We start from the raw sequence: 56,936 nt of genomic DNA, 5'->3' as shown, positions 1-56,936 counted from the left end.
GTCGGTGTAATTGCCGTTGCAATAGGCATGCGGATCGTCATATCCATCACCCAGGCATCGCTTCCAGCCATTCGGAACTTTCACCCACGTATCCCCCCATCCGGGTTTCTCTTCCTCTGCCAAAGTAATCTTCATCCTCACTGTTTTGCCCGGCAGTTGATCAGGGTTAAAAGCCCCGAAGGTCTTGCCATAAGCTCGTGATCCCAAGGCATCGACCGTTCTGCAATCCAGGATTTTTCTTAGAATTCGCGGTTTGCCCGAGGTGCGAAACCACCACTCGCACTGACCGTGGAAGGTGCTTTCACCGGCCTCGTTGAATACGCCTTTGAACTGCTCCTCCAGATCATCGCGGATGAAAACCATGGCTTCGTCACGGCTGAAGTCGCTCCAATCCTTGCCGTACGCCGAGTTGATCTCCAGTTCGATTCGCCTCACGACCAACGGACACCCCTTAACAATCTTGCGAATCGTGATCTCGGCATCCGGCTTGTAGTCCGTGCGCCACTTGCTGTTGAACACCGGGGCAAGGTTGTCGCGTCTGTCGAGGGTGCAGGTCTGACCTTTTTCGGGTGCGTAATAAACCGCTGCGACGTAGGCAAACCCCGGTGGTAGATCGGCTGTGAATTTGAAGGTGTTGGGCGGTTTGCCCTGGCAGCCCCCCAGTGCCGCGAAGGCGCCGATCAGGACGATGCACTTGAGCTGAATCTTCATGAAGGCATCTCCCCGCTCCAGCTCTTCGAAAGCAGGTAAACCCGATCAAAATGTTCATCCGGCGTTTCGTCCGGTCGGGGTTGCCAGTGAGGCGCGAGGGTCGGGGTGTGCAGGCTCTGGATCAGCAGAAACTCCAGCCGCTCCGGTGCCAGCCAGCCCCAGGCTTGGGTCTGTGTCAGACGCTCACGTAGCCAGATCTGCGGATCCTGCGTGCACGCCAATCCGGCGTAGGCCTGCACATGCTCGGCCAGTAGAAAGCGGTGGGCGTTGGCCAGCCGGATTTCCATGGCTTGCTCGTCGGGCATCGGCAGGTGCAGCCAGGGCGGCGAGTCCGGCAGCGGGTAAGTGCCGGGCGTCGGGTTGTCGGTGCTCTGCCAGCGCGAACCCTGCCAGTAACACACGCTGATCGCCGGCCCGAGATACGCCGGTAGCGCCTCGGGCGGCAGATGCTCCAGCGCTCGGGCCAGGACCCGGTTGTCGTGGAAACGGTATAGCGCCTGATGCGGGCGGGCGCCGACGATCAACCGTTCCTGCCAGTGCCTGACCCACGTCTTGAGCTCGCCCTGGCCCAGGCTGGCGAGCCATCCCCAGTGGCTGTCAGGTCTGTCGAGCAGGGCGTCGAGGCGACGGTCGTCGGGCTGGTCGAAGGTGAACAGGAATGGTCCGGTGTCGGCCAGTTCGGCGACCACGGTTTCACCGTAGACACTGGCGTACTGCTCGTAACGGCTGCTCTTCAGCCAGCGCTGGCGCATGTCGCGTTCGTTTTGCGAGTCGAGCACCAGGCACAGGAGACGATCGGCATGGTGCTGTTCGATCAGCCAGCGTTGTACAACCGAGTCGATCATGCAGCGGCCTCCGCGATGGCGCACTCGCCCGCGCGGCAGGCTTCGCAAATCGGGCAGAAATCCGCACCCAGGGTTTTGCTGGTGGCCATCAATGCCTGTTGTGAGGGCGCCACCAGTGGCGGCAAGGGCGCGGGCGCCGACAAGTCTTCAATGCCTTCGGGCTGCAACAATCGGGCGCGCCGAAAAGGTATGGGCACGCCGCCGATCAGCAGGTCGCTGCTCCCGAAAAGACCGCCGTGATCGAGCACGAAATGCTCGCCACCGACTTTCAGGCTGATGCTCTTTCCGGCCTCCAGCACCAAATGATCCCCGGCACTGAAACAGAGCTGCCGCCCGACTTCCATCGTCAGTGATTGCCCGATCCGGGTGTGACTGCTGTCGCTGACGTGCAGATGATCGCTGGCCTTGAGATGGGTCTTGCGATGACCGGTGAGGGTGCGGTGTTCTTCTGCGTGCAGCACGCTGACGCTGTTGCCACGGATGCTTTCCCGACGTTCGTTGCCGACCTCCAGGTGACTGTCGTGCTCGATCTTCTGCTGCAGATCACGCTGGGCGCGCAGATAGATCAGCTCCTGACCGGCACGATCCTCGATCATCAATTCATTGAAACCGCTGCTGTCGGGCGAACTGCGGGACCGGAACACGCTGCGGGTCTTGTGCGCCGGCAATTCATAGGGCACCGGGTTGGCGCTGTTGGCCAGGCAACCGCTGATCACCGGATGATCGGGGTCGCCGTCGAGAAACGTCACCAGCACCTCCATGCCCACGCGCGGAATGATCACGCTGCCATGGGCGTTTCCGGCCCAGTTCGTGGTAGTTCGCAACCAGCAACTGCTCTTGTCGTTGTGCCGGCCTTCGCGGTCCCAGAAAAACTGCACCTTGACCCGGCCATAGGCGTCGCAATGGATATCTTCGCCTTCCGGGCCGGTAACCACGGCAGTCTGAGTACAGCCGATGGAAGGTTTGTCGTAGCGCAATGACGGGCGATAGATCGCATTCCATGGCGTGACTTCGAAATGGTTCCGATAGCCCTGGACGAAGTCGCTTTGATCCTTCAAGGCGATGTCGCTACCGCTTTCTTCAAGTACTTGAGGCTGCTTGCCTTCGTGACGGATTTCGGTCAGCAGCCAGAGGTCGTTCAATGCCGGTTCGGGGTGACCGGACAACGACAGGAAGTGCCCTGATACCAGCGCCGGCTCGTCGCTGTCGCCTGTGCCCACGCGCTGATCGCTGCGATGGCGCTCCAGGGCGCGTCGGGCCAGCAGTCTGCCGTGCTCCCGGTCAAGGACTCGGCCCGGATACCCGTAGTCCTCCAGATCAGGCTGGCGGTGTTCGTCCGGGATCCGGGCGTCGGATTCCAGCACTGTGCGCGCCTTTTTGAAATGGTAGGCGCGCCGACTGACACGATGGGCACGGGTATTGAGCCCGCAGTCGAAACGGTGGATCACCCGCCGCTCGGGCACCATCGCGTTGCGCGGTTTGAACGTTGTTGGCCGGGCAAGCCTGGGAAACACGGTCTGGTCGTCGCCAAACACCAGCAGATGCCTGTCGAGGCTGTGGCGAAAGTGATAGTGCAGGCCGTCTTCCTGGCACAAGCGCTGGATGAAATGCAGATCGGACTCGTTGTATTGCACGCAATATTCGCGATCCGGCAGGGCCTGGCCGATCTGAAACAGATAGCCATCGGCGTGAATCCCATGTTCCTGAAGAATCTGCCCGATGATTTGCGCAATGCTCAGGTGCTGAAAAATCCGCTGATTGAAACGATGGCCCAGGTTTGTCAGGCATGGCGCGAGGGTCAGATGGTATTGGGTCAACCGGTGCCCGATAACGCCCCGGCCAACGTGCTGGATCTGTCCATGAACGCCATGCCCGTTGTCATCGAAGGCCAGAAAAGCCTGCCGGTGCATGAGGTCGGACAGATCGATATCCGGTCTCGAGCTGACCAGTTTGACGTTGAAGGAATAAGGCTGGCTGATGGATTCGGTGCCGGTGAAGGACAGCACCTGCAGATCGTGATCGAGGTCGTCGGTATTGAGGCGCAAACGAGCATTGGCATTGAACATCCGTTGTTCCTTGTCCTGTGACAGATTCGGAACAACGCTAACAAGATGGCCAGCGAATTTATGTCGGACGTTTCCCAAGCGAATGGGTTTAAAAACCAGGCCTACAAGGGTTACGAATAAATCCTACTGATATGTCCTACGTGGTTTTACACCTCGGCGAATCAGTTGAAGGAAATGCAGAAATAACCCAACTGCGGATCCCGCCCCATCGCCGGCACCCGCGACACGAAAATGTCCTCCACCCGGCCGAGTTCCGGCAGTTCCAGCGCGCATAAACCGTCGACGAACTCGGTCGGCACCAGGCTGTTGAATTCGAGGCAGAAGGGCATGCGTTCGCTGTAGCGGGTTTTCGCCGCGGGAACCTCATCGAGGTATTCGATCTGAATCGGCAAGGCCGTGCCATCGGGCAGGTACAGCGTGCGTTGCTGTCCCAGCAACGCCTGGACGTGGTGGATCTGAACCGCTTGCAGCATGGTCTGACTCCAGTGAAAAAAAGGAATGGCCGGGGGCCGTGAAGCCCCCGGCGTCTGCTCAGTTGCGCGACGGGAACAGGCCGTTCAGGGCAATGCTGAAGTTGACAACCAGGGCCGGGTTCAAGACCTGCATTGGCTGACTGCCGCCGGTGGAGGAAATGTCTCCGGTGACGGTGGTGGTCACACCCTTGAGCGGCACCGGTGTGGCGCCCTGGGCGTCGGAGTAAATGTTCGCCGAACCAGGGCCGCCGCCGGACGCGCCGAGGTACGAGTTGGTGGCGGTCGGCACGGTTGCCGGATTGCTGGCGGGTACTGCCAGCGAAAGGGCCGTGTTGGCCGTCAGGCCGGTCATCGCGTGGGTGTGGTTGGGCATGTTGGCGATGGTGGCGGTGACATTTTCGGTGCCGTACACCTGACCGATGACGCGCGGCGTCAGGCCCAGTCCGTTGCCTTGTGCGACGGGCACGCGACCTTGCAGGTTGGGCAGGAGAAAGTTGGTTGTACCGTTGCCGCCGTAGTAAGTGCCCAGCAAGGCGAACAACGCCTGGTATTGCGAGATGCCCAGGGTTTGCCCGTTGCACAAGGCCCAGCCATTGGGGGCAAAGTTGAAGGCGAACGGTTGAATCGTACCCATAAAGACTTCCATGGTTCCTCATCCTTCTGTTGTGTGGTCGGCGCGCCGCGCGGTCGCCCTTGTGGGCGGGCCGGTCGAAACGTTGTGCTGACTCCTTCCTTTTGCGCGGGCAGGTCACGCCAAGCCGTAGCGTAGACCCGGATCGACGGACTTGCCGGACGTCGTCGTGGCCGCGCGTCGACTTCGGTGCTGGCCTACAGTGTTGGCAGTTGATGACGCGATTGTGTTCGCAAAAACGCTGAGGGGAGGTTGATGGAGGTCCTTCGCGAGACGCCGCTGGGGGATACCCAGGACCCGTTCGCCGCACCGAATGCCGGTGTCCGGCGCCTGTTGCGCTGGGCGCGCGAGCACTGGTTGATACCGATCCTTTTGCTGGCCACCGTGGTGCGCTTTTATGACCTGACCGCCGCCGCGATCTGGGGCGATGAGGGTTCGAGCCTGCTGCTGGCGCGCTATTCGCTGGGCGGGATCTGGACGCACGCCGGGTTCGACGTGCATCCGCCGCTGTATTTCATGCTGCTGCACGGCTGGATCGGCGTGTTCGGCGACGGCCTCCTGGCCATTCGCGGTTTCAGTGCACTGGCCGGCATCGCCACGGTCGGGCTCGGCGTGAGCCTGGTCGACCGCCTGGCCACTCGCCGCGCGGCAATTATCGCCGGGGTGTTGCTGGCGCTGTTGCCGACGGCGGTGCGCTACAGCCAGGAAGTGCGCATGTACGCGTTGCTTGGCTTGCTGCTGATCGGCGCGACCCTGGTGCTGGTCAAGTGGATCAGGCGACCGCAGCGTCACCGCTATCTGCTGATCTATGCGCTGCTCATGTCGGCGGCGCTGTACACCCACTATTTCGCCGTGCTGGCGGCGCTGAGCCATTGGCTGTATCTGGGCCTGATCCGCCTGTTGCCGGGTTATCGCCTGAAGCATCTCCAGCGCAAGGATTGGTGGCTGGCCAACCTGGCCGTCGTCGTGCTCTACCTGCCCTGGTTGCCGAGCCTGATTGGCCTGCTGCAACACATGGATGCCCTCAAGGCCGGTGGCGATGTGGGTTGGGAAGATCCGGTGACCCTGTCTTCGCTGCCGTCGATGATCTGGCTCTGGTTGATTCAGGACGAGGGGGGACATCTCCCGTTGCTGCTGTTCGGCGGTGTGCCGCTGGCTTTGCTGGTGCTGGCGGGGGTCGCCGTTGCCCGTGATCGCAGCGTGAACCATGGCAGCGTGCTGCTGGCGGTGTATACCGGCGTGCCGCTGTTGCTGGTGTTCGCCGTGTCTTTCATTACGCCAGTGTTCATCGAGCGCTACCTGACCGCCTACGCGCTGGGGTTGCCGATGCTGGCGGCGCTGGCCATCGACCGCCTCTACAGCAGCGTGCGCCTATTGGCGATGGCGGTGCTGCTGTCGCTGGTCGGGGTCGAGATGGTCGGGATAAAGACCAACGCCACGGTCGACCGCAACGACCAGTTCAACGTCATGGTCGATTACGTCAACCGCCACTTCACCAGCGGCGACCGGATCGTCACCAGCGATATGCTCTGGTATCTGAGTTACGTCTACTACAACCGCACCAACGCTCAGGTGCGGTTGTATACCCCGCCTGCTGCCGATGGTCGTTCCACGCGTCCCAACCGCTACGGATTCGGCACGCTGGTGGCCGATGACGTCTATCTGGATCGGCTGGAGGATTTGCCCGGGGACAGCCCCCGAGTCTGGTTGATCGGCGATCTGGACGTGGATGTACCCGATCCATTCGTGCCCCTGCCTGCGGCCTGGCAGTTGCGTGATCAGATCCACGCCGGCGGGGCGAAAGCGCGACTTTTTTCGTTGATACCGGCTGACGGGGCGAAGTTGAAATGACTTAAACGCTTCACCAATTAATTCGCGATAAAAACTGATTTTTATAATTCGTTTTGCTCTACTTTGATATCAAAACACTACTAGTCGAATGGGTATTGTTGGATTACGCTCATCAGACAAAAGGACTTACAAATACGGTGAAGGGATTGCAGCAGTTCCACTTTATCTCCGGCCTGCCGCGCTCAGGTTCAACCCTCCTTTCTGCAATCCTTTTGCAGAACCCGCGCTTTCATGCCGGCATGACCAGTCCGGTCGGCGCGCTGTTCTCCGGTGTCCTTGAACAATGCAGTGCCGGCAGCGAATTCGGCGCGGTGATCGACATTGACATGCGCCGCCGCCTGTTGCGCGGCCTGTTCGATTCCTACTACGCCGACAAGGCCGACAAACCGGTGGTGTTCGACACCAACCGCCAGTGGTCTGCGCGCCTGCCGGCCATCAACGACCTGTTCCCTCAAGCCAAGGTCATTGCCTGTGTGCGCAACGTCGCCTGGGTGATGGACAGCCTCGAGCGGCTGTACCGCGCCAATCCTTTCGAAAACACCAAGTTGTTCGGCGATGCGGTCGAGCGCAACACCGTCTACAGCCGCTGCGAAACCCTGGCCCAGCGCAACCGCCTGGTGGGTTTTGCCTGGGCGGCGCTGAAGGAAGCCTATTACGGCGAGCACGCCGATTCGCTGCTGATCGTCGATTACGACCTGCTGACCCAGGCCCCGGAGCGGGTGCTGCGATTGGTCTACGACTTCATCGGCGAACCCTGGTTCGAGCACGATTTTGAGCATCTGGCCTATGACGCGCCAGAGTTCGATCAGGCCCTGGGCGTGGCCGGCCTGCACAAGGTCAAGCCGAAGGTCGCCTTGCAGTCGCGGCGCACGATTCTGCCGCCGGACCTGTTCAATCAATACGCCGATTTGTCCTTCTGGCTCGATGGCTCAGCCAGCGCTGCCAATGTCATTCGTATGAAGTCCGACGCCGCGATCAGTTGATCGCGGCGTTTTTCATTGATGCGTCAACAACTGTGTTCGAGTCCGGGTGAGCAACATGTGGTGGAGCAAGCAAAAGTCGCGGGTTACCGAAGGCCAACGGACGCTGGCGGCGCCCATGATCATGTCGCTGGAACCGCGCATGCTGTTCGACGGCGCCGTCGCGGCCACCGTGGCCGACACCGCCGCCCAGGCTGACAGCCATGCCACCGCCGATGCCGCGAAAGCGCCGGCCGCCGACCACCCGAGCGCCAGCAAGGACACTCACGGCCAGGTCGATGCCACCCCCGCTGCCAGCCCTGTCGCGGTGCCGGGGCAGAGCGTGGTGTTCGTCGATTCCCGGGTCAAGGATGCCGACAGCCTGGTCAAAGGCGTGGCCCCCGGCACGCAAGTGGTCAGGCTCGATGCAGGCAAGGATGGGTTGCAGCAGATCGCCGATTATCTCGACCAGCATCAGGGCGTGAGCTCGGTGCAGATCATCGCCCACGGCAATGCCGGTGACCTGTGGCTGGGCAACAGTTATCTGTCGGCCGACAACGTCGCACAGCGCAGTGCGATCCTGGCGGAAATCGGCAAGGACATGAACGTCGGTGGCGACATCCTGATTTACGGCTGCTACACCGCCGAGGGTGAGCGTGGGCTGAGCTTCGTCGACTCGCTGGCGCAGTTGACCGGGCGCGACGTGGCCGCCTCCAGCAACCGCACCGGCGTGGGCGGCGACTGGGATCTGGAGATCGCCACCGGCAACATCGAAAGCGCCAACGTGCTGTCGACCCAGGCGATGAGTGAATACCAGTGGGGCCTGGCCACCTGGACCGCCACCAACAATGCCAACACCGGAGTCGGTTCGCTGCGCGCGGCCATTGCTTCGGCGCAGAACGGCGACATCGTGACCTTCAGTTCCGGCATGACGGTGCAGCTCACCTCGGAATTGCTGATCAACAAGAACATCACGGTTGATGGCGACCTGAACAACGACGGGGTCGCCGACGTCACGCTCGATGGCCAATACCGGACGCGGGTGGTCGAAATCACCTCCGGCAGTACGGTGACACTGGATGGTCTGGTGATCACGCGAGGCCTGGTCTCGGGCAACGGCGGTAATGGTGGTTATGGCGCAACCGGCGCCATGGGTGGCGGGATTTTCAACGCCGGTATCCTCACGTTGAGCAACGTCACGGTGACCGGCAACGCGGCGGCCGGTGGCGGTGGCGGCGGTGGGGTCACCAATGCGTACTACGGCGGTGGCGGGGGCGGTGGTGGCGGGATTGGCGGTCAGGGCGGTGGCCATGGCGGCACGGCCGGACCGGGCACCGGCACCCTCGGTGGGCAGGCCGGTAGCGGCGGAGTCGGCGGTTACGGCGGCGGCTACGACGCCACGCACATGGGGGGGCGCGGGGGCAGCAGCACCGGTGGTGCCGGCGGCCTGGGCGTTTCCTTCTACAGCAACGGCGGCGATGGCGGCACGGCCACCAACGGCACGATTTCCATTGGCGGCGGCGGTGGCGGCGCAGGCTGGGACAAGGTTGGCGGCGCAGGCGGTAATGCCGCCGGCGGCATTTACAACGCTTCGACCGGCACCCTGAAAATTGTCGGCACCTCGGTCATCAGCAACAACCTCGGTGCAGGTGGCGGCGGCGGCGGTGGTGGCGGGCAGGGCAGCAACGCTTCCAATGGCGGCATCGCCGGGCGCGGCGTCGGTGCCATCTGGAACCAGGGCGGCACGGTGCTGATCACGGCGGCCAACTTCGCGGCCCTCAGCGGCAATGCGGCCGGCAGCGGTGCCGGTGGTACGGCATTGGGCGGCGGCACAAACGGCACTTCACCGGCCGCGGTCTCGACGATCTTCAACAACGGCGGCACGCTCAACACCGCCTACGTCGAGCCACCGACCGCGACCATCGTGATGGCCGACACGGCCCTGAAAATCGGCGAAACCTCGCTGGTGACCATCACCTTCAGCCGGGCGGTGACCGGTTTCACCAACGCCGACCTGACGATTGCCAACGGCACACTGAGCGCGGTGAGCAGCAGCGACGGAGGCCTGACCTGGACGGCAACCTTCACCCCGACCAACAACATCACCGACAGCACCAATCTGATCACCCTCGACAACACCGGGGTGACCGCGATCAACGACGGCGTGGCGGGTGTCGGTACGACCAGCTCCGTCAACTACGCGATCGATACCGCGCGGCCGACCGTGACCATCGTGATGTCCGATACGGCGTTGAAGATCGGCGATACGTCGCTGGTGACTTTCACCTTCAGTGAAGCGGTGACCGGTTTCACCAACGCCGACCTGACGATTGCCAACGGCACACTGAGCGCGGTGAGCAGCAGCGACGGCGGCATCACCTGGACCGGAACATTCACCCCGAGCGCCAGCATCACCGATACCACCAACCTGATTACCCTGGATAACACCGGTATCGCCGACCTTGCCGGTAACGCCGGCACCGGCACCACCGATTCGGTCAATTATGTGGTCGATACGCTGCGGCCGACGGCGACCATTGTGGTGGCCGACACCAATCTGGCGGCCGGTGAAACCTCGCTGGTCACCATTACCTTCAGCGAAGCGGTCAGCGGCTTCACCACCGCCGACCTGACGGTGGCCAACGGCACCCTGAGCGGTCTGAGCAGCAGCGACGGCGGCATCACCTGGACCGCCACGCTTACGCCGACCAGCAGCCTCACCGATACCACCAACCTGATCACCCTGGACAACACCGGGGTGGTCGATCTGGCCGGCAACGCCGGCAGTGGCACCACCAATTCCAACAATTACGCCATCGACACCGCGCGGCCGACCGCGACCATCGTGGTGGCCGACAACAGTCTGCGGATCGGCGAAACCTCGCTGGTGACCATCACCTTTAGCGAGGCCGTGACCGGTCTCACCAACGCCGACCTGACGATTGCCAACGGCACGTTGACGGCGGTGAGCAGCAGCGACGGCGGAATCACCTGGACGGCAACCTTCACGCCGACCGTCAGCATCACCGACGCGACCAACCTGATCACGCTGAATAACACCGGCATCGCTGATCTGAACGGCAACGCCGGCAGCGGCACCACCGACTCCAACAACTACGCCATCGATACCGTGCGCCCGACCGCCACCATCGTGGTGGCCGACAACAACCTGCGGATCGGTGAAACGTCGTTGGTGACCATCACTTTCAGCGAAGCGGTCAGCGGTTTCACCAATGCCGATCTGACGGTCGCCAACGGCACGTTGAGCGCGGTCAGCAGCAGTGACGGCGGCATCACCTGGACGGCGACGTTCACCCCGAGCGCCAGTATCAACGACACCAGCAACCTGATTACCCTGGACAACACCGGCGTCGCCGACCTGGCGGGCAACGCCGGCAGCGGCACTACCGATTCCAACAACTACGCCATCGACACCCAGCGTCCGACCGCGACCATTGTGGTGGCCGACAGCAACCTCACTGCCGGCGAAACCTCGCTGGTGACCATCACCTTCAGCGAAGCGGTGACCGGTTTCACCAACGCCGACCTGACGATTGCCAACGGTACGCTGACCGCCGTGAGCAGCAGCGACGGTGGCATCACCTGGACGGCAACGTTCACGCCGAATCTGGGCGTCAACGACGCGAGCAACCTGATCACGCTGGCCAATGTCGGCATCGCCGACCTGGCGGGCAACGTCGGCAGCGGCACGACCAACTCCAACAACTACACGATCGACACCGTGGTGCCGACCGCGACCATCATCGTGGCGGACTCCAGCCTGAAAATCGGCGAAACCTCGCTGGTGACCATCACCTTCAGTGAGGCGGTGACCGGTTTCACCAACGCCGACCTGACGATTGCCAACGGTACGCTGAGCGCCGTGAGCAGCAGCGACGGCGGCATCACCTGGACGGCAACCTTCACGCCGACCAGCAGCATCACCGATGCCACCAACCTGATCACGCTGGACAACACTGGCGTGCAGAACCTGTCCGGCAATGCCGGCAGCGGCACCACCGATTCGAATAACTATTCGATCGATACGGTGCGCCCGACCGCCACCATCGTGGTCGCCGACACCGCGCTCGGCGTCGGCCAGACCAGTCTGGTAACCATTACCTTCAGCGAAGCGGTGACCGGTTTCACCAACGCCGACCTGATCGTCGCCAACGGCACGCTGAGCGCAGTGAGCAGCAGCGATGGCGGTATCACCTGGACGGCCACTTTCACCCCGGCTGCCGGCATCACCGACACCACCAACCTGATCACCCTCGACAACACCGGCGTCGCCGACCTGGCGGGCAACGCTGGCAGCGGTACCACCGATTCGAACAACTACGCGGTCGACAGCCTGCGTCCGACGGCGACCATTGTCATGAGCGACAGTGAACTGCGCCCCGGCGAAACCGCGCTGGTGACCATCACCTTCAGCGAGGCGGTGACCGGTTTCGACAACTCCGACCTGAGCGTCGCCAACGGCACTCTGAGCAATGTCTCGTCGAGCGACGGCGGCCTCACCTGGACGGCCACCTTCACGCCGAACATCGGTGTCACCGACCTCACGAACCTGATTGTCCTGAACAACACCGGCATCACCGACCTGGCCGGCAACACCGGCACCGGCACCACCAGCTCGGCCAATTACCAAGTGCAGACCCAGGTGCCGACCGCCACCATCGTAGTGGCCGACACTGCACTCAAGGCCGGGGAAACCTCGCTGGTGACCATCACTTTCAGCGAAGCGGTCAGCGGGTTCGACAACAGTGACCTGACCCTCGCCAACGGTACGTTGAGCAACGTCAGCAGCAGCGACGGCGGTGTGACCTGGACGGCGACCTTCACCCCGACGGCCAATGTCACTGACGCCACCAACCTGATCAGCCTGAACAATGCCGGAGTGACCAACGTCTCAGGCAACAGCGGTATCGGCACCACCGATTCCAACAACTTTGCCATCGACACTGCGCTGCCAACCGCCACCATTGTGGTTGCCGATAACCGCCTCGGTATCGGTGAAACCACCACCGTGACCTTCACCTTCAGCGAAGCGGTGATCGGGTTCGATCTGGGGGACATCAGCGTCGCCAACGGTTCGTTGTCGAACCTGACCAGCAGCGACGGCGGCGTGACCTGGACCGCAACCTTCACGCCGACAGCCAACGTCAACGATCCGACCAACCTGATCCTGATCGACACCGCCGGTGTCCAGGACCTGGCCGGCAACCTCGGGGCGAGCATCGCCATCTCCAACAACTACATCCTCGACGCGACCCGGCCGACGGTGAACATCGTGGTCGCCAATCCGAATCTGGGCATCGGCCAGAGCACCACAGTGACCTTCACCTTCAGCGAGGCGGTGAGCAATTTCGACCTGTCCGACCTGAGCGTGACCAACGGTGACCTGAGCAACCTGAGCAGCAGCGACGGCGGCAAGACCTGGACCGCGACCTTCACGCCGACCGCGAATGTCACCGACCCGAGCAACTTCATTGCGCTGGACACCAGCAACGTCACCGACCTTGCGGGCAACGTCGGCAGCACGGTGGCGGTGTCGAACAACTACGCCCTCGACAGCGAACGGCCGACCGCCACGGTGGTGATCGCCAATCCGAACCTGGGCCTCGGCCAGACTTCGCAGGTGACCATCACCTTCAACGAAGCGGTCAGCGGTTTCGACCTGGCGGACCTCAGCGTGGCCAATGGCACTCTGTCCAACCTGAGCAGCAGCGACGGCGGCAAGACCTGGACCGCGACGCTGACGCCGAATGCCAACGTCAACAGCGCCAATAATGCGATCAGCCTCAACACGGCCGGGGTCAGCGATCTGTCGGGCAACAGCGGCAGCGGGGTCAGCAGCTCCGGCAACTACGTGATCAACACGGTGCCGGCGGTGACGCCCACTTCGCCGCTGATCGTGGTGACACCGGATCCGGAATTTCGCAGCAGCGATCCAGTCGTGTCGCCACCACCGCCGAACGTTCCGCTGCAACCGATCGTCTTCACCGCGCCCACCGGCGACCTCGGCTCACCGCTGACTTTCGCGCCGTTGTTCGAGCAGCGGGTGATCGGCAACGGCATCCGTCCACTGGGGGATATTTTCATCAATCGTGGTGCGCTGAGCCCGAGCTTCATTGCTCAGGTCTTCAGCAGCAGCGACAACCTGGGTGACGGTTCCGGCCACGGCTTCCTCGGTTTCGGCGGCGGCGATGGCGGGGTGTTCGGCAGCAGCACGCTGTCGGGCCTGTTCAATCAGGACAGCAGCGCCGAGCGCGATTCGCTGAACGCCTTCGGCAGCCAGTCGATCAAGGGCGGCGATATTTCCCAAGGCCTGCGCGGTGTATTCGGTGCGCCGACCCTGGGCCAGCAACTGCAACAGATCAAGGACAGCGAGCAGCACCGGGTCGACAACCTGGCGGCGGCGCTGCAACAGGTCGGCATCAGCGAAATGCCGGCCTGACCAACATTACAACTCAATATATGCGGGACCTAGGGGCGATCCAGGGATGAAGATAAGTCAGAAATTGTTCGGCGCCAGCCTGCTGGCGCTGGCGATCAGCGGATGTGCAGTGACCAGTGAACCGATCGAACGCAGCGTCAGCGAACAACGGGCCCGGGCCGATCTGCAAAACATGTACAAGGGCCAGGAGCCGCTGAGCGGTCCGCTGACCCTGCACCAGGCCATGGCCCGCGCGGTGAAATACAACCTCGAAGGCCGCTTGAAAATCATGGAGGAAGCGCTGGCCAAGCGGCAGCTCGACCTCGCCAGTTTCGACATGCTGCCGCGCATGGCGCTGGACGCCGGCTACGTCGGGCGCAACAACGTCAGCGCTTCCAGCAGCCAGAGCGTGCGCACCGGCACCCAGTCTCTGGAACCGTCGACCTCCCAGGACCGCGACCGCGACGTCGCCGACCTGACCATGGTCTGGAACGTGCTCGATTTCGGCGTCAGCTACATCAGCGCCAAGCAGCAGGGCGACCAGCGCCTGATCGTGCAGGAGCGCCGGCGCAAGGTGATCAACACCATCGTTCAGGACGTTCGCTCGGCCTATTGGCGGGCGATGGCCGCCGAGCGCCTGCTCAAGCAGATCGACAGCCTGATGGCGCGGGTCGACACCGCCCGCCGCAACAGTGAAAGCATGAGCGAGCAGCGCATCGGCGATCCGGTGCAGTCGCTCGGTTATCAGCGTTCGCTGATCGAGGCGACCCGGCAATTGGAAGAACAGCGCCGGGCGCTGTCGCTGGCGAAGACCGAGCTGGCGACCCTGATCAACCTGCCGCTGGGCACCAACCTGACCCTGGCCACCGATGACGGTTATCAGATCCCGGAACTCAAGGTCGATCTGAGCAAACTCGAACAGGAAGCCTTGACCAGCCGTCCGGAACTGCGCGAGCAGGATTACCAGACCCGGATCAGCGCCGCCGAAACCCGCAAGGCCATGCTGCGTCTGCTGCCGGGGCTGGAGTTCTCCGCTGGCGGGCACTACGACAGCAACTCGTTCCTGGTCGAACAGGGCTGGGCCGACTACGGCGTCAAAGTGACCTGGAACCTGTTCAACGTGATCTCCGCCCCGGCGGCCATTGACGTGGCCAAGGCTGGTGAAGAAGTCGCCACCGCACGCCGTCAGGCGATGTCGATTGCGGTGCTGGCGCAGCTCTACGTGGCCAATGCCAACTATCAGGAGGCGCTGCGCCAGTTCAAGACCAACCAGCAACTGTCGGACATCGACGGGCAAATCGTCGGTCAGTTGCGTAACCGTCGTCAGGCCGACGGCATTGGTGAGCTGGACCTGATCCAGGGCGAGCTCAACACCTTGCAGGCCGATCTGCGGCGTGACCTGTCCTATGCCGATCTGCGCAATGCCTATGGCCAGATCTTCGCCAGCGCCGGTCTCGATCCGCTGCCGGATCAGGTCCAGTCGACTGAAGTGCAGTCGATCGCCACCGCCCTGGCCAACCGCGAAGCGGCATGGGCCTCGGGGGATATTTCGCTGCCGGTGGCCCATGCCTCCGCGCCGTGACGTGCTGGCGCCGACCGCCAGCATCAGCCGTGCGCAACGCGAAGCCCGCAACGGCCATCGCGGCACGGCGATGCTGCTGACCGGCTTGCCGGCGGCGGGCAAGTCGACCCTTGCCCAGGCATTGCACGCCGAGTTGTTCAGTCGCGGTCTGCAAAGTGTGGTGCTCGATGGCGATGGCTTGCGAGTCGGGCTCAATCGCGACCTGGGTTTTACCGATGCCGACCGCCTGGAAAACATCCGCCGCGCCAGTGAGCTGGCGGCGTTGCTGGTGGAGAACGGGCAGATCGTGATTCTGGCGATGATCGCGCCGCTGGCGGAGCTGCGCGAGGTGTTCGCCCGCCATCTGGGCGAGGACTATCGCGAGGTCTGGTGCAGCGCCGCGCTGGCGGTGTGCGAGCAGCGCGATCCGAAAGGGCATTACGCCCGGGCGCGGCGCGGTGAGCTGGCTGGTTTCACTGGCGTGTCGGCGCCTTACGAGGCGCCGGCCCAGGCTTCGCTGGTGCTCGACACCGGCAGGCTGCCGGTCGAAGCCTGTCTGGACCGGTTGCTGACCTGGCTCGGCGAAACCGCGGTGTTGCCCAAGGCATGAGCCGGCCGGCGTTCTCGCGGTTGCCGGTGACGGTGGACCTGCCGTTGCTGTTGCAGGCGCTGACGGCGATTGACGACGCTGCCTGGCGCGGTCATTTCAACACCGCTTATTTCGCTGGCGACTGGAGCGGCGTAGCACTGATTTCCGCCGCCGATGCGCTGACCGAACTGTCCCCTGGCAGCGCTGAGCCCGTGCGACGCGCCTCTTGGCTCAATGACTGTCGCTGGCAGCAGGCCCTGCGGGATCTGCCGCTGGAAATCGTCAGTGCGCGGCTGTTGCGACTGGGCCCTGGCGGCCAGATCCATGAGCATCGCGACTATGACCTTGAGGGCGCGGACGCCGATTTGCGCCTGCACATTCCGCTGCTCAGTCCGCCCGCCGTGGACTTCTGGCTCGACGGCCAGCGGATGCCAATGAAGGCTGGAGAGTGCTGGTATCTCGATCTCGCCCGACCGCATCGGGTCGACAATCGCGACCGCACGGCACGGGTTCATCTGGTGCTCGATTGCCGCCCAACACCCTGGCTGGAGCAAATGGTCGTTGACGGTTTGCCGAGCACTCCGCTGCCTGATGGCGCGGACACGGCGCTGCAGCGTTTTCAACGGTTGCTGGTCACGGATCCGTTGCTGTCCGCAACGTTGCAGGCACTGCACGACCCTGAAGCCTTCATCGACCAGACGCTGGCGCTGGCCGCTGAACGCGGCCTGCATTTTTCCCGGGAAGACCTGCTGGCGGCGATGCGCAACGGCCGTCGGTCATGGAACGAACAATGGCGCCTGTGAATTTCGACGGCTGGTTGCCGATCCGCGTCTGGAAAACCGCCGGGCAATGGCAGGTCGACTGGTGCTGGTTTGGCGACACGCCGCTGCATCAGCCGTTTTTTCGTGAGGCCGTCGAAGACGCGTTGCGCTTGCCGTTCAATCAGGCGTTCCGGCGGCAAACACCCTTGTCGGTACTGACGGATTGGCAAACGCTCAGCCCGGGACTGCCGCCGAGCGCTTTTATCCTGCACGCCTCGCGTTGCGGTTCGACGCTGATCAGCCAGATGCTCGCCCGGCTCGACGATTACATCGTGGTCTCGGAGCCGCCGCCCCTTGATGCCTTGCTGCGCAGCGATCTGCCGGACGAAGAACGCCGCGCGGCCATCGTCGGATTGCTCTCGGCGTACGGTCAGCGTCGGCGCGGCGCGGAGCAGCGCCTGGTGATCAAGCTCGACGCCTGGAACATCGGCGAATGGCCGTTGCTGCACGAATGTTTTCCCGATACACCGTGGCTGTTTGTCTACCGCGATCCGCTGGAAGTCGCCGTCTCGCACCTGCGCCGGCCTGGCCTGCACATGGTGCCGGGTGCGCTCGGCGAGTGTGTGCTGGACGATGATTTACCGTTCGAGGGGCGTGAGGATTTCATCGCCCGACGGCTCGGGCGTCTGCTGGAGGCCGGGTGGGTGCATTGTCGTGAGTCTGCCGGGTTGGCGCTCAATTACAGCGAATTGCCCGAGGCGATGAGCTGGCGGCTGGCGCGGTTTTTCGGACTGAGTGCTGCGCAGTGTGAGCAGGCGCTGGCGGCGACGGCGCAACATGCGAAACAGCCATCACAACCCTTTGTCGTCGATGGCGAACACAAGCGCCGCGAAGCATCCGCGTTGTTGCAGTCACGGATCGAGCATTACGCCCTCGCGCCTTATGCCGCGCTGGAAAGCTTGCGCACACTCACGATTTCGCCGACAGATCCGCCATCCCCTTGAGCAGTTCGATCGGCAACGGAAACACGATGGTCGAGCTCTTGTCGCCGGCAATCGAACTCAAGGTCTGCATGTAGCGCAGTTGCATGGCGCCGGGCTGGCGACCAAGCATTTCAGCGGCCTGCATAAGTTTTTCCGAGGCCTGCAATTCGCCTTCGGCGTGGATCACCTTGGCTCGCCGTTCACGCTCGGCTTCGGCCTGCCTGGCGATGGCGCGCACCATCGACTCGTTGAGATCGACGTGCTTGATTTCGACGTTGGCGACCTTGACCCCCCAGGCATCGGTCTGGGCGTCGAGCACTTGCTGGATGTCGATGTTCAGGCGTTCGCGCTCGGCCAGCAGTTCGTCCAGTTCATGTTTGCCGAGCACCGCGCGCAGGGTGGTCTGGGCCAGTTGGCTGGTGGCTGTGAGGAAATCTTCGACCTGGATGATCGCTTTCTGCGGGTCGAGCACGCGGAAATACAGCACCGCGTTGACTTTCACCGACACATTGTCACGGGTGATCACGTCCTGCGCTGGCACGTCCAGGACGATGGTGCGCAGATCGACCCGGACCATTTGCTGCACCACCGGAATCAACAGGATCAGCCCCGGTCCCTTGACCTGCCAGAAGCGTCCGAGCTGAAACACCACGCCGCGTTCGTATTCGCGCAGGATGCGAAACGTCGAGCCGGCCAGAGCGATCAGCAACAGCAGCAGCGCGACAAAACCGATTTGCAGACCCATGATCACTCTCCGAGCGGTGCCGCGTCAGTCGCGGCCACTTGCAGCAACAGGCCCTTGCGCCCGACCACCCGCACCGGTTGCCCGGTGTGCAGCGGCGTGGCGCTCAGCACCTGCCAGCGTTCTCCCTGCAATTGCACCCAGCCGTTGCGGCTGTCTTCCGGTTGCACCACCGTCACCGCCGTGACACTGCCGAGCAGGCCGGCATCGCCGCTGACCGGGTGGCGCGGTCGGGTTTTCAGGGCGCGGATCAGCAGCGCGATCAGCAACAGGGCGCTGACCAGCCCGAGGCCGATCATCATCGGCACCGGCAGTTCGGCGTTGCTCAGGATCAATGCGCCGATCACGAACATCACGATGCCGCCCAGACCGATCACCCCGTAGTTGGGCAGCGCGGCTTCGGCGATCAGAAACGCGATGCCCAGGGTGATCAGCCACAGACCGACCGGGCTGACGGCGGTAAACGGATTGTCTGCCGCAACCGCCGATCCACTCAGCAGCAACAGGGCAAGCGCACAGCAACGGATGTTCACATGACCCTCCGTGAGAGTCAGGGGATTGTTCTTACAGTCTAGTTGAGGCTGTGGCTGGATGAATTTTGATCAATCCCCCTGCCTCGCCAGTGGGCGGATTTCCCGGTGTGCGCGGCCGACGGGACTAGACTTTCAAGGGTAGCCACAGCGTTTCATTACCGTCCGCCGCGCAGCGTCGGCGGGCACCGAGGTGCATCATGCGTATGGCCAAAAAAGTGCAGAGCAGCCTCAACCGGGCGCAATGCGAATATGACATCGTCACCCACCCGCACTCGTCCAGCAGCCTGGAAACGGCGCGGGTCTCCGGGATTGCCGCAGAACGGGTGGCCAAATCGGTGATCCTGGACGACCGTCACGGGCACTACCTGATGGCGGTGCTGCCCGCCAGCCGCCACCTGGACTTGAGCAAGGTGCGCAGCAGCGGCGAATGGCAAATCACCCGCGAAAGCAATCTGGCGCACATTTTCGATGACTGTGAACGCGGCGCTGTGCCGCCACTGGGCGATTCCTATGGCCTGGACATGGTCATCGACCCGCTGCTGACCCGGCAGAAAGACATCTATCTGGAAGCTGGCAACCACAACAATCTGCTGCACATGAGCATGCCCGAATTCCTGAAAATGGTGCCGCATGCGCAGGTGCGGGAGTTGAGTCAGTAGGTTTGTGGCGTTGGTGAGCACGCCAATCGCGGGCAGGCCCGTTTCCAAAGGTTCTACGCTGAGTCTGTGGGAGCGAGTTTGCTCGCTAAATTCGTGCATCCACTGAATTTTCGAAGGAGCAGAGCAATGGAAAAACTGACGCACAGCCTGCCGTCCCTGTTCAAGCAACTCGGCCTGGACAACGACCCGGTCAGCATCGACCAGTTCATCGCCACCCATTCCCCGCTCAAACCGGAATTGCACCTGTGCGACGCGTTTTTCTGGAGCAAGAGCCAGGCGGATTTCCTGCGTGACGAGATTCTCGATGATGCGGATTGGGCGGAGGTAGTGGATCAGTTGGATGTGATGTTGAGGAAGGGGCGGGCGGGGTAAAGACCGGACCTAGCCATTGGGAGTCATAGCTCTCAAGGAAGAGAACGTCGCTTCAACTTCAAGATTGGATAAACCGATTCCGCAGGCCATTGATTCACGAGCGATTTTCACTTTTTGCTCTAAAAATGCCGCGTACGCAGATGTCTGGGGCAGGCGTTCAATCGGATGTTGTCCGGAATTGGTGTTCTTGGTCGTGAATTTCTTCGTCATGGTTCAGTGCTCTCGGATGTCGGTGTCGGCGCAGTTTCAGCGAGGGACATTTCTTGTGCTCAAAGCAATTTGTTTCAAAACTTGACTGAATTTCCCCTCCAATGCGATATTGATAGTTAGCAAACTAACAGTGTGTGCATTCCCTCGTGCCGAATAACCTCGACGCTCTCCAGATGAACATCAGCAGTGCCATGGTGGTGGCCGCCAGGCATTGGCGGAAGATCTGCCAGACCACGCTGGTCAACTATGGAATTTCCGAAGCCTGCGCCGTCCCGTTGTTGATGATCGGGCGGTTGGGCGAGGGTGTGCGCCAGGTGCAAGTGGCGCAGGCGGCGGGGATGGAGTCGCCGTCGCTGGTGCGCCTGCTCGATCAGTTGTGTCATGCCGGGTTTGTCTGCCGCACCGAAGATGCCCAGGACCGTCGCGCCAAATGCCTGAGCCTGACCGACACCGGCCGTGAGCTGGTGCAAGCGGTGGAGGCGCAACTGGTGCGACTGCGTCATGAGGTGCTCGAAGGCATCGACCAGCGCGATCTGGAGGCTACGCTTCGAGTACTCAGAGCTTTTGAGGCGGCCACTCCGCCAACGGTGATCAATCCGTGAACGGGTTTTTTTCCGGCATGCCTCCGGCGCGGGACTGGTTCTACGGGATCCGCACGTTCGCGGCTTCGATGACCGCGCTGTACATCGCCTTGCTCATGCAGATGCCGCGCCCGTACTGGGCGATGGCCACGGTGTACATCGTTTCCAGCCCTTTCCTCGGGCCGACCAGTTCCAAGGCGTTGTATCGGGCGATCGGCACGTTTCTCGGTGCTGCGGCGGCGGTGTTGTTCGTGCCGATGTTCGTGCAGAGCCCATACGTGCTGGTGGTCATCGCCCTGTGGACGGGGATTTTGTTGTTCCTGTCCCTGCACCTGCGCACCGCCAACAACTACGCGCTGATGCTGGCCGGCTATACCTTGCCGTTGATCGCGCTGCCGGTGGTGGATAACCCGCTGGCGGTGTGGGACGTGGCCGAGTCGCGGACCGAGGAAATCTTTCTCGGCATCGCCGTGGCGGCGGTGGTCGGCGCGATGTTCTGGCCACGGCGCCTGGCACCGGTGTTCAACGACGCCGTGGGCAAATGGTTCGCCGACGCCACGACTTACAGCCTGAAGTTCCTCAGCCGCGATGTGCAGCCCGAAGAGGTCGCAGCCCTGCGCATGGCGATGGTCGGCAGTTTCAACAGCCTGGAATTGATGATCGGCCAGTTGCCGCACGAAGGTGCGCGGCCGCAAACCGTTCGCAACACCAAGGAACTGCGCGGGCGGATGATCCACCTGCTGCCGGTGATCGATGCCCTTGAAGACTCGCTTTACGCCCTCGAACGGCGCACGCCGGAACTGGTGGAACAATTCGCGCCGCTGCTCACCGCGACCCGCGAATGGCTCGGTCACAAAGACGCCGATCTCGAACGCTGGCAAGCCCTGCGGGATCAGCTCGAAGCGCTGCAACCGAGCGCCGAAGCCCTGGAAGATCGCAGACAGTTGCTGTTTTCCAACGCGCTGTATCGCCTCGGCGAGTTCATCGATCTTTGGCAGGACTGTCGCAGCCTGCAGGACGCGATCCTGTGCGAGCGCCAGGACAGCTGGCGCGCGGTCTATCGTCACTGGCGCCTCGGTCGCCTGACGCCGTTTCTCGACCGTGGACTGATGCTGTATTCGGTGGCCTCGACCATCCTGGCGATCATCGTCGCCTCGGTGTTGTGGATCCTGCTGGGCTGGACCGACGGCGGCAGCGCGGTGATTCTGGCGGCGGTGTCGTGCAGTTTCTTCGCCTCGATGGACGACCCGGCGCCGCAGATCTACCGGTTCTTTTTCTGGACCGGGATGTCAGTGCTGTTTGCCAGTCTGTACCTGTTTCTGGTGCTGCCGAACCTGCATGACTTTCCGATGCTGGTGCTGGCATTCGCGGTGCCGTTCATCTGTGTCGGCACCCTGACGGTGCAGCCACGCTTTTACCTCGGCATGCTGCTGACGCTGGTCAACACCTCGTCGTTCATCAGCATCTCGGGCGCTTACGACGCGGACTTCTTTGCCTTCGTCAATTCCAACCTGGCGGGCCCGATGGGGCTGTTGTTCGCGTTTATCTGGACGCTGATCGCCCGGCCGTTCGGTGCTGAACTGGCGGCCAAGCGCCTGACCCGTTTCAGCTGGAAAGACATCGTCAGCATGACCGAACCGGCCAACCTCGCCGAACATCGACAGCTGGGCGTGCAACTGCTCGACCGCCTGATGCAGCACCTGCCGCGTCTGGCGCTGACCGGTCAGGACACCGGCATTGCCATGCGCGAAGTGCGCGTGGGGCTGAACCTGCTCGACTTGCTCGCCTACACACCTCGAGTGACCGGCGCGCCGAATGCGTTGCTCAAGCAAGTGGTGGCAGAGGTTGGCGAGTATTTCCGGGCCTGCCTCAAGGCCGGCGAACGCCTGCCGGCGCCAAGCGCTTTGCTGATGACCATGGATCGCACCCGCCGCGCACTCAACGGCCACGGCGATGAAGAAACCCGACTCAACCTGTTGCACGCCTTGAGCGGCTTGCGCCTGGCGCTGTTGCCCGGCGTGGAATTCGTTTCCAACGCAGAGCCCGAAGAACCGCTGCCCGAAGGAGCGCCCCTATGATCGGTGATCTGGATATCAGCGGCATTTTCCTGCCGACCCTGCTGGTGTTGATGGGCATCACTTATGTGCTGTTTGTTGTGGTACACGGCGTGCTCACGCGCCTGCATTTCTACCGTCTGGTCTGGCACCGGGCATTGTTCAACGTGGCTCTCTACGCCGTGATGCTGTACGGCGTGGATTCACTCAGTCGATACCTGATGACATGAAAAAACCGTTTTTGACCCTCGGTCGCGTCGTCCTGACGCTGCTGATCGTGACTTTCGCCGTCGTCGTGGTCTGGCGCATGGTGATGTATTACATGTACGCGCCCTGGACCCGCGACGGCCACATTCGCGCCGACATCGTGCAGATCGCCCCGGACGTGTCCGGGCTGATCCAGCAGGTCGAAGTGAAGGACAACCAGTTGGTCAAGCGCGGCCAGGTGCTGTTCAGCATCGACCAGGACCGTTTCAAACTGGCGTTGCGCCAGGCCAGGGCGGCGGTCGCTGATCGCGAAGAAACCCTGGCCCAGGCGCAGCGTGAAGCCAAGCGTAACCGTGGTCTGGGCAATCTGGTGCCGGCCGAACAGCTGGAAGAAAGCCTGTCGAAAGTGGCCCGCGCGCAATCGGCGCTGGCCGAAGCACTGGTGGCGGTGGACAGCGCTCAGCTCAACCTCGATCGCTCGGTGATCCGCAGTCCGGTGGACGGCTACGTCAACGACCGTGCGCCACGCTCGCAGGAATTCGTCACCGCCGGGCGTCCGGTGTTGTCGGTGGTCGACAGCAATTCGTTCCACATCGACGGCTATTTCGAAGAAACCAAACTCGACGGCATCCACATCGGTCAGTCGGTGGATATCCGCGTGATCGGCGACCGTGCCCGCTTGCGCGGGCATGTCGAAAGCATCGTCGCCGGTATTGAAGACCGCGACCGTTCGAGCGGCAGCAACCTGCTGCCCAACGTCAACCCGGCGTTCAGCTGGGTGCGTCTGGCGCAACGGATTCCGGTGCGCATTGCCTTCGACGAGGTGCCGGATGACTTCCGCATGATCGCCGGGCGTACCGCGACCGTGTCGATCATCGACGATCAACCGCAGGAGCCTGCGCAATGAACAGGGCCCTGATGGTCGTCGGGCTGGGCATGATGCTGTCGGCCTGCTCGATGGTCGGGCCGGACTACCACGTGCCCGAAGACGCGGCGATCCAGCGCAAGGATTTCCAGGGCGACCTGGCGGTGACCGGCAAACCGGTGGTGTCGGCCCCGGTGCCGGCGGACTGGTGGCGGCTGTATCAGGATCCGCGTCTGGATCAACTGGTGCAGCAGGCCATGGCATCCAACACCGATCTGCGAGTGGCGGCGGCGAACCTGTCGCGGGCCCGGGCGCAGGTCGATGAAGCCGAAGCGGCCGGTGGCTGGAGCGGCGGCGTGAAAATGGGTGCGCAGCGCTTGCAGGAGTCCGGCGAGGCGTTCCTGCTGCCGGAGAAAGTGCCGGTGGCCAATATCGGCGATATCGGTATCAGCGCGTCCTACCAGTTCGACCTGTGGGGCACCCTGCAACGCGGGATCGAAGCGGCCAAGGCCAACGCCGACGCGACCCAGGCCGCTGCCGACACTGCACGCATCACCCTGGTCGCCGACGTGGTGCGGGCCTACACCCAGGTCTGCGCGGCGAATGAGGAACGGGAAATCGCCCAGCATTCCCTCGACCTGCAATCCCAGAGCACCACCCTGATCCAGCGTCTGCGCGATGCCGGCCGTGGTGACGAAACCCAGGTCACCCGTTCGCAGACCCAATTCAAATCCTTGCGCGCCGACATGCCGCGTTATGAGGCGGCGCGTCAGGCCGGGTTGTTCCGTCTGTCGATGCTGCTGGCCAAGCCAGTCGATCAATTACCGGCCGGCACGGCGACCTGCGCCGAGCTGCCGAAAATCGCCCAACTGGTGCCGGTCGGCGATGGCGCTGCGCTGCTCAAGCGCCGGCCGGACATCCGCCAGGCCGAGCGGCGTCTGGCGGCTGCGACTGCTGGAATCGGTATCGCCACCGGCGAGCTGTACCCGGACATCAGTTTCGGCGCGACGATCGGCACCGTCGGCATTCTCGATAACCTTGGCAAACCGTCCACCAACCGCTGGGGTTTCGGCCCGTCACTGAGCTGGAGCGTACCGACCAACGGCGCCCGGGCCCGGATCCGCGAAGCCGAAGCCACGACCCAGGGCGCGTTGGCGCATTTCGACGGCGTGGTGCTCAACGCTATCCGCGAAACCCAGACCGGTCTGTCCCAGTACTCCGCGCTGCTGCAACGCCGCGATGCGCTGGCCGATGCCGAGCAGTCGGCAAAACTGGCAGCGGACCAGACGCACCGCTTCTTCCAGGCCGGCCGCGAGTCGTTCCTCGCCGACCTGCAGGCCACCCGCACCTACACCGATGTCACTGCGCAACTGGCCGCTGCCAACACCCAGGTTGCCATGAGCCAGATCGATTTGTTCCTCGCCCTGGGCGGCGGTTGGGAAAGCGGACGAACGCAAGCCTCGAGCGCCAGCAAACCCTGAGGCCGTTGCTATGCTTTGAAGTATTGAAAGGGCGCCCCGAACCAGGCGCCTTTTCAGTGCACATCGCTAGCGCAGGTCTAGGGGAAACCAATAATGAAAAACCCTTACGCTCTTGGCTTCTGGTGCGCCCTGGTAGCCTTGGTGCTGCTGTCGGCCACCTATTTCTACGGCATCATGCTGGCCCATCAGATCGACAAGGCAATGATCTTCCTCGACAGCATCGTGGCGCTGATCGCGGTCATGGCGATCGTGGTCGTGGCCTCGGCCCTGGTGCAGACCCAGCGACTCAAAAAGCGTCAGCTTGAGCAAAGCAAGACGCTGCTGCTGATCTGGGACACCAAGGTCGCGCTGCGCAAAGTCGAAACCGTGTTCGACCGCTACTTCTGGGGCGGCTACTGGCAGCCGGGGCGCACCTTCGCCGAAGTCATGGGCGAACTCACCGGCACACCGCTGGAAAAAAGCCTCGAAGCCCTGAAAAAACAGTGCCTGGCCCTCGACCGGCAAGTCGCCGACGATGGCTGGCACTGGCTCAACAATGCCCGCGAACTGTCGGACGTCGCCACGGCCATGGCCCGCGAGCGCTATCAACTGGATTTCTGCGACCCGCGCAGCGACGGGCCCGGCGGGGCGGTGATCGACCGGGATTTCGAAGTGCTGGTGTACACCTGGACCGCGCGGCTGAAAAGCTTCGACCATCAGCTTGATGAGATCGAGGTTCAATACTCCTGATCCCGAAAAGATCGCCGAACCCGGCGATCTTTTTGTTTGTCCATGTCTCGTGGACATTCTTTAACCTTTAAACATTGGGCCGCGGCCCACTGCCAGTGCTAATCTCCACCGCTAAATTCAGCGGAGTCGCGCCACGGCCCGGTCACGGGTTCAGGGAAGACGACCACACTTTCAGCCACGGAAATCGATCAGGTCATTCATGAATAAATCAGCAGGCGTGCTTCTCGGAATTGTTGTGGCCATCGGCGCCATCAGCGTCGGCGGGGCCTGGTACACCGGCACCAAAATCGAAGGCGTGCTGAACAATGCCGTCGCCAATGCCAACAGCGAGTTGCAGACCGCCATGGCCGGCTCCAACGGCAGTGCATCGCTGGAACTGGTGTCGCTGGAGCGCGACACCTTCAGCAGCACCGCGCACTATCGCCTCAAGGGCGAGGGCGAAATGTTTGGCGAAGCGCCGGTCGAGCTGTTGTTCGTCGACCACATCGAGCATGGCCCGCTGCCGTTCTCGCGTCTGGTGTCGCTGAAATGGCTGCCGGTCATGGCCACCAGTCACTTTGAGCTGGAAAAGACCCCGATCACCGAAAAGTGGTTCGCTGCCACCAAGGGCGCCGCACCGCTCAAAGGCGTGGTCAACATCGGCTACGACCAGTCGACCACCGGCAATCTCGAACTGCTGCCACTGGAAACGGCGCTGGACGACAAGTCGAACCTGAAGTTTTCCGGCCTGAACATGGACATCTCCGCCAGTGCCCAGGCGCAGAAGGTCAAGGCCAATGGCTACATGGACAGCCTGCACCTGACCACGGTTGCCGAAGATCAGACCCCGGTGCAGATCGAACTCAATGGCCTGACCCTGGCCAGCAACCTTGCCAAGAGCACCTACGGCTACTACACCGGCGAGAACACCCTGGAGTTGACCGCCAGCAAGACCACCTTCGGCGCCAAGCAGTCGGTGCTGGGCGTGAAGAACTTCGAAATGAAGAACCGTACCGAAGAGAACGGCAGCAACGCCTCCGGCCGTGCCGACTACAAGGTCGCTGAAGTGACCCTCAACGACAAGAAGATCGGTTCGGCCAACCTGGCGATGAGTCTGAAAAACCTCGACATCCCGTCGGCGATGTCGCTGATGCAGATCTACCAGACCAAGCTGCAGCCGTACGAGAAAGCCGCTGCCGAAGCCACCGCCGCCGGTCTGCCGGCACCGGAGCTGAACCTGACCGAGGCCGAGTCGACCCAGGTCAAGGCCGACCTGCAGAAACTGCTGGCGGCCGGGCCGCAACTGGCATTGGAAGACCTGTCGCTGAAAACCGCCAATGGCGAAAGCCGGGCGAATCTGGTGCTTGATCTGACCAAACCTGCGTCGATGGACCTGCCACCGGATCAACTGGGCAAACAGTTGATCGCGCTGCTGGACATCAATGTGCTGGTGTCCAAGCCGATGCTGGTCGACCTGCTGAGCGTGCAGGCGCAAATCGATGGTCAGACCGATGCCAAGGCCATCGTCGACCAGGCCAGCGCGGGTGCCGACATGTTCGCCGGCATGGCCGTCGGTTCGCAGTTGGCGACCCTGGATGGCACCAACGTTGTTACCAAGCTGCATTACGCCGCCAATCAGGTGGAATTCAACGGCCAGAAGATGACCGTCGAGCAGTTCGTGGGCTTCCTAATGAGCAAGTTCGGCGGGCTCGAACAGGCTCAGTAAACGCCCCGCGCAACAAGGCAACGCCCGGCCTCTGTACTCGCAGACGCCGGGCGTTTTGCTGTCTGGCATCCGGGTTAACGGTTAGCCGGGACCCGTCATCGTCACGAATCTGAACAATTATTGTGTTCTGAATATTGATCTACGCTTGCGTGCAAGACTGCTTCGATAAGCTTGGCCAGGTGATCTACTTGGCCTCCGTTACGAAATGGGCAAGGGGGGGCACTGCTACCCGGCTGGCCATGTAAGGATGCTGACGAATGCCGCGTATTGATGGTCCTGTATTACATCGTGGTTTACGCCCATTGTTTCGAGTCGCGTTGTGCAGCCAGTTGCTCTGGCCCGTGCTCGCGTTCGCCGACACGACCTACGATCAAATGGTGCTCGACGCCCGGGCCGGGCATTACACGCCCGCGCTGACCGTTTTGCGTCAGGTGCCGCCGGTCCAGGCCACCACCGGGCAGGTCAGCGATCACCTGCAAATCGCCGGTTGGGCCGGGCTCGACGCTGAAGTGGTGCAGGTCTACGAGACCCAGGGTCGTGGCCGCGCACTGCCGATTCAGGCGCTGACTGCCACCGCCCGGGCCTATCGCAACCTCAAGCGCTGGGATCAGGCGATCCAGGTCTACAACACGGCGCTGACGCTGGAGCCGGACAATGCTGACCTGCAACTCGGTCTGGCGCTGACCCAGGCCGACTCCACCAAGCCTGACGAAGGGGTCATCCGCGCCCGCTCGCTGGTCGCCGCCAAACCCGAAGACCCTTCCCGCCGACTGGCGCTGGGCTATGCCCTCAATCGTGCCGGCAAGCCGTACGACGCGCTGTTCGAATACGACCAGGCCTTTGTCCGCGCCGGCAACAAACCGGAAGTCGCCCGCGAATACGTGGTTGCCCTGCAAAAGGCGCGTCTGCCGGAGCCGGCGTTGCGGCTTGCCAGGCAGCGTCCGGGGCTGATCGATTCCGTCACCTTGCGGCGTCTGGAAGGCGATCTGGCCGCCGAACGCGTGCGCCTCGCCGAACTGGCCACCCGCAGCGAAGAAGAACGCTACGTGATCGCCGACCGCGCCCTGGCCGACTACGACCAGTTGCTCGCCACCTGGACCCCGGACGCCAGCGCCCACGATGACGTGACGCGCTGGCGCATCGATCGCATGGGCGCACTCAAGGCCCGGGCGCGCACCGCCGAAGTCATCAGCGAATACCAGAAGCTGCAAGCCGAAGGCGTGAAGATCCCGACCTACGCCCTGCGCTGGGTGGCGGCGGCCTATCTGGATCAGCGCCAGCCGGAAATCGCCACCGATCTTTACCGTCAGGTGCTGGCGGCGCCGGACGCCGATGTCGGTGACCGACTTGAAGACACCACGGCGCTGTATTACTCGCTGCTGGAAAGCGACCGCGCCGAAGAGGCGCGCAAGGTCGCCGAGGATCAGGCCAAGGCGCAGAAGCCGCGTGTCGAACTCAAGGGCCTGCCGATCGGCAACCCTAACGATGAGTGGATGGACGCCCAGCAACTGGCGGCGCAGGCCGGCATCTACGGCTCCGACCTGCCTCACGGCGAAGAGCGCTTGCAGACTCTGGTGGATCAGGCCCCGGGCAACATCGGCCTGCGCCGGGCCCAGGCCGACCTGTACCTGGCCCGCAACTGGCCGCGCCGTGCGGAAAACCAGCTCAAGGAAACCGAAAGCATCGCGCCACGCGACATGGGCCTGGAAGTCGCGCAGGCCCGCACCGCCATGGACTTGCAGGAATGGCGGCAGATGGATGCGCTGACCGATGACGTGGTGGCGCGCTTCCCCGACAACCGTCAGGTCCAGCGTCTGGCCCGTGAACGCGAAGTGCACGACATGTCCGAGCTGCGCGTCGAAGCCTACGGCGGCAAGGCCAACGGCGGCAGCGGTGGCGATGCCGGCGCGGTCTCCGGCAGCCGGGATTTCGGCATCCAGACCACCCTTTACAGCCCGCCGATCGATGAGGATTGGCGGGTGTTCGCCGGGGCGGGATACGCCACTGGCGATTTTGCCGAAGGCACCGGTCACCACCGCTTCCAGCGTGTCGGCCTGGAGCGTCGCACCCGCGACATGACCCTCGAAGCCGAAGTGTCGAATCATTCCTATGGTTTCGGCGACAAGCAGGGCGCGCGTCTGGCGATTGCCCGCGATATCAACGACCACTGGCAATACGGCGGCAGCCTTGAGTATCTCTCGGCCGACACCCCGCTGCGGGCATTGAACAGCGACATCAAGGCCAACGGCGGCAGCGGTTTCATCCGCTGGCGCGCCAACGAGAGCCGTGAGTGGCGCCTGGCGGTCAGCCCGTCGCACTTCAGCGACGGCAACAACCGTGTCGAAGCCTTGCTGACCGGAAAAGAGGGTGTCTACAGCGCGCCGAACCTGCAAGTCGATGCGGGCCTGGAAGTGGGCACCAGCCACAACTCCAAGTCCGATGACGTGCCGTACTTCAACCCGAAGTCGGACCTCAGCGTCATGCCGTTGCTCAACGTCAATCATGTGCTGTACCACCGCTACGAAACGGTCTGGAGCCAACAGTTCCAGGCCGGTGCGGGGACTTACAGCCAGCGTGATCACGGCACCGGCGGCATGGCATTGCTCGGTTACGGCCAGCGCTACGCCTGGAACGACGTGTTCGAGGTGGGCGGTTTGTTCAGCGTGATCAACCGGCCCTACGACGGTGACCGGGAAACCGATCTGCGTCTGCTCGTCGACCTCACTTTCCGCTTCTAGAAGAGTTTGAAGATGCCTTTGATTTCGCGTTTCATCCTTCTGCTGGGAGCGCTGCTGGTCAGCGCCTGCGCCCAGCAAGCCCCGGCCTTCGTGCCGCCGTCCGAGCGACCGCTGGCAGCCAGTGAAAAGCCCTGGCCGAAAAACCACGTGCTGGGCATTGCCTACCACGATGTCGAAGATCGTGATCCCGATCAGGCGGTGGTGGCGGTGCGCACCGAGCGCCTGCTCGAACAGCTCGCCTGGCTGCGGGAGAACAACTACAAACCGGTGACGGTCGATCAGATCATGGCCGCGCGCAAGGGCGGGCCGCCACTGCCGCCCAAGGCGATCCTGCTCAGCTTCGACGACGGTTACGCAAGCTTCTACACCCGTGTGTTGCCGGTATTGCGTGCCTACAACTGGCATGCGCTGCTGGCACCGGTGGGCACCTGGATCGATACGCCGCTGAACCAACCGGTGGATTTCGCCGGGACGCCGCGCCCGCGTTCCGACTTTCTGACCTGGGATCAGGTGCGGGAAATCTCGCAGTCGGGCCTGGTGGAAATCGCCGCCCACACTGACGCCAATCACAAAGGCATCCTTGCCAACCCGCAAGGCAACCTGCAGCCTGCTGCGGCGACTCGACGTTACGATCCAGTGAGCAAACGCTATGAGTCCGAGGCCGATTTCCGAGCGCGAATTCGCACCGACGTGGACGACATCTCGGAAAAAATCCGTAAGGTCACCGGCAAGAAACCGCGCGTGTGGGTCTGGCCATATGGCGCGGCGGATGGCAATTCGCTGACTGTGGTGGGTGAGGAAGGCTACGAAATGGCCCTGACCCTCGACGACGGTCTCGATGCCCTCGACAACCTGATGAGCAGCCCGCGTTTCCTCGTCGCGTCCGACCCTGACGGCGAGCGTTTCGCCAACAGTATCGTCGACGTGCAGTCGGATTTCGTCATGCGCGTGGTGCATGTCGATCTGGACAACGTCTACGACCCGGATCCGGCGCAGCAGGAAATCAACCTCGGCAAGCTGATCCAGCGCATGGCCGACATGGGCGCCAACACGGTGTTCCTGCAAGCCTTCGCCGATCCGAAGGGCGATGGCCTGGTGCATTCGCTGTACTTCCCCAACCGACACTTGCCGGTGCGTGCAGACATTTTTAACCGCGTCGCCTGGCAACTGCGTACCCGCGCTAATGTGAAGGTCTTCGCGTGGATGCCGGTGCTGAGTTTCGGTCTCGACTCGAAGCTGCCGCGAGTCACCCGTTGGGACCCGAAAACCGGCACGTCCTCCATAGACCCGGATCAATACCAGCGCCTGTCGCCATTCGATCCTGAAGTGCGGCGGATCATCGGTGAAATCTACGAAGACGTGGCGCGTCTGACATCGGTCAACGGCATTCTCTATCACGACGACGCAGTGCTCTCGGACTTCGAAGACGCCAGCCCTCAGGCGCTGAAGGCCTATGCCGCCAACGGCTTGCCGGGCTCGATCGCGGCGCTGCGTGACGATCCGGCGGCGATGCAGCGCTGGACGCGCTTCAAGAGCCGCTACCTGATCGACTTCACCAATGAGCTGACCGCCAAGGTGCGCGCGATTCGTGGCCCGCAAGTGCTCACCGCGCGCAACATCTTTGCCGAGCCGGTGCTCAATCCGCACAGCGAAGCGTGGTTCGCGCAGAACCTCGACGACTTCCTCGGGACTTACGACTGGACGGCGCCGATGGCCATGCCACTCATGGAAAAACAGACGTATGCGCAGTCCGGCCCGTGGCTCGAAGAATTGGTGGCGAAGATCAAACAGCGCCCCGGTGCGCTGAATCGCACGGTGTTCGAATTGCAGGCCCGGGACTGGACGAAAAAGGATCAGGCCGACATCGACGGCGCGCAACTGGCCGACTGGATGAGCCGCCTCAAGCGTCAGGGCGCCACCAGTTTCGGCTACTACCCGGACAACTTTCTCGAGAACCTGCCGGACCTGAAAACCGTGCGGCCTGCGCTCTCCAACAAATGGAACCCATGACATGCTGGATAGACTGCTGGCCCTGCTTGTTCTGGCGATCGTCCTCGGCGTCCCGCTGGGGCTGATCTTCCTGGTCACCGGGCAATTCCTGATGGACTTCGTGTTCTTCTACCCGCTGTTCATGTCCGGGTTGTGGATTTCCGGTGGCCTGTATTTCTGGCTGCACTGGGAGCGGCACTGGCCGTGGAAGGACGACACCCTGCCGCCGCCGCTGGAAGGCGAACCGCTGATTTCGATCCTGATTCCTTGCTACAACGAGGGCGACAACGCTGCCGACACCATCCACGCGGCGCTGGCGCAGCATTACCCGAACATCGAAGTCATCGCGATCAACGACGGCTCCAGGGACAACACCGCGCAAGTGCTGGATGCGCTGGCCAAGGAAGATCCGCGACTGCGAGTGCTGCACCTGGCGGAAAACCAGGGCAAGGCCGTGGCCCTGCGCATGGGCGCCATCGCGGCGCGCAGCGAATATCTGGTGTGCATCGACGGCGACGCGCTGCTGGCGCCGAACACCGCCGCTTACCTTGTCGCGCCGATGCTCGACAACGCACGGCTGGGTGCAGTGACCGGCAACCCACGAATCCGCACGCGTTCGACCCTGGTCGGGCGAGTTCAGGTCGGCGAGTTCTCGTCGATCATCGGGCTGATCAAGCGCACCCAGCGGGTGTTCGGGCGGATCTTCACCGTGTCGGGTGTGATCGTCGCGTTCCGCCGCACCGCGCTGAACCGGGTCGGCTACTGGAGCCCGGACATGATCACCGAAGACATCGACATCAGCTGGAAGCTGCAACTCGATCACTGGAGCATCTTCTACGAGCCCCGCGCCCTGTGCTGGATCCTGATGCCGGAAACCCTGCGCGGTCTGTGGAAACAGCGACTGCGCTGGGCCCAGGGCGGCGCCGAAGTGCTGTTCAAGAACATTCGAGGCATCTGGCAGTACCGCCACCGTTACCTGTGGCCGCTGCTGTTCGAATACTGCCTGTCGACCGGTTGGGCGTTCACCTTCCTGTTGTCGGTGATCTTCTGGGCCGTCGGCAAGTTCGTGGTCATGCCTGAAGCGATTGCGGTCGATCACCTGATGCCGCCGGCGTTTACCGGGTTGCTGCTGGCGTTTGTCTGCCTGGTGCAGTTCGCGGTCAGCATCATCATTGACCGACGTTACGAGCCGGGCCTGGGCAGGACCATGTTCTGGGTGGTCTGGTATCCGATCGCGTTCTGGTTCGTCAGCCTGCTGACCACGCTGGTCAGTTTCCCCAAAGTCTTGTTCGGCCAACACCAGAAGCGGGCGCGCTGGGTCAGTCCCGACCGGGGTATCAAGCCGCTCGGGGACGATGAAGAGGAGGTTATCAAATGAAAATCATCCGGACCCGCCAACGACCGTTTCTGGTGGTGGTCGATGCGTTCTTCACCGTTCTGGCCTGGATCGGTCTGCTGTATCTGCTGGCGCGCGGTTTATGGCCGTTGATCGAGACCCACGAAGGCGGGCCGCGCCTCGACAATTCGGCATTCGAAGCCCTCGGCACCTTGCAGATTTACCTGTGGGTGGCGCTGGTCAACGCGGTGATCCTGATTGGCTGGGCGCGCTATCAGCAACGCAAGAGCCGCAGCTTCGCCCAGCGCCGCCTGCCGTCCCCGGTGGTCGATGATGAGGGACTGAGCCGCAGCTTCAAACTGTGCGACGAGCGCTTTCAGAAATTGCGCGGGCCGGGCGTGATGACCATCCACAACGATCAGGACGGCGACGTCAGCCATGTGGTGCCGCACCTGTGGCCGGTCCAGCCGCAAGAGCTGCCACCACCGCTGGCCCCGCTGGAGCATCCTCGGGTGATTTTTCTGCACGCCGAGGATGACGACAACCGCGAGCCGCTGAACCGGATCACCTGACGGCGCGAATCAGCCGCCAGGCTTCATCCATCGGCAGCGGTTGCTTCATGCGCTCGGCCAGCAGGGCCATCGCCCGTTCCTGCTCACAGGCCACCGCCGCCACCACCACGCCCTTGCAACCGAACAGTCCGATAAACGGCGGCTGTTCGGGTTCGCCGATAAATTCGACTTCGTCCCACTGCTCGGCATGACCGAGATAGTCATAGTTGCGGCCGAAATGCCAAGTCCAGAAATACGGCACGTCGAGGTAATGCTCATCGCCACCGAGCAGGTTGGCGGCGGCGATCCGCGCGTGCTGCTGGGCCAGGCGCCAGTGCTCGATACGTTGTGGCTGGCCGTTCAACGGGAAAGTGGCGATGTCGCCAATCGCCCACAGACCGTCGGCGACACGCAGGCCGGCATCGACTCGCAAAGATTGATCCTCCTCGCGCGGCAGGTCACCGAAGGCTTCGGTGGCCGGGTGTACACCGATTCCCGCCAATACCAGATCCGCCGACAGGCGCAGGCCGTTGTCGAGCAACACCGCCTCAACCTTGCCGTCGCCGGTGATCTCCCTGGCTTGGTGATCGGTGATGAATGTCACCCCGTATTCCTCATGCAGCGCCCGGATCGCCTTGCCGACGGCTTCACCGAACTGCGCCGCGAAGGGAATTGCGTGACGCGCCAGCACCGTCACCTCGAGCCCGTGCTGGCGCAGGGCCGAAGCGCATTCAAGGGCAATGAAGCTGTCGCCGATGATCACCGCGCGCTGGCCGGGTTGGGCGGCGTCCATGATGGATTGCGCCTGGGCTTTGCAGCGCAGGACAAACACCTGGGGCAGGTCGGCGCCGGGTAACTCCAGTGCGTTCGGTGTTGCGCCGGTGGCCAGCACCGCCGCGCTGTAATTCAGTGTGCGGCCATCGCTCAGGTGAAGGGTTTTGGTTTCGGCATCGAGCCCGGTGACCTCACCTGAAACCCGGTTGATGTGCTGTTCACGGTAAAAATCCTCGTCGCGCAGAGGCGGGGTTTCCGGCGGCGGCATTTCCCCGGACAGGACGAATTTGCTCAGCACCGTGCGGTCGTAGCCGGCGTCCGGTTCGCGGTCGATCAGTACGATCCGTCCGCCAAAGCCTTTCTCCCGCAGGGCGGCGGCGCAGGCCGTTCCCCCGGCACCGGCGCCGACGATGACAAAGGTGCGTGGATCGTCCTGGGGCGGGGTGTGCGGATCCGGCAGCGGCTGGTCATCGACCCATACCTCGTCGCCGCGCAGTTCCAGCGGATAACGCTTGAGGCTGTCCAGCGCTGGCGGCTCGCACAAGGCGCCATCCTCAGCGCGAAAGGCTGCCTTGTGCCACGGGCAGATCAGCCGGCCGTGACACAGGGCGCCTTCCGCCAGCGGTGCGCCGGCGTGCGGGCATTGCCCCTGAAAGGCGCGCAACTGGCCGGCGACGCGCAGCAGGACGATCTTGCAGTCGCCGATCTGCACCTCCAGGCCACGGTCTTCAGGCACATCGGCGAAACGGGCGACACGGTGCAGGGACATGTTCGTGCTCCTCACAGGCATTTCTCTTACGAGTTTGCGCCGCAATGCGAGGTTCAGCCATTTCCCACTGCCACGGCACGAACGGTACGGCTATAGTTTGCAGGCCGACGAAGGCCCAACTGCACAAGGTGCTCCCGGAATGACCCGATTGACCTCTCTCAACCCTTGGCTGGCGGCCGTTGCCGTCGCCCTTTGCGTGCAGTTTCCGGCGCAGGCCCAGGAGCGTTTCACCCTCAGCATTCCCGGCGTGTCGGATAACCGCCTGTTCACCTCGGCGGCGGCCAGCGATGCAGCCGGTTGCGGCGGCAAGAACCAGTCGCCGGCCCTGAGCTGGAATGCCGGCCCGAGCGGAACCCTGAGCTACGCCATCGTCATGCACGATCCGGACGGCCAGAAAGGTGCGGGTGTCGATCACTGGATTCACTACGGCATCAAGGCCACGACCCGGCAGATTCCGGCCGGTGTCGGCGCCAAATCGGCCCTCGACGGCGTCGGTGGCACCAACAGCAAAGGCACTACCAACTACGTCGGCCCGTGCCCGCCGGTGGGCGACAGCGCGCACCACTACATCATTCAGCTCTACGCCCTGGATCTGGCTCCGGACGCCTTGCCCGCCGGTCTGACCCGCGCCCAGCTGATGGAAAAAATCAAAGGCCACGTGCTGCGCAACAGCAGTGTGGTACGGCGTTATCACCGCTGAAAAAATTTTTGGCGAGGTTTAACCCGAACCGAAAGGACTGCCCGTCTCAGGGGATGAATGGATCAATTCTTCCCCGAGGTCAGCCCCATGTCCCTTCCTTCCACGCTTCTGCGCCCCCTTGCTGCCAGTGTGTTGCTGGTGGTTGCCGGTTGCGGTGTTTCCTCCAGCCCGGAAACCACCGTCGCGCCGCCTCCGGCGCAGACCGAACTGAAATCTTCCGTGCAACCTGAAGCGGTCATGGCCGATAGTGCGATGGCCAAGCGCAGTGCACTGGCGGCGCCGATCGCCCGTTTTGCACCGCTGCCGGCCGGTGAAAGTTATCCACAGGGCTATCGCGATGAACAGCGCGAGCAGTACGCCAACCTGGCTGACAACCCGATCCACAGCGTCGCCGAAACTCCGGTCTCGACCTTCAGCGCCGACGTCGACACCGGCGCCTACGCCAATGTGCGGCGGCTGCTCAACCAGGGTCGCCTGCCGCCGGAAGGTGCGGTGCGGCTGGAAGAGATGGTCAATTACTTCCCCTACGACTACGCACTGCCGAGCGATGGCTCGCCCTTCGGCGTGACCACCGAACTCGCCGCCTCACCGTGGAACCCGCACACCCGCTTGCTGCGCATCGGCATCAAGGCCTCCGACCGTGCGGTGGCGGAACTGGCCCCGGCCAATCTGGTGTTTCTGGTGGATGTCTCCGGCTCAATGGACCGCCCCGAAGGCTTGCCGCGGGTCCAAAGCACCCTGAAATTGCTGGTCGATCAATTGCGCGAGCAGGACCGGGTGGCGCTGGTGGTGTATGCCGGCGAATCCAGAGTGGTGCTGGAGCCGACTTCCGGACGGGAAAAAGCGAAAATTCGCACAGCCATCGACCAATTGACCGCCGGTGGCTCGACCGCTGGCGCTTCAGGCATCGAGCTGGCTTACCAGATGGCGCAGCAGGCGTTCATTCCCAACGGCATCAACCGCATCCTGTTGGCCACCGACGGCGACTTCAACGTCGGCATCAGCGATTTCGACAGCCTGAAACAAATGGCTGTGGATAAACGCCAGACCGGCATTTCCCTGACCACCCTGGGTTTCGGTGTGGATAACTACAATGAACACCTGATGGAGCAACTGGCCGATGCCGGTGACGGCAACTACGCCTACATCGACAACCTGCGCGAAGCGCGCAAGGTACTCGTGGACCAACTCGGTTCGACCCTCGCCGTGGTGGCGAAGAACGTCAAGTTGCAGGTCGAGTTCAACCCGGCGCAGGTCAGTGAATACCGGCTGCTCGGCTACGAAAACCGCGCATTGAAGCGTGAGGATTTCAGCAATGACAAGGTCGATGCCGGAGAGATCGGTGCGGGACATACGGTGACGGCGCTGTATGAAATTGTCCCAACAGGCGAGAAGGGCTGGCTGGAGCCGCTGCGCTATGGAAAAACCGACGCGGTGATTTCCGACAAGCAAGGAGAATTGGCAATGCTGCGTGTGCGATATCAAAAGCCTGAGGGTGGGAAAAGTCTGCTGATCGAGCGGCTGATTGCCCGTCAGGTGGCGTCCGCCAGTAAAGACCTGCGTTTCGCTGCCGCCGTCGCTGCGTTTTCCCAGCAACTCAAGGACAGCCGCTACACCGGCGATTTCAGCCTCAAGGACACCGAAGCCCTGGCACGAGGCGCCCGTGGTGATGACCGTTACGGCCTGCGCAATGAGTTCGTGCAACTGGTGGAGCTTGCGCAGAGCCTGCGTGCCTCCACCGCCTCCAACGGAATGTCCACTGAGCGACGGATTGAATAGTGAGCCGCCTCAAAGGCTTCATCACACAGCTGTTTGCTTCCGCCGACAGCCTTGAGGCCAGTAGCGACGAATCGCTGCTGGCCCGTTATCGCGAGGGTGACGGCAGGGCGTTCAAGATCCTGTACGCGCGCCATCGCCAGCCTCTTTACCGGTTTCTGCTCGGTTTGAGCGGCAAACCGGAACTGGCCGACGAGGTTTACCAGGAGACCTGGCTGAGCCTGATCCGCAGTGCCAGTCAGCCACAAGGCCGGGCGACTTTTCGTACGTGGTTGTTCCAGATTGCCCGCAATCGCCTGATCGACCACTGGCGCAAGCACGGCGCCCGGCAACCGTTGCATGACCGCTATGACGAACAGATCCACGCCGTCAGCGACGACGCCTCCGATCCGGAACAACTGCTCAACCTCAGCCGCGACAGCCAGCGCCTGGAGAGCGCCCTGCAAGCTTTGCCCGCCGACCAGCGCGAAGTGTTCCTGCTGCGCGCCCATGGCGATCTCGACCTGGCGCAAATCGCCAGCCTCACTGAAACACCGCTGGAAACCGTCAAGAGCCGCTTGCGCTACGCCCAGCAAAAACTGCGTCGGCTGCTGGCCGAGGAGGTACTGACATGACGGACGCCCGCCCAACACCCGAAGAACAAGTGCTCAAGCACGTGCGCGAACAGCACAACGCTGAACCGCCAGCGCATCTCGACGCCCTGATCCTCAACGCCGCCCGCCGTGAAACCCCGGCGCCACGGCAGAGCCTGTGGCAACGCTGGCTCAAGGCCTGCCAGACACCGCGCTATCAAGTGGCTTTTGCCAGTCTGGTCGGCATCGCGCTGATGCTGGCGCTGGTGCAACGCACGCCCGAACCCGTGGCGCAATTCGATTTCGCCCCCGTTACCAGACCGGCTGCGCCCGTGGCCCGGCAGGAGGCGCGATCGTTGTCGGCCCCCGCCAGCGCGCTTTCCGCGCCGATGGCGGAAATGGCGGCGCCGATGCAGAGCGAATCGATCAGCGCCGACACGGCGGAGGAAGCCAAGGTCAGCAAACGCGCCGCCGCCCCGGTCAACGGTCTCGACGCGCAACTTCGCGAGGTCCTGCGCCTGCGCGAGTCCGGCCAGTCGCAAGCGGCCGACACCCTGTTCAACAACCTGCACAAGCGCTACCCGAACGTGAATCTCGACCTGCGGCTGGAAAAAATCCGCAAGAACTGACCGTATGAGCCATCCGCCATTTGGCATTGATCCGCAAAAACGCGCACTATCGGGTCATTGCCGATGCGCTGGAGGATGCCGTGGCCCAAAAAATCGACCGCATCGCCCAAATGCTCAACTGCCCGGTCAAGGGTGAGGAACTGCGGCGGGCAGTGACGGAGAGTCGCAAGGAGTTTCTTCTGGCCAAACAGGCCGAAGAGGATCTGGAGCAAGACGTTCTCGATGATGAGTTGATCGAGGATGAAGAAGACGATGATGAATATGACGAGTTTGACTGGACGACGGAGTGAGTCGCCCGTCGGCACGCACAAAAAAGCCCCGGACCATCACAGTCCGGGGCTTTCTCGTTTAAATCAATGGCGCACCAGGCGGGATTCGAACCCACGACCCCTGCCTTCGGAGGGCAGTACTCTATCCAGCTGAGCTACTGGTGCAGCGGGCGACATCATACCTAGGTCGGCTCGGGGCGTCCATGCCGGGTTTTGGCGTGGATTGTCAGTGCACGTGTCGGTTAGAAGACCCTGCATTCCATAAAGCTGTAACGTCCTGCAAAAGGCTCGCTTGGCGCGTTGGGGAGGCTGTTCTATGGTTTCTCTGCCATCGGGGCTGTTGGTACGTTGATCTGAAATGTTCAGCAAAAGCGGCGTTTTTGTTCTTTTTTTCGAACGCCCTATTGTCCTTCAACCCCTTTGAACCTAGGATTCGTTTGAGATTTCAAACGCTCCTGATCAAGGTGCTGAGCCGCACGCGTTTTGAGTCGTGCGCTATTCATGTGCCAGCCCGGTGAATGATTTCCCTGACGGCAGCCTCGCGAGGCGCCTTTCTACAATCATAATTTTGCTCCGCGCCTTGCGCGGTGCTGTTAAGGAAAGCCGACATGCAGCTTAAAGACACCCAGTTGTTCCGCCAGCAAGCCTTTATAGACGGCGCATGGGTCGACGCGGACAACGGTCAGACGATCAAGGTCAACAACCCGGCCACCGGCGAGATTCTGGGCACCGTGCCGAAGATGGGCGCTGCCGAAACCCGCCGTGCCATCGAAGCCGCCGACAAGGCGCTGCCGGCCTGGCGTGCACTGACCGCCAAGGAGCGTGCAGGCAAGCTGCGTCGCTGGTTCGAGCTGATGATCGAGCACCAGGACGACCTCGCTCGCCTGATGACCCTCGAGCAGGGCAAGCCACTGGCCGAAGCCAAGGGCGAAATCGTGTACGCCGCTTCGTTCATCGAGTGGTTCGCCGAAGAAGCCAAGCGCATCTACGGTGATGTGATTCCGGGCCACCAGCCGGACAAGCGCCTGATCGTGATCAAGCAACCGATCGGCGTGACCGCCGCCATCACCCCGTGGAATTTCCCGGCGGCGATGATCACCCGTAAAGCAGGTCCTGCGCTGGCCGCCGGTTGCACCATGGTGCTCAAGCCGGCTTCGCAAACGCCGTTCTCCGCATTCGCTTTGGCCGAACTGGCCCAGCGCGCCGGCATCCCCAAAGGAGTGTTCAGCGTGGTGTCCGGCAGCGCCGGCGACATCGGCAGCGAGCTGACCAGCAACCCGATCGTGCGCAAACTGTCCTTCACCGGCTCGACCGAAATCGGTCGTCAACTGATGTCGGAATGCGCCAAGGACATCAAGAAAGTCTCGCTGGAACTGGGCGGCAATGCGCCGTTCATCGTGTTCGACGACGCGGACCTGGATAAGGCCGTCGAAGGCGCGATCATTTCCAAGTACCGCAACAACGGCCAGACCTGCGTCTGCGCCAACCGTCTGTACATCCAGGATTCGGTCTACGACGCGTTCGCCGAGAAGCTGAAAGTGGCAGTCGCCAAGCTGAAGATCGGCAACGGTCTGGAAGAAGGCACCACCACTGGCCCGCTGATCGACGAGAAAGCCGTGGCCAAGGTGCAAGAGCACATCGCTGACGCCGTGAGCAAAGGCGCAACCGTTCTGGCCGGTGGCAAGCCGATGGAAGGCAACTTCTTCGAGCCGACCATCCTGACCAACGTGCCGAAAGATGCGGCGGTGGCCAAGGAAGAAACCTTCGGTCCGCTGGCGCCACTGTTCCGCTTCAAAGACGAAGCCGAGGTGATCGCGATGTCGAACGACACCGAGTTCGGTCTGGCCTCGTACTTCTACGCTCGCGACCTGGGCCGTGTGTTCCGTGTGGCTGAAGCCCTGGAATACGGCATGGTCGGCGTCAACACCGGGCTGATCTCCAACGAAGTCGCGCCGTTCGGCGGCATCAAGGCTTCGGGCCTGGGCCGTGAAGGCTCCAAGTACGGCATCGAAGATTACCTGGAAATCAAATACCTCTGCCTGGGCATCTAAGCCTCGGTAGAAGATCGCTGTAAACGCAAAGGGCACGAGAGCGCTGTCCCTTTGCGTCGTTTCAAACCGGAATTTTCTCTGCGGCCGGGAACGCCGTGGCAGTCGATCATCGCATGCTGCCACCGCCGATTCCTCCCGCTTCATCCTTGAACCACGCCGCCCGATGAGCGGCGAATGAGGACTGTAATGAGCAAGACTAACGCTGATTTGATGGCCCGCCGTACCGCTGCTGTTCCACGGGGTGTTGGCCAGATTCACCCGATCTTCGCCGAGTCCGCGAAGAACGCGACCGTGACCGACGTTGAAGGTCGCGAGTTCATCGACTTCGCTGGCGGTATCGCCGTACTGAACACCGGCCACGTGCACCCGAAAATCATCGCCGCCGTGACCGAGCAGTTGAACAAGCTGACCCACACCTGCTTCCAGGTGCTGGCCTACGAGCCGTACGTCGAGCTGTGCGAGAAAATCAACGCGCGCGTACCGGGCGACTTCGCCAAGAAAACCCTGCTGGTGACCACCGGTTCCGAAGCCGTTGAAAACGCCGTGAAAATCGCCCGTGCCGCCACTGGCCGCGCTGGCGTGATCGCGTTCACCGGCGCTTACCACGGTCGCACCATGATGACCCTGGGCCTGACCGGTAAAGTCGTGCCTTACTCGGCCGGCATGGGCCTGATGCCAGGCGGCATCTTCCGTGCGCTGTACCCGAACGAACTGCACGGTGTGAGCATCGATGACTCGATCGCTTCCATCGAGCGCATCTTCAAGAACGACGCCGAGCCGAAAGACATCGCCGCGATCATCATCGAGCCTGTGCAGGGTGAAGGTGGTTTCTACGTCGCGCCGAAAGAATTCATGAAGCGTCTGCGTGCCCTGTGCGACCAGCACGGCATCCTGCTGATCGCTGACGAAGTGCAGACCGGCGCTGGCCGTACCGGCACGTTCTTCGCCATGGAACAGATGGGCGTTGCCGCCGACCTGACCACTTTCGCCAAATCCATCGCTGGTGGCTTCCCGCTGGCCGGTGTCTGCGGCAAGGCCGAATACATGGACGCCATCGCGCCAGGTGGCCTGGGCGGCACCTACGCGGGTAGCCCGATCGCTTGCGCCGCGGCCCTGGCCGTGATGGAAGTGTTCGAAGAAGAAAAACTGCTGGACCGTTGCAAGGCTGTCGGCGAGCGTCTGGTTACCGGCCTGAAAGCCATCCAGGCCAAGTACCCGGTGATCGGCGAAGTCCGTGCCCTGGGCGCCATGATCGCGGTCGAGCTGTTCGAAAACGGCGACAGCCACAAGCCAAACCCGACCGCCGTCGCGGCTGTCGTGGCCAAGGCGCGTGACAAGGGCCTGATCCTGCTGTCCTGCGGCACCTACGGCAACGTTCTGCGCGTCCTGGTACCGCTGACCTCGCCGGACGAGCAACTGGACAAAGGCCTGGCGATCATCGAAGAGTGCTTCTCGGAGCTGTAATCCGTAGTTCCGCGTGATCGGATCGACAAAAAGCCCGCTTCGGCGGGTTTTTTCATGCCGGGGAAAACACCTGCGCGGTTTTCAGGTTGTACCGAAACGCCAGCATTGGCTAAGGTTCTAGCATTGCAAGGGAGAGCGAGCATGACGGCCGTCGATTTACCCGCTGTACCGAGAGTCCTGATTGCCGAGGCCGACCCGTGGTCTCGTGACCTGCTCAAACAAGTGTTGCTGAACGTGCGCTGCGATGCGCGGCTGGACCTGTGCGCCGATGGCCAGGAGGCAATGACGCTGCTCAGCGAAGTGCCCTATGACCTGGCGATCGTCGACTGGGAGTTGCCCGGCGTCGATGGCTTGAGCGTGTTGCGCAGTGTCCGTCAGCGCAAACGCAATCCGCCGCTGCCGTTCATTCTGATGAGCAGCCGCAATGACAGCGCCAGTGTGCGCGAAGCCTTGCCGCTGGCGCCGACTGCTTATCTTGCCAAACCCCTGAACATGGAAAGCCTGACCGAGCGTTTGCAGGGATTGCTGCTGAACGCCGGCGAAGAAGTGTTCTGCGAAGTACCGGCGCTGGCGCCGGGCATGACGCTGTCGGTGTTCCTCGAGCGCCGCCGCGAGCAGGCCGACGGCGCGCCGCTGATGACTGACGTGCAAGTGGCGGTCAAGCGCAGCCTCAATCCCAACGGGCTGGACCTGAAGCTGCTGGAAGAGGAAATCCGCACCGATCCGCAGATCACCGCCGTGTTGATCGCTGCCGCCAACAGCGCCGCCCAGCACCACGGTTCGCCCGTGCAGACCCTGGCGCAGGCGCTGCATCGCCTCGGTACCGGGCAAAGCATGAACCTGATCCTTGGCCTGGCACTCAAGCGCAGCGCTCGACTCAGTGATCCCGGCCTGGCCGACTACGCCGAGCGCTATTGGGACCTGTCGCTGCACACCGCCGAGTACGCCCGCACGCTGGCACGGCTGCTCGATCTGGATCAGGAACGTTGCTACTGCGCCGGAATGCTTCATCGCCTCGGCGATCTGGCGTTGCTGCGTTGTCTGCAGGAGTGGAAGCAGGCCGGCGGCGAGCTGGATGAGCTGGAGGAGATCGGCGATGCGCTGGCCGAATTCGGTGCGGCCTATGGTTCGGCGTTGCGTACTCGCTGGCGCCTGCCGCTGGAGTTGCGTGAGTTGATTGCCTCGGTCTACCAGCTCGGTGGCGGGGTGTATTCCCGCGAGGCGCTGGTGATGAACATGGCGGCGCAGATGGCGCGGCTGACCGAGCATGAGGGCGTCGAGGAACTGGCCAAGAGCCGTACGGCGCGGTTGCTCAAGATCGGCTTGCCGGAGCTGATGCGAATGCGCAAATAGCGGCTTGATTGCGCATCCGCTCCGGAATCAGGCGGAAATGATCCGGTTCTTGCCCTGCCGCTTGGCCTCGTACATTGCCGCGTCCGCACGGGCGAACAGGGTGTCGAGGCTTTCGTCTTCCGGGGTGAGGCTGGTCAGGCCCTGGCTGACGGTGATGCCGAACGTTTGTTCACCGTGATTGAAGCTCAGCCGTTGGATTTCCCGTTGCAGCCGTTCGGCCACCTGCATGGCCATGTCCGGCGCGCAGCCCGGAAAAACTGCAGCGAATTCCTCACCGCCAATCCGTCCGAACAGGTCTCCCCGGCGCAAGGAGGCTCGCCCGCATTCGGCGATCCGTTGCAGCACGTTGTCGCCTTCAGGATGGCCGTACGTGTCGTTGATCACTTTGAAATCATCGATGTCCATCAGCAGGAACGCCATTTGCGCGCCTTGCAGGCGGGCTTGTGCAAACTCCCTATGGGCGCATTCGAAGAAGTGCCGGCGATTGCTGCTCTGGGTCAGCACGTCGGTGGTGGCCAGGCGTTGCAGCTCGGTTTCCATTTGCTTCTTGTCGGTGATGTCTTCGGCAATGCCGACGATGATCACCGGTTGCCCCGGTTCGTCCTGCCGGTTGATGAAGCACTTGTCGCTGATCCAGCGCACCTGGTTGTCGGCGGCGATGATCCGGTATTCGCGGTCCTCCACGGCGCCTTTGTGCAGCACTTCGGCGAGGCTGCGTTCGGCGTATTCCAGATCGTCCGGGTAGATGCTGTCGCGCCACTGGTTGTAGTCGGCCAGCAACAGGGCGGCGGAGCGGCCGAAGATCCGTTCGTAGGCAGGGCTGACGTACAGCACCTGACGGGTTTCCCAGTTGAAGGCCCAAAGCACGGCGTTGACGCTGACCAGCAGCGAGCTGAACAGTTGCTCGCGTTCGCTCAGGCGGGCGACTTCGCCCTGGGCGTGCATCAATGCCATCAGGGTTTGCGCGGCCTCGGGCCACTGGGGAGGGGATAAGTCTTTTTGATTGTTGTTGACCATCGACACGAATCTCAAAGGGCGTGCCGATCAATCGACAACGGCCACGGGAAAACCCGCCGGGGGTGGCGAAGTGTCTTTGAGATAGGGGATCGAGGGTGAAGTTCCGAAGGGTGCGCCCGGGAAACGGGCGCACCGATCAACGGCACTCAGACGGCGACAGGGCGCAGCGAGTAGGTTTTCAACTGGTCAGCGAATTCACGCAGAGACTGGATGCCACTGGCCTCGGCCTCGTGTACCCACTCCTTGATGGCGGCGAGCATGTCGTGGCCATTTGCGCTGGTCTTGACCCAGATCTGCTGCAGGGCCAGACGTTTCTCGTAGATTACCTTCAGCGCCTGGCTGTGCTCGAGCATGTTCTGGATGCGCGCGTGGTGGCGATCTTCCAGCAGGCTGGTTTCCCGCGAGAGCAGGCGTTTGGCCCGGTGGAACTGGTGGCGTACCGAATGATCGACCTTGGCCAGTTCCTGTTTGACCAGCGGGCCGATCACCAGCTTGCGGTACTGGGCCATGATCTGGAAGCGGTTGTTGAGGATCGCCATGGCGGTGTCCATGTCCAGACTGCCCTTGCCTTCGACGCGGTGGGCGATCGGCGCGACCCGCTGGACCTTGGCCAGACGCAGGAAACTGAACACCTGGATCCAGGCCCAACCGAGGTCGAACTCCCATTTCTTGACCGACAGCTTGGCCGAATTGGGATAGGTGTGATGGTTGTTGTGCAGTTCTTCGCCGCCGATCAGGATGCCCCACGGCACCAGATTGGTCGCCGCGTCGCGGCACTCGAAGTTGCGGTAGCCGACGGCATGGCCGAGGCCGTTGACCACGCCGGCCGCCCAGACCGGGATCCACATCATCTGGATCGCCCAGATGGTGATGCCGATGGTGCCGAACAGCAGCAGGTCGACGACGGCCATGATCGCCACGCCCAGCAGCCGGTAGCGGCTGTAGAGGTTGCGCTCGATCCAGTCTTCGGGGCAGTTCTTGCCGTAGATGCGCAGGGTTTCCGGGTTCTGCGCTTCTTCGCGGTACAGCTCGGCGCCTTTGCGCAGGACGGTGGACAGACCCTTGACGACCGGACTGTGCGGGTCGTCTTCGGTTTCGCATTTGGCGTGGTGTTTGCGGTGGATGGCGGTCCACTCGCGGGTGTTCTGCGCCGTGGTCAGCCACAGCCAGAAACGGAAGAAATGCTTCAGGCCGGCATTCAGCTCCAGGGAGCGATGGGCCGAGTAGCGGTGCAAGTAGACCGTGACGGCAACAATCGTCACGTGGGTCATCACCAGGGTGACGGCGACCAGCGACCAGGCCGACAAGCCAAGAAAACCTTCGTACCACATAGGCTATAGGGCCCTCGATAAAGAAAAAACAGCCGTTGCATTATCACCAAGCACACAGATAAAACCAGTCGCCCTTTCAGATAAGAGATGGCTGGATGTTTCTTGACCTATAATCCCGACATTTTTGTAGGGACATGGACGGCCGAATGTCTGCCACTTACCGCGATGCCTTGCGTGCAGCGCTGCTTTACCTGGTCCTTGCGGTGGTCTGGCTGCAAGGCACTGGTTATTTATTGAACAGTTTCTTCGATAACTCTGACGAACTGCTGCGCTGGCAACGGATCAACGGCTATGCCTTTGTGGCACTCAGTGCCGGGTTGATCTTCCTGGCCCGGGCGCGCCTGTTTGAATGCCTGGGCATCGGTGCCCGATTGCGTGAACGCCAGGCGGATCGCGAACGCCTGCGTCAGGCCGCTGCGGTTTTCGATTGCACCCGCGAAGGCGTGCTGGTCACGAACCGACAGGGGCTGATCGTGCACGTCAATCGCGCCTTCATGGAAATCACCGGCTATCAGCGCGACGAAGTGATTGGCCAGCAGCCCAGCCTGTTCAAGTCCGGGCACCATCCGCCGGGTTTTTATCAGGCGATGTTCGCCACGTTGCAGGCGCAGGATGAATGGAGCGGTGAGATCTGGAACCGGCGCAAGAGCGGCGAAATCTACCCACAGTGGCAGACGATCCGGGTGATTCGCGACGATGACAGTCGGCTCAGCCACTATGTGGCGGTGTTTTCCGATATCAGCGCGATCAAGGATTCCGAGCACGAACTCAAGCACCTGGCCCACCACGATCCGCTGACCGACCTGCCCAACCGCCTGCTGTTCAGCGACCGCGCCGAGCAGGCGCTGGCATCGGCGCAGACCCACAAGCGTGGTTGCGCGCTGCTGCTGATCGATCTTGACCACTTCAAACTGATCAACGACAGCCTCGGCCACACCATCGGTGACCGTTTGCTCAAGGCCGTCGCGGCGCGTTTGCACGCGTTGTTCGGGCCGGGCATCACCCTGGCGCGGCTGGGCGGCGATGAGTTCGCGGTCCTGCTGGAAAGTTGTCCGCAACCGGCGCAGGCGGCGGCATTGGCTCAGCGCATCATCGATGCACTTAAAGAGCCGTTCTGCCTCGACGGCCATGAACTGTTCATCAACGCCAGCCTCGGCATCAGCCTGTTCCCCAGCGATGCACTGAGCGCCGAACAGCTGTTGCGCAACGCCGATGCGGCGCTGTTCAAGGCCAAGAGCAGTGGCCGCAACGGTTACGCGCTGTACACCGAAGAACTCACGGCTCATGCCCAGCAGCGGGTCGAGATCGCTTTTGAACTGCGCCGAGCGCTGGAGCAGCAGGAGTTGCGGGTCTACTACCAACCGGTGCACGACCTGAAAACCAGTCGCCTGATCGGCGTCGAGGCGCTGGTGCGCTGGGAGCACCCGCAGCGGGGCCTGGTGTCGCCGGCGGAGTTCATCCCGATTGCCGAGCGCACCGGGCTGATCTCGGAAATCGACGCCTGGGTCATGCAGCAGGCCTGCCGGCAGATGTGCCAATGGCAGCAGGCTGGCGTGGTGCTGTCGTTTGTCGCGGTGAACGTGTCGTCACGGTTGTTTGCCCGCCGTGAGTTGTATCAACAGGTGGCGCAGGTGCTGCACGACACCGGCCTGGATCCGGCCTATCTGGAACTGGAGGTCACCGAAAGCGCGGTGATGGACGATCCGGAAGTCGCGCTGGAACAGATGCATCGTCTGCGCGAGCTGGGGATACGTCTGGCTATCGATGACTTCGGCACCGGGTATTCGTCGCTGCTGCGGCTCAAACGCCTGCCGGTACAGAAGCTCAAGATCGATCAGGGTTTCGTCGCCGGGCTGCCGTGGGACGAGGACGATGCGGCGATCGTCCGGGTGATCATCGCCCTGGCCCGCAGCATGGGCATGCAGGTGCATGCCGAGGGCATCGAGCAGGTGGAACAGGCCGCGTTCCTGCTGGAGCAGGCCTGTGATCTGGGCCAGGGCTACTGGTTTGGGCGGCCGGTTCCGCAAGCACAAATCGACTGGAACCGGGCGCCCTTGATCGGTTGATGGCGGCGTACGGCGGGTTTGCCGACGGGCAAGTCCGCCGCAAACCCTTGCTGCGTCACATAATGTTTTTCGGTTATATAAACATTCTTAAATAGTCTTTTTAAGAATATCTGAGCCTCTCTTATATTGCTCCCACGCCGAACGCAGTGCCGCCCACTGCCAGGCATATCCCATACAAAGGAGCAGCACCATGAGCGCATCCCTGCGTAGCGTCGAGGGTCAGGACGAAAGCACCATTCTGCGCGAAATCCAGAGCGCCTTGCGCGACCTGCGTTTCGGCGCGGTGGAAATCACTGTGCATAACGCCCAGGTGGTCCAGATCGAACGCAAAGAGAAATTCCGCTTGCAGCAACCGGGCAACAAACCGAGCTGATTCGCAGTCTGCGGCAGCTCCTGCGGGGGTTGTCGGCAGAAGCTGCCACAGGCTGCGGTCGTTGAACGAGCAACCCGATGCCAGCAATCCATAAGAAAAAGCCACCACCAAGAATTCCAGGAGCTTTCACCATGTCGTCGATTCGCCGTTACGCTTTGGCCGCCCTGGCCAGTGCTGTGTTTGCCGGTTCCGCGGTTGCCAAGGATTACGAACTGCTCAATGTGTCGTATGACCCGACGCGTGAGCTGTATCAGGATTACAACGCCGAGTTCGTGAAGTACTGGCAGTCGGAGCACGCTGGCGACACCGTGAAAATCCAGCAATCCCATGGCGGTTCGGGCAAGCAGGGCCGTGCGGTGATCGACGGTCTGCGCGCCGATGTCGTGACCCTGGCCCTGGCCGGCGACATCGACGAAATCGCCAGGCTCGGCAAGACCTTGCCGGCCGACTGGCAGAAGCGTCTGCCGGACGCCAGCACCCCGTACACCTCGACCATCGTGTTCCTGGTACGCAAGGGCAACCCGAAAGGCATCAAGGACTGGGGCGATCTGATCAAGAATGACGTCTCGGTGATCACTCCGAACCCGAAAACCTCCGGCGGTGCACGCTGGAACTTCCTCGCGGCGTGGGCCTACGGCCTGAAAGCCAACGGCGGCAACGAAGCCAAAGCCAAGGAGTACGTACAAACCCTGTTCAAACACGTACCGGTTCTGGATACCGGCGCCCGTGGCTCGACCATCACCTTCGTCAACAACGGTCAGGGTGACGTGCTGCTGGCCTGGGAAAACGAAGCGTTTCTGGCGCTGAAGGAAGACGGCGGCAAGGACAAGTTCGACATCGTCGTGCCTTCGCTGTCGATCCTCGCCGAACCACCCGTGGCCGTGGTCGACAAGAACGCCGAGAAGAAGGGTAACGCGCAGATCGCCGAAGCCTACCTCAAGCACCTTTACAGCCCGGCCGGCCAGGAAATCGCGGCGAACAACTTCTACCGTCCGCGTGATAAGGACGTGGCGGCCAAATACGCCCAGCAGTTTCCTAAACTGGAACTGGTGACCATCGACAAGGACTTCGGTGGCTGGAAAACCGCGCAGCCGAAATTCTTCAACGACGGTGGCGTGTTCGACCAGATCTATCAGGCACAGTAAGTTTCAATAGCCTAAAACGAGCCCCGGATTTATTTTCGGGGCTTTGCGCGTTCTCAAACCAAGGACTTTTATGTCGCGTCGTATCTCCCCCGTCATACCCGGCTTCGGGCTGACGCTGGGCTACACCTTGGTGTACCTCAGCCTGATTGTGCTAATCCCGCTGGCGGCGATGTTCGTCCACGCCGCCCAACTCACCTGGGATCAGTTCTGGACGATCATCTCCGCGCCCCGCGTGCTCGCCGCACTGAAGCTGAGCTTCGGCACCGCGCTGTGCGCCGCGATCATCAACGGCATCATCGGCACGTTGCTGGCCTGGGTGCTGGTGCGCTACACGTTCCCGGGACGCAAGGTGATCGACGCGATGATCGATCTGCCGTTCGCCCTGCCGACCGCCGTGGCCGGTATCGCGCTGACGGCGCTGTACACGCCGACCGGGCTGGTTGGGCAGTTCGCCGCCGACCTCGGTTTCAAGATCGCCTACACCCCGCTCGGGATCACGCTGGCGCTGACCTTCGTGACCCTGCCGTTCGTGGTGCGCACGGTGCAGCCGGTGCTGGCCGACATCCCCCGTGAAGTCGAAGAAGCGGCCGCATGCCTCGGTGCCAAGCCGTTGCAGGTGTTCCGCCACATTCTGCTGCCGGCGCTGTTGCCGGCCTGGCTGACCGGTTTCGCCCTGGCATTCGCCCGGGGCGTCGGCGAGTACGGTTCAGTGATTTTCATCGCCGGCAACATGCCGATGAAAACCGAGATCCTGCCGCTGCTGATCATGGTCAAGCTCGACCAGTACGACTACACCGGCGCTACCTCCATCGGCGTGCTGATGCTGGTGGTTTCCTTCGTCCTGTTGCTGCTGATCAACTTGTTGCAGCGGCGCATCGAAACCCCTTAAGGAGGCGCGAACCATGTCCCAATCGTCTATTGCGGCCGCTTCCTCGGCCAACGCCGCCCGCCGTGGCAGCGCCACTTCGCGCAGACTCCTGATCGGCCTCGGCTGGCTGATTTTCTTCCTGTTTCTGCTGCTGCCGCTGTTCATCGTGGTGTCGCAGGGCTTGAAGAACGGCCTCGGTGCGTTCTTCACCGCGATCTTTGAACCGGATGCCTTGTCGGCCCTGAAACTCACGGTGATTGCGGTGCTGATTTCGGTGCCGCTGAACCTGGTGTTCGGCGTCAGCGCCGCGTGGTGCGTGAGCAAATACTCGTTCCGTGGCAAGAGCATGCTGGTGACGCTGATCGACCTGCCGTTTTCGGTGTCGCCGGTGATCGCCGGTCTGGTCTACGTGTTGATGTTCGGCGCCCAGGGCCTGTTCGGGCCGTGGCTGCAGGATCACGACATCCAGATTGTCTTCGCCCTGCCGGGCATCGTGCTGGCGACGATCTTCGTCACCGTGCCGTTCGTGGCCCGTGAGCTGATCCCGCTGATGCAGGAGCAAGGCACTCAGGAAGAGGAAGCCGCGCGTCTGCTCGGCGCCAATGGCTGGCAGATGTTCTGGCACGTGACCGTCCCCAACATCAAATGGGGCCTGATCTATGGCGTGGTGCTGTGTACCGCGCGGGCCATGGGTGAGTTCGGTGCGGTGTCGGTGGTCTCCGGGCACATTCGCGGGGTGACCAACACCTTGCCGCTGCACGTTGAGATCCTCTACAACGAATACAACCACGTGGCCGCGTTCGCCGTGGCGAGCCTGTTGCTGATCCTGGCGCTCTTCATCCTGCTGCTCAAGCAGTGGAGCGAAAACCGTATCAACCGCCTGCGCGCCAGCGCCGCGGAGGAATAATTCATGTCGATCGAAGTGCGTAACGTCAGCAAGAATTTCAATGCGTTCAAGGCGCTGGACAACATCAGCCTGGACATCCACAGCGGTGAACTGGTGGCGCTGCTCGGCCCGTCCGGCTGCGGCAAGACCACCCTGCTGCGCATCATTGCCGGTCTGGAAACCCCGGATAACGGCAACATCGTGTTCCACGGCGAGGACGTGTCCGGCCACGACGTGCGGGATCGCAACGTCGGTTTCGTGTTCCAGCACTACGCCCTGTTCCGCCACATGACCGTGTTTGACAACGTCGCGTTCGGCCTGCGCATGAAGCCGAAAAACCAGCGCCCGAACGAAAGCCAGATTGCGACCAAGGTTCACGAGCTGCTGAACATGGTGCAACTGGACTGGCTGTCGGATCGTTATCCGGAGCAACTGTCCGGCGGCCAGCGTCAGCGTATCGCTCTGGCCCGTGCGCTGGCGGTAGAGCCGAAAGTGCTGCTGCTCGACGAGCCGTTTGGCGCCCTCGACGCCAAGGTGCGTAAAGAACTGCGTCGCTGGCTGGCGCGCCTGCACGAAGACATCAACCTGACCTCGGTGTTCGTGACCCACGACCAGGAAGAGGCGATGGAAGTGGCCGACCGTATCGTGGTGATGAACAAGGGTGTCATCGAGCAGATCGGCTCACCGGGCGATGTCTACGAAAATCCGGCCAGCGATTTCGTCTATCACTTCCTCGGCGACTCGAACCGTCTGCATCTGGGGGATGACAACCATGTGCTGTTCCGTCCGCATGAAGTGTCGCTGTCGCGGCATGAACTGGAGGATCACCACGCTGCCGAAGTCCGCGATATCCGGCCGCTGGGCGCGACCACGCGGGTGACGTTGAAGGTTGAAGGGCAGGCTGATCTGATCGAGGCGGAAGTGGTGAAAGACCACGACAGCCTGACCGGGTTGGCCAAGGGTGAGACGTTGTTCTTCAAGCCGAAGGTCTGGCAGAAAGTCGCCAACGTTTGATCTCACGCGTTCTCACGCTCCGCGTCCACGGTGACGCGGAGCTTCACGGGATGCATTCCCACGCAGAGCGTGGGAACGAGCGAGCCGGGCAGTGGTTCAGACAGCCGCGCGATTCGGATTGACCCGCACCACACCTGCCCGCGCCTCGATCTGCTCTTTCAGCTCATGCCGCATCCCGAGCATGAACGCCAGTTCGGCCACCACAAACAGCGGCCCGACGATCAACCCGCTCAAGTCATCGACAAACGCCGGTTTGCGCCCTTCATAGTGATGGCCGACAAACTGGATCACCCAGCCGATCACGAACATCGCCAGACCTGCGCTCAGCCAGACCAGGGTGCTCTGCTGCGCCAGCACATGCCCGGCCCAGACCGACAAGCCCATCAGTACCGTCATCAAAACCCCGAGCTTCAGTTCCAGACGCAGGTAAAACCCCGCCGAAGCAAGGGCGGCGATCACCGCCGGGGAAATCCACAACCCGCCCACCGACCATTCCGGCCGCGACAACAGCACGGCCACCGCCACCACAATCAGCGGAATCCCGATAAAGTGGCTGGCGATGTTGCGCGGGTCACGGTGGTAAGCGGCGTATTGACTCAAATGATCGACGAGGCTTTTCATTGTTGTTCCTCCTGTAGGGTGATCGAATCATGCCCCGGGTTCACGGCTCGCTCTGTCAGGCAGGCGACAATCTTTCGGAGAACGCATGGATAAGGTCTGGCGCGAGCGCCTGCTGACCGGGCAATGGTTCAGTCATCTGCCCTCGTCCTTTCAGGATAGTCTGCTGGCGGCGGCCAAGGAGCGGCGGCTGGCGGCGGGGCAGCGGCTGTTTCAGCGCGGCGATGCGCCGTGCGGCCTGTACGCGGTGCTCGACGGCGCAGTGCGCATCGGCGCAGTCAGCGAGCAGGGCAAGGAGGCGTTGCTGAGTCTGGTGGAGGCACCGCACTGGTTTGGCGAAATCTGCCTGTTCGACGGCCAGCCCCGCACCCACGATGCCTACGCGGTCGGGCACTGCACGCTGCTGAACATTCCCCAGGCCACGCTGCTGAAACTGCTCGACGAGCAACCCGTCTACTGGCGGCATCTCGCGCTGTTGATGAGCCACAAACTGCGCCTGACCTTTATCAACCTCGAACAGCTGAGCCTGCTGCCGGCCCCGGCGCGTCTGGCCCATCGTCTGCTGATGATCGCCGAAGGCTACGGCGAACTGGACCCGCCGCGCCGAGTGCTGCAACTGCCTCAGGAACAGCTGGCGTCGATGCTGTCGCTGTCGCGGCAGACCACCAACCAGATCCTCAAGGAGTTGCAGGGGCAGGGGATTATCGGCTTGAGTTATGGCGAGATCGAAATCCTCGACGCTGCACGACTGCGCGCGCTGGCGACCCTCTGAAGAACACGGGTTTCCCTGTGGGAGCGGGCTTGCCCGCTCCCACATTGGATCGATGTTGTTTCTACGAACCGCGATAAGTGGAGAAGCCGTACGGGCTGAGCAGCAGCGGAATGTGATAGTGCTGATCCGTCTGCTTCACTTTAAAAATCACTGGAATCTCTGGAAAGAATGTCTCGTGCTTCGCCTTCTCGAAGTACTCACCGGTCTTGAACACCACCCGATATTCACCCGCCTCGAACGGTTTGTTCGCCGGGAACAGTTCGGCGATCCGCCCCTGTTCATTGGTGGTGCCCTGCGCCAGCGGCTGCCAGTCCTGGCCCACGTGGCGTTCCAGCGTCACGTTGATGCCCGGCGACGGCAGGCCGTTTTCCAGATTGAGCACGTGAACGCTCAGCGGGTTGCCGGCGGCCAGCGCCAGGCTCGAAAAAGCGCTCAGGCCGAGCGCGGCGAAAGTCATGCGCAGTGGGGTCATGGAGATGCTCCTGGGTTCAAGTACGGTTGATGGACAGGCCGACGATGTCGGCAGCCTTGATCGCGCAGTTTTCGTCCTGCTCGCCGCCGCCGGAACCGGCCACGCCCATGGCGCCGACCAGTTCCTTGCCGGCAAACAACGGGATGCCGCCGCCGAGCAACAGCAATTCATCGAGGGTGTTGAGGTTGGCGGTTTCCGGGTTGCTGCGGGCGCGCTCGGCGAACAATCGGGTCGGGGTTTTCGTCGATAGCGCGGTGTAGGCCTTGCGTTGGCTGGCGGCGGTGTTGTGCGGGCCGATACCGTCGCCGCGCAAGGTCACCAGCAGGTTGCTGCCACGGTCGAGCACCGACACCGTGCCAGTGCAGTGTTCCAGCGCCGCGTCGGCCAGCAGTCGTGCGGTTTTCAGATCGAGATCGGCGTGACGGGGCAGCTCAGGTGCGGCGAATGCGGCAGTGCCGAAGCTGATTGCCAGGCTGGCGATCAAGTATTTAGCAAACATGGGCAGGCTCCATAAGCGAAGGCCACCACCTTATCCGCCGGTCCCCGTCGAAACCTCGTCAGTCGGATTACAAGTTTGTAATGGGCAACGGCGCCGAAGGGGCCTAGCCTGTGTCTCTGATCAATCGAGGTGTGCCATGCGTTTGCTGGTCGTAGAAGATGAAGCCAAAACCGCGAACTTCATCGCCAAAGGGCTGGGCGAGTCCGGTTTTGCCGTGGATGTAGCACTCAATGGTCTCGACGGGCGCTACTTTATTGAGCAGCAGGCATATGACCTGATCATCCTCGACGTGATGCTGCCGGGCCTCAACGGCTGGCAATTGCTCCAGCTGATCCGCCAGCGCGGCGCCACGCCGGTGCTGTTCCTGACGGCGAAGGACGCCATCGAAGACCGCGTGCGCGGCCTCGAACTGGGGGCCGATGACTATTTGCTCAAGCCGTTCGCCTTCGCCGAATTGCTCGCGCGGGTGCGCACGTTGTTGCGGCGCGGGCCGCTGCGCGAGGCCGAGTCGTACAACATCGCCGATCTGGAAATCGACGTGCTGCGCCGTCGGGTCAGCCGTGGCGGCCAGCGCATCGCCCTGACCAACAAGGAGTTCGCCCTGCTGCATCTGCTCGCCAGTCGTCAGGGCGAAGTGCTGTCGCGCACGCTGATTGCTTCGCAGGTGTGGAACCTGAATTTCGACAGCGACACCAACATGGTCGAAGTCGCGGTGCGCCGGTTGCGTTCGAAAGTCGATGATCCGTACATGCCGAAGCTGATCCACACCGTGCGCGGGGTCGGCTATCAACTCGAAGCGCCCGACGATGCGCACTAGATCCATCGCCTGGCGCCTGGCCCTGGCGTTCGCCGCCGTCTGCGCGTTGGTGCTCAGCGTGATTGGCGTGTTCCTGTATC

General features: G+C 62.5%; 51 protein-coding genes and 1 tRNA gene (2 of these 52 cut by a window edge). 37 read left to right on the top strand and 15 right to left on the bottom strand.

The genetic code is table 11. The annotated features are described in order from the left end of the window. The 5 genes from ACKJSM_RS16355 to ACKJSM_RS16335 all read right to left on the bottom strand — a co-directional run. A protein-coding gene (locus ACKJSM_RS16355; RefSeq protein ID WP_410238276.1) for a hypothetical protein crosses the window boundary here: on the bottom strand, positions 1-711 show its 5' portion. 63 nt of this gene lie to the left of the window's left edge; only the first 711 of its 774 coding nucleotides appear in the window; its start codon is at positions 709-711; its stop codon lies beyond the left edge, outside the window. Next, a complete protein-coding gene (locus ACKJSM_RS16350) occupies positions 708-1,556 on the bottom strand; it encodes a DUF4123 domain-containing protein (protein ID WP_410238275.1) in 849 nt (282 codons plus the stop codon). Before ACKJSM_RS16350 ends, ACKJSM_RS16355 begins: the two co-directional genes overlap by 4 nt. Next, the gene (locus ACKJSM_RS16345; protein WP_410238274.1) at positions 1,553-3,622 is read right to left on the bottom strand and encodes a type VI secretion system tip protein VgrG; all 2,070 of its coding nucleotides are present in this window, start codon (positions 3,620-3,622) and stop codon (positions 1,553-1,555) included. Before ACKJSM_RS16345 ends, ACKJSM_RS16350 begins: the two co-directional genes overlap by 4 nt. Before the next feature lie 161 nt (positions 3,623-3,783). Next, the gene (locus ACKJSM_RS16340; RefSeq protein WP_236182809.1) at positions 3,784-4,095 is read right to left on the bottom strand and encodes a DUF6916 family protein; all 312 of its coding nucleotides are present in this window, start codon (positions 4,093-4,095) and stop codon (positions 3,784-3,786) included. Positions 4,096-4,153: 58 nt separating this feature from the next. Then, entirely contained in the window at positions 4,154-4,741 is a 588-nt protein-coding gene (locus ACKJSM_RS16335; RefSeq protein WP_236182810.1) for a phage tail protein, read from the bottom strand. 240 nt (positions 4,742-4,981) lie between these two features. Between ACKJSM_RS16335 and ACKJSM_RS16330 the strand changes: the two genes are divergently transcribed. From ACKJSM_RS16330 to ACKJSM_RS16300, 7 genes are all read left to right on the top strand, one after another. Continuing rightward, positions 4,982-6,577, top strand: a complete 1,596-nt coding sequence (locus ACKJSM_RS16330; RefSeq protein WP_410238273.1) for a glycosyltransferase family 39 protein — start codon at positions 4,982-4,984, stop codon at positions 6,575-6,577. 137 nt (positions 6,578-6,714) lie between these two features. Further along, on the top strand, positions 6,715-7,560 hold the full coding sequence (locus tag ACKJSM_RS16325) for a sulfotransferase family protein (protein ID WP_236182812.1): 846 nt from the start codon (positions 6,715-6,717) through the stop codon (positions 7,558-7,560). A 55-nt stretch (positions 7,561-7,615) separates the two neighbouring features. Then, positions 7,616-13,996: an Ig-like domain-containing protein gene (locus ACKJSM_RS16320; protein WP_410238272.1), complete on the top strand. Its 6,381-nt coding sequence runs from the start codon at positions 7,616-7,618 to the stop codon at positions 13,994-13,996. Positions 13,997-14,042: 46 nt separating this feature from the next. Further along, positions 14,043-15,557, top strand: coding sequence for a TolC family protein (locus ACKJSM_RS16315; protein ID WP_410238271.1), 1,515 nt, complete (start codon positions 14,043-14,045; stop codon positions 15,555-15,557). Then, the gene (cysC, locus tag ACKJSM_RS16310) at positions 15,541-16,146 is read left to right on the top strand and encodes an adenylyl-sulfate kinase (RefSeq protein WP_410238270.1); all 606 of its coding nucleotides are present in this window, start codon (positions 15,541-15,543) and stop codon (positions 16,144-16,146) included. The genes ACKJSM_RS16315 and cysC overlap by 17 nt, the downstream gene beginning before the upstream one ends. After that, on the top strand, positions 16,143-16,928 hold the full coding sequence (locus tag ACKJSM_RS16305) for an aspartyl/asparaginyl beta-hydroxylase domain-containing protein (protein ID WP_410238269.1): 786 nt from the start codon (positions 16,143-16,145) through the stop codon (positions 16,926-16,928). The genes cysC and ACKJSM_RS16305 overlap by 4 nt, the downstream gene beginning before the upstream one ends. Beyond that, positions 16,916-17,890, top strand: coding sequence for a sulfotransferase family protein (locus ACKJSM_RS16300; protein ID WP_410238268.1), 975 nt, complete (start codon positions 16,916-16,918; stop codon positions 17,888-17,890). The genes ACKJSM_RS16305 and ACKJSM_RS16300 overlap by 13 nt, the downstream gene beginning before the upstream one ends. Here ACKJSM_RS16300 and ACKJSM_RS16295 read toward each other — a convergent pair. Further along, positions 17,856-18,614, bottom strand: a complete 759-nt coding sequence (locus ACKJSM_RS16295; RefSeq protein ID WP_410238267.1) for a slipin family protein — start codon at positions 18,612-18,614, stop codon at positions 17,856-17,858. The two genes, ACKJSM_RS16300 and ACKJSM_RS16295, sit on opposite strands and share 35 nt — an antisense overlap. Positions 18,615-18,616: 2 nt before the next feature. Continuing rightward, complete coding sequence (locus ACKJSM_RS16290; protein ID WP_236181417.1) at positions 18,617-19,144, bottom strand: NfeD family protein; 528 nt, start codon at positions 19,142-19,144, stop codon at positions 18,617-18,619. Between the two features lie 197 nt (positions 19,145-19,341). Between ACKJSM_RS16290 and ACKJSM_RS16285 the strand changes: the two genes are divergently transcribed. Then, a complete protein-coding gene (locus ACKJSM_RS16285) occupies positions 19,342-19,803 on the top strand; it encodes an aminoacyl-tRNA deacylase (RefSeq protein ID WP_007957669.1) in 462 nt (153 codons plus the stop codon). A gap of 126 nt (positions 19,804-19,929) precedes the next feature. Next, positions 19,930-20,175 (top strand): DUF2789 domain-containing protein, encoded by a 246-nt coding sequence (locus tag ACKJSM_RS16280; protein ID WP_410238266.1) that lies wholly within the window; start codon positions 19,930-19,932, stop codon positions 20,173-20,175. A 9-nt stretch (positions 20,176-20,184) separates the two neighbouring features. Here the strand turns inward: ACKJSM_RS16280 and ACKJSM_RS16275 are convergent, their stop codons facing one another. Further along, on the bottom strand, positions 20,185-20,385 hold the full coding sequence (locus tag ACKJSM_RS16275) for a hypothetical protein (protein ID WP_410238265.1): 201 nt from the start codon (positions 20,383-20,385) through the stop codon (positions 20,185-20,187). A gap of 173 nt (positions 20,386-20,558) precedes the next feature. Between ACKJSM_RS16275 and ACKJSM_RS16270 the strand changes: the two genes are divergently transcribed. The 11 genes from ACKJSM_RS16270 to pgaD all read left to right on the top strand — a co-directional run bounded on the left by ACKJSM_RS16270 (position 20,559) and on the right by pgaD (position 34,642). Continuing rightward, positions 20,559-20,987 (top strand): MarR family winged helix-turn-helix transcriptional regulator, encoded by a 429-nt coding sequence (locus ACKJSM_RS16270; RefSeq protein WP_011331882.1) that lies wholly within the window; start codon positions 20,559-20,561, stop codon positions 20,985-20,987. Further along, the gene (locus ACKJSM_RS16265) at positions 20,984-23,044 is read left to right on the top strand and encodes an FUSC family protein (protein ID WP_410238264.1); all 2,061 of its coding nucleotides are present in this window, start codon (positions 20,984-20,986) and stop codon (positions 23,042-23,044) included. Before ACKJSM_RS16270 ends, ACKJSM_RS16265 begins: the two co-directional genes overlap by 4 nt. Next, on the top strand, positions 23,041-23,250 hold the full coding sequence (locus tag ACKJSM_RS16260) for a DUF1656 domain-containing protein (protein ID WP_236181415.1): 210 nt from the start codon (positions 23,041-23,043) through the stop codon (positions 23,248-23,250). Before ACKJSM_RS16265 ends, ACKJSM_RS16260 begins: the two co-directional genes overlap by 4 nt. Continuing rightward, positions 23,247-24,134, top strand: a complete 888-nt coding sequence (locus ACKJSM_RS16255) for an efflux RND transporter periplasmic adaptor subunit (RefSeq protein WP_410238263.1) — start codon at positions 23,247-23,249, stop codon at positions 24,132-24,134. The genes ACKJSM_RS16260 and ACKJSM_RS16255 overlap by 4 nt, the downstream gene beginning before the upstream one ends. Continuing rightward, positions 24,131-25,573, top strand: a complete 1,443-nt coding sequence (locus ACKJSM_RS16250) for an efflux transporter outer membrane subunit (RefSeq protein ID WP_410238262.1) — start codon at positions 24,131-24,133, stop codon at positions 25,571-25,573. Before ACKJSM_RS16255 ends, ACKJSM_RS16250 begins: the two co-directional genes overlap by 4 nt. A gap of 93 nt (positions 25,574-25,666) precedes the next feature. Further along, on the top strand, positions 25,667-26,302 hold the full coding sequence (locus ACKJSM_RS16245; protein WP_236181412.1) for an NADH:ubiquinone oxidoreductase subunit N: 636 nt from the start codon (positions 25,667-25,669) through the stop codon (positions 26,300-26,302). A 199-nt stretch (positions 26,303-26,501) separates the two neighbouring features. Further along, positions 26,502-28,007, top strand: a complete 1,506-nt coding sequence (locus ACKJSM_RS16240) for a YdgA family protein (RefSeq protein ID WP_410238261.1) — start codon at positions 26,502-26,504, stop codon at positions 28,005-28,007. A gap of 257 nt (positions 28,008-28,264) precedes the next feature. Continuing rightward, a complete protein-coding gene (gene pgaA, locus ACKJSM_RS16235) occupies positions 28,265-30,745 on the top strand; it encodes a poly-beta-1,6 N-acetyl-D-glucosamine export porin PgaA (protein ID WP_410238260.1) in 2,481 nt (826 codons plus the stop codon). 12 nt (positions 30,746-30,757) lie between these two features. After that, positions 30,758-32,755, top strand: coding sequence for a poly-beta-1,6-N-acetyl-D-glucosamine N-deacetylase PgaB (pgaB, locus tag ACKJSM_RS16230; RefSeq protein ID WP_410238259.1), 1,998 nt, complete (start codon positions 30,758-30,760; stop codon positions 32,753-32,755). 1 nt (position 32,756) lies between these two features. Next, positions 32,757-34,112: a poly-beta-1,6-N-acetyl-D-glucosamine synthase gene (gene pgaC, locus ACKJSM_RS16225; RefSeq protein WP_339489177.1), complete on the top strand. Its 1,356-nt coding sequence runs from the start codon at positions 32,757-32,759 to the stop codon at positions 34,110-34,112. Further along, on the top strand, positions 34,109-34,642 hold the full coding sequence (gene pgaD, locus ACKJSM_RS16220) for a poly-beta-1,6-N-acetyl-D-glucosamine biosynthesis protein PgaD (RefSeq protein WP_410238258.1): 534 nt from the start codon (positions 34,109-34,111) through the stop codon (positions 34,640-34,642). The genes pgaC and pgaD overlap by 4 nt, the downstream gene beginning before the upstream one ends. Here the strand turns inward: pgaD and ACKJSM_RS16215 are convergent. Further along, complete coding sequence (locus tag ACKJSM_RS16215) at positions 34,635-36,164, bottom strand: FAD-dependent oxidoreductase (protein WP_410238257.1); 1,530 nt, start codon at positions 36,162-36,164, stop codon at positions 34,635-34,637. The two genes, pgaD and ACKJSM_RS16215, sit on opposite strands and share 8 nt — an antisense overlap. Before the next feature lie 139 nt (positions 36,165-36,303). On the opposite strand from ACKJSM_RS16215, the gene ACKJSM_RS16210 reads away from it, so the two are divergent. From ACKJSM_RS16210 to ACKJSM_RS16190, 5 genes are all read left to right on the top strand, one after another. Then, on the top strand, positions 36,304-36,864 hold the full coding sequence (locus ACKJSM_RS16210) for a YbhB/YbcL family Raf kinase inhibitor-like protein (protein WP_236181405.1): 561 nt from the start codon (positions 36,304-36,306) through the stop codon (positions 36,862-36,864). A gap of 87 nt (positions 36,865-36,951) precedes the next feature. Beyond that, the gene (locus ACKJSM_RS16205) at positions 36,952-38,643 is read left to right on the top strand and encodes a vWA domain-containing protein (RefSeq protein WP_410238256.1); all 1,692 of its coding nucleotides are present in this window, start codon (positions 36,952-36,954) and stop codon (positions 38,641-38,643) included. A gap of 29 nt (positions 38,644-38,672) precedes the next feature. Beyond that, a complete protein-coding gene (locus ACKJSM_RS16200) occupies positions 38,673-39,254 on the top strand; it encodes an RNA polymerase sigma factor (RefSeq protein WP_410238293.1) in 582 nt (193 codons plus the stop codon). Next, a complete protein-coding gene (locus tag ACKJSM_RS16195; RefSeq protein WP_410238255.1) occupies positions 39,251-39,841 on the top strand; it encodes a hypothetical protein in 591 nt (196 codons plus the stop codon). The genes ACKJSM_RS16200 and ACKJSM_RS16195 overlap by 4 nt, the downstream gene beginning before the upstream one ends. Positions 39,842-39,861: 20 nt before the next feature. After that, positions 39,862-40,131: a hypothetical protein gene (locus ACKJSM_RS16190; RefSeq protein WP_236181402.1), complete on the top strand. Its 270-nt coding sequence runs from the start codon at positions 39,862-39,864 to the stop codon at positions 40,129-40,131. Positions 40,132-40,198: 67 nt separating this feature from the next. On the opposite strand, the gene ACKJSM_RS16185 is transcribed toward ACKJSM_RS16190, so the two are convergent. Then, a tRNA-Arg gene (locus tag ACKJSM_RS16185) sits at positions 40,199-40,275 on the bottom strand. A gap of 443 nt (positions 40,276-40,718) precedes the next feature. Here ACKJSM_RS16185 and gabD point away from each other — a divergent pair. The 3 genes from gabD (at position 40,719) to ACKJSM_RS16170 (ending at position 44,978) form a co-directional block, all read left to right on the top strand. Beyond that, on the top strand, positions 40,719-42,161 hold the full coding sequence (gabD, locus tag ACKJSM_RS16180) for an NADP-dependent succinate-semialdehyde dehydrogenase (RefSeq protein WP_064592619.1): 1,443 nt from the start codon (positions 40,719-40,721) through the stop codon (positions 42,159-42,161). 186 nt (positions 42,162-42,347) lie between these two features. Next, positions 42,348-43,625, top strand: a complete 1,278-nt coding sequence (gabT, locus tag ACKJSM_RS16175) for a 4-aminobutyrate--2-oxoglutarate transaminase (protein ID WP_085684283.1) — start codon at positions 42,348-42,350, stop codon at positions 43,623-43,625. A 141-nt stretch (positions 43,626-43,766) separates the two neighbouring features. Further along, the gene (locus ACKJSM_RS16170; protein ID WP_236181399.1) at positions 43,767-44,978 is read left to right on the top strand and encodes a response regulator; all 1,212 of its coding nucleotides are present in this window, start codon (positions 43,767-43,769) and stop codon (positions 44,976-44,978) included. Between the two features lie 27 nt (positions 44,979-45,005). Here ACKJSM_RS16170 and ACKJSM_RS16165 read toward each other — a convergent pair whose 3' ends face one another. Next, the gene (locus ACKJSM_RS16165) at positions 45,006-45,995 is read right to left on the bottom strand and encodes a GGDEF domain-containing protein (protein ID WP_236181398.1); all 990 of its coding nucleotides are present in this window, start codon (positions 45,993-45,995) and stop codon (positions 45,006-45,008) included. Positions 45,996-46,141: 146 nt separating this feature from the next. After that, positions 46,142-47,326, bottom strand: coding sequence for a delta-9 fatty acid desaturase DesA (desA, locus tag ACKJSM_RS16160; protein WP_197870232.1), 1,185 nt, complete (start codon positions 47,324-47,326; stop codon positions 46,142-46,144). A gap of 146 nt (positions 47,327-47,472) precedes the next feature. On the opposite strand from desA, the gene dibA reads away from it, so the two are divergent. From dibA to ACKJSM_RS16130, 6 genes are all read left to right on the top strand, one after another. Further along, positions 47,473-49,392: a phosphodiesterase DibA gene (dibA, locus tag ACKJSM_RS16155; protein WP_236181397.1), complete on the top strand. Its 1,920-nt coding sequence runs from the start codon at positions 47,473-47,475 to the stop codon at positions 49,390-49,392. 190 nt (positions 49,393-49,582) lie between these two features. Further along, positions 49,583-49,765, top strand: a complete 183-nt coding sequence (oscA, locus tag ACKJSM_RS16150; protein WP_236181396.1) for a sulfur starvation response protein OscA — start codon at positions 49,583-49,585, stop codon at positions 49,763-49,765. A 131-nt stretch (positions 49,766-49,896) separates the two neighbouring features. Beyond that, on the top strand, positions 49,897-50,910 hold the full coding sequence (locus tag ACKJSM_RS16145) for a sulfate ABC transporter substrate-binding protein (protein WP_410238254.1): 1,014 nt from the start codon (positions 49,897-49,899) through the stop codon (positions 50,908-50,910). Positions 50,911-50,980: 70 nt separating this feature from the next. Next, on the top strand, positions 50,981-51,799 hold the full coding sequence (gene cysT, locus ACKJSM_RS16140; protein WP_007952818.1) for a sulfate ABC transporter permease subunit CysT: 819 nt from the start codon (positions 50,981-50,983) through the stop codon (positions 51,797-51,799). Positions 51,800-51,812: 13 nt separating this feature from the next. Further along, positions 51,813-52,685, top strand: coding sequence for a sulfate ABC transporter permease subunit CysW (cysW, locus tag ACKJSM_RS16135; protein ID WP_236181394.1), 873 nt, complete (start codon positions 51,813-51,815; stop codon positions 52,683-52,685). Between the two features lie 3 nt (positions 52,686-52,688). Further along, positions 52,689-53,678: a sulfate/molybdate ABC transporter ATP-binding protein gene (locus ACKJSM_RS16130; RefSeq protein ID WP_074689378.1), complete on the top strand. Its 990-nt coding sequence runs from the start codon at positions 52,689-52,691 to the stop codon at positions 53,676-53,678. A 96-nt stretch (positions 53,679-53,774) separates the two neighbouring features. Here the strand turns inward: ACKJSM_RS16130 and ACKJSM_RS16125 are convergent, their stop codons facing one another. Next, positions 53,775-54,299, bottom strand: coding sequence for a DUF962 domain-containing protein (locus ACKJSM_RS16125; RefSeq protein WP_410238253.1), 525 nt, complete (start codon positions 54,297-54,299; stop codon positions 53,775-53,777). Between the two features lie 85 nt (positions 54,300-54,384). Between ACKJSM_RS16125 and ACKJSM_RS16120 the strand changes: the two genes are divergently transcribed. After that, on the top strand, positions 54,385-55,068 hold the full coding sequence (locus tag ACKJSM_RS16120) for a Crp/Fnr family transcriptional regulator (protein ID WP_410238252.1): 684 nt from the start codon (positions 54,385-54,387) through the stop codon (positions 55,066-55,068). A gap of 61 nt (positions 55,069-55,129) precedes the next feature. Here ACKJSM_RS16120 and uraH read toward each other — a convergent pair whose 3' ends face one another. Both uraH and ACKJSM_RS16110 read right to left on the bottom strand, forming a co-directional pair. Continuing rightward, the gene (gene uraH, locus ACKJSM_RS16115) at positions 55,130-55,540 is read right to left on the bottom strand and encodes a hydroxyisourate hydrolase (RefSeq protein WP_262161237.1); all 411 of its coding nucleotides are present in this window, start codon (positions 55,538-55,540) and stop codon (positions 55,130-55,132) included. Between the two features lie 16 nt (positions 55,541-55,556). Beyond that, a complete protein-coding gene (locus ACKJSM_RS16110) occupies positions 55,557-56,039 on the bottom strand; it encodes a GlcG/HbpS family heme-binding protein (protein WP_410238251.1) in 483 nt (160 codons plus the stop codon). A 136-nt stretch (positions 56,040-56,175) separates the two neighbouring features. Between ACKJSM_RS16110 and ACKJSM_RS16105 the strand changes: the two genes are divergently transcribed. Both ACKJSM_RS16105 and ACKJSM_RS16100 read left to right on the top strand, forming a co-directional pair. Then, positions 56,176-56,856: a heavy metal response regulator transcription factor gene (locus ACKJSM_RS16105; protein WP_236181390.1), complete on the top strand. Its 681-nt coding sequence runs from the start codon at positions 56,176-56,178 to the stop codon at positions 56,854-56,856. Beyond that, a protein-coding gene (locus ACKJSM_RS16100) for a heavy metal sensor histidine kinase (RefSeq protein WP_410238250.1) crosses the window boundary here: on the top strand, positions 56,846-56,936 show its start. Its footprint extends 1,295 nt past the window's final position; only the first 91 of its 1,386 coding nucleotides appear in the window; it begins with the start codon at positions 56,846-56,848; its stop codon lies beyond the right edge, outside the window. The genes ACKJSM_RS16105 and ACKJSM_RS16100 overlap by 11 nt, the downstream gene beginning before the upstream one ends.

Source organism: Pseudomonas sp. PHC1, assembly GCF_046487845.1.
Lineage (GTDB): Bacteria > Pseudomonadota > Gammaproteobacteria > Pseudomonadales > Pseudomonadaceae > Aquipseudomonas > Aquipseudomonas sputi.
Note: the sequence above shows the minus strand (reverse complement) of the source record. Positions and strands in the feature narration are given on the sequence as shown.

Bases quoted from the DNA above. Each gene is read 5' to 3' on its own strand.
- desA (WP_197870232.1), bottom strand. From the start codon at position 47,326: ATGTGGTACGAAGGTTTTCTTGGCTTGTCGGCCTGGTCGCTGGTCGCC.
- cysC (WP_410238270.1), top strand. From the start codon at position 15,541: ATGCCTCCGCGCCGTGACGTGCTGGCGCCGACCGCCAGCATCAGCCGT.
- ACKJSM_RS16295 (WP_410238267.1), bottom strand. From the start codon at position 18,614: ATGGGTCTGCAAATCGGTTTTGTCGCGCTGCTGCTGTTGCTGATCGCT.
- ACKJSM_RS16335 (WP_236182810.1), bottom strand. From the start codon at position 4,741: ATGGAAGTCTTTATGGGTACGATTCAACCGTTCGCCTTCAACTTTGCC.
- ACKJSM_RS16315 (WP_410238271.1), top strand. From the start codon at position 14,043: ATGAAGATAAGTCAGAAATTGTTCGGCGCCAGCCTGCTGGCGCTGGCG.
- ACKJSM_RS16300 (WP_410238268.1), top strand. From the start codon at position 16,916: ATGGCGCCTGTGAATTTCGACGGCTGGTTGCCGATCCGCGTCTGGAAA.
- cysT (WP_007952818.1), top strand. From the start codon at position 50,981: ATGTCGCGTCGTATCTCCCCCGTCATACCCGGCTTCGGGCTGACGCTG.
- dibA (WP_236181397.1), top strand. From the start codon at position 47,473: ATGTCTGCCACTTACCGCGATGCCTTGCGTGCAGCGCTGCTTTACCTG.
- ACKJSM_RS16145 (WP_410238254.1), top strand. From the start codon at position 49,897: ATGTCGTCGATTCGCCGTTACGCTTTGGCCGCCCTGGCCAGTGCTGTG.
- oscA (WP_236181396.1), top strand. From the start codon at position 49,583: ATGAGCGCATCCCTGCGTAGCGTCGAGGGTCAGGACGAAAGCACCATT.
- pgaB (WP_410238259.1), top strand. From the start codon at position 30,758: ATGCCTTTGATTTCGCGTTTCATCCTTCTGCTGGGAGCGCTGCTGGTC.
- ACKJSM_RS16240 (WP_410238261.1), top strand. From the start codon at position 26,502: ATGAATAAATCAGCAGGCGTGCTTCTCGGAATTGTTGTGGCCATCGGC.
- ACKJSM_RS16245 (WP_236181412.1), top strand. From the start codon at position 25,667: ATGAAAAACCCTTACGCTCTTGGCTTCTGGTGCGCCCTGGTAGCCTTG.
- ACKJSM_RS16120 (WP_410238252.1), top strand. From the start codon at position 54,385: ATGGATAAGGTCTGGCGCGAGCGCCTGCTGACCGGGCAATGGTTCAGT.
- ACKJSM_RS16280 (WP_410238266.1), top strand. From the start codon at position 19,930: ATGGAAAAACTGACGCACAGCCTGCCGTCCCTGTTCAAGCAACTCGGC.
- ACKJSM_RS16255 (WP_410238263.1), top strand. From the start codon at position 23,247: ATGAAAAAACCGTTTTTGACCCTCGGTCGCGTCGTCCTGACGCTGCTG.
- gabD (WP_064592619.1), top strand. From the start codon at position 40,719: ATGCAGCTTAAAGACACCCAGTTGTTCCGCCAGCAAGCCTTTATAGAC.
- gabT (WP_085684283.1), top strand. From the start codon at position 42,348: ATGAGCAAGACTAACGCTGATTTGATGGCCCGCCGTACCGCTGCTGTT.
- ACKJSM_RS16165 (WP_236181398.1), bottom strand. From the start codon at position 45,995: ATGGTCAACAACAATCAAAAAGACTTATCCCCTCCCCAGTGGCCCGAG.
- ACKJSM_RS16285 (WP_007957669.1), top strand. From the start codon at position 19,342: ATGCGTATGGCCAAAAAAGTGCAGAGCAGCCTCAACCGGGCGCAATGC.
- ACKJSM_RS16195 (WP_410238255.1), top strand. From the start codon at position 39,251: ATGACGGACGCCCGCCCAACACCCGAAGAACAAGTGCTCAAGCACGTG.
- ACKJSM_RS16275 (WP_410238265.1), bottom strand. From the start codon at position 20,385: ATGACGAAGAAATTCACGACCAAGAACACCAATTCCGGACAACATCCG.
- ACKJSM_RS16305 (WP_410238269.1), top strand. From the start codon at position 16,143: ATGAGCCGGCCGGCGTTCTCGCGGTTGCCGGTGACGGTGGACCTGCCG.
- ACKJSM_RS16260 (WP_236181415.1), top strand. From the start codon at position 23,041: ATGATCGGTGATCTGGATATCAGCGGCATTTTCCTGCCGACCCTGCTG.
- cysW (WP_236181394.1), top strand. From the start codon at position 51,813: ATGTCCCAATCGTCTATTGCGGCCGCTTCCTCGGCCAACGCCGCCCGC.
- ACKJSM_RS16170 (WP_236181399.1), top strand. From the start codon at position 43,767: ATGACGGCCGTCGATTTACCCGCTGTACCGAGAGTCCTGATTGCCGAG.
- ACKJSM_RS16250 (WP_410238262.1), top strand. From the start codon at position 24,131: ATGAACAGGGCCCTGATGGTCGTCGGGCTGGGCATGATGCTGTCGGCC.
- ACKJSM_RS16210 (WP_236181405.1), top strand. From the start codon at position 36,304: ATGACCCGATTGACCTCTCTCAACCCTTGGCTGGCGGCCGTTGCCGTC.
- ACKJSM_RS16125 (WP_410238253.1), bottom strand. From the start codon at position 54,299: ATGAAAAGCCTCGTCGATCATTTGAGTCAATACGCCGCTTACCACCGT.
- ACKJSM_RS16350 (WP_410238275.1), bottom strand. From the start codon at position 1,556: ATGATCGACTCGGTTGTACAACGCTGGCTGATCGAACAGCACCATGCC.
- ACKJSM_RS16110 (WP_410238251.1), bottom strand. From the start codon at position 56,039: ATGTTTGCTAAATACTTGATCGCCAGCCTGGCAATCAGCTTCGGCACT.
- ACKJSM_RS16105 (WP_236181390.1), top strand. From the start codon at position 56,176: ATGCGTTTGCTGGTCGTAGAAGATGAAGCCAAAACCGCGAACTTCATC.
- pgaA (WP_410238260.1), top strand. From the start codon at position 28,265: ATGCCGCGTATTGATGGTCCTGTATTACATCGTGGTTTACGCCCATTG.
- ACKJSM_RS16320 (WP_410238272.1), top strand. From the start codon at position 7,616: ATGTGGTGGAGCAAGCAAAAGTCGCGGGTTACCGAAGGCCAACGGACG.
- ACKJSM_RS16340 (WP_236182809.1), bottom strand. From the start codon at position 4,095: ATGCTGCAAGCGGTTCAGATCCACCACGTCCAGGCGTTGCTGGGACAG.
- pgaD (WP_410238258.1), top strand. From the start codon at position 34,109: ATGAAAATCATCCGGACCCGCCAACGACCGTTTCTGGTGGTGGTCGAT.
- ACKJSM_RS16130 (WP_074689378.1), top strand. From the start codon at position 52,689: ATGTCGATCGAAGTGCGTAACGTCAGCAAGAATTTCAATGCGTTCAAG.
- ACKJSM_RS16215 (WP_410238257.1), bottom strand. From the start codon at position 36,164: ATGTCCCTGCACCGTGTCGCCCGTTTCGCCGATGTGCCTGAAGACCGT.
- ACKJSM_RS16270 (WP_011331882.1), top strand. From the start codon at position 20,559: ATGAACATCAGCAGTGCCATGGTGGTGGCCGCCAGGCATTGGCGGAAG.
- pgaC (WP_339489177.1), top strand. From the start codon at position 32,757: ATGCTGGATAGACTGCTGGCCCTGCTTGTTCTGGCGATCGTCCTCGGC.
- ACKJSM_RS16205 (WP_410238256.1), top strand. From the start codon at position 36,952: ATGTCCCTTCCTTCCACGCTTCTGCGCCCCCTTGCTGCCAGTGTGTTG.
- uraH (WP_262161237.1), bottom strand. From the start codon at position 55,540: ATGACCCCACTGCGCATGACTTTCGCCGCGCTCGGCCTGAGCGCTTTT.
- ACKJSM_RS16345 (WP_410238274.1), bottom strand. From the start codon at position 3,622: ATGTTCAATGCCAATGCTCGTTTGCGCCTCAATACCGACGACCTCGAT.
- ACKJSM_RS16330 (WP_410238273.1), top strand. From the start codon at position 4,982: ATGGAGGTCCTTCGCGAGACGCCGCTGGGGGATACCCAGGACCCGTTC.